At 55.5% G+C, this 57,148-nt stretch carries 52 protein-coding genes and 4 pseudogenes (2 of these 56 running past the window's edge); 34 read left to right on the top strand and 22 right to left on the bottom strand.

Annotated features, from left to right (window positions below; translation table 11 throughout):
- The 3 genes in view from mnmA to rluE are tightly spaced (at most 56 nt apart) and all read right to left on the bottom strand, a layout consistent with a single transcriptional unit that may run on beyond the window.
- Positions 1-1,020, bottom strand: partial view of a tRNA 2-thiouridine(34) synthase MnmA gene (gene mnmA, locus PGR09_RS17390; protein ID WP_430916351.1) — the 5' portion only. 87 nt of this gene lie to the left of the window's left edge; 1,020 of the gene's 1,107 nt are visible here — the first part of the coding sequence; its start codon is at positions 1,018-1,020; the stop codon falls past the left edge of the window.
- A 56-nt stretch (positions 1,021-1,076) separates the two neighbouring features.
- A complete protein-coding gene (locus tag PGR09_RS17385) occupies positions 1,077-1,535 on the bottom strand; it encodes an NUDIX hydrolase (RefSeq protein WP_045393756.1) in 459 nt (152 codons plus the stop codon).
- A gap of 21 nt (positions 1,536-1,556) precedes the next feature.
- Positions 1,557-2,207 (bottom strand): 23S rRNA pseudouridine(2457) synthase RluE, encoded by a 651-nt coding sequence (rluE, locus tag PGR09_RS17380; protein ID WP_045393759.1) that lies wholly within the window; start codon positions 2,205-2,207, stop codon positions 1,557-1,559.
- A 239-nt stretch (positions 2,208-2,446) separates the two neighbouring features.
- Between rluE and icd the strand changes: the two genes are divergently transcribed.
- From icd to PGR09_RS17360, 4 genes and pseudogenes are all read left to right on the top strand, one after another.
- The gene (icd, locus tag PGR09_RS17375; RefSeq protein ID WP_015705065.1) at positions 2,447-3,697 is read left to right on the top strand and encodes an NADP-dependent isocitrate dehydrogenase; all 1,251 of its coding nucleotides are present in this window, start codon (positions 2,447-2,449) and stop codon (positions 3,695-3,697) included.
- A gap of 122 nt (positions 3,698-3,819) precedes the next feature.
- Positions 3,820-4,200, top strand: coding sequence for a hypothetical protein (locus PGR09_RS17370; protein ID WP_430916350.1), 381 nt, complete (start codon positions 3,820-3,822; stop codon positions 4,198-4,200).
- Complete coding sequence (locus tag PGR09_RS17365) at positions 4,178-4,651, top strand: putative phage abortive infection protein (protein WP_430916349.1); 474 nt, start codon at positions 4,178-4,180, stop codon at positions 4,649-4,651. Before PGR09_RS17370 ends, PGR09_RS17365 begins: the two co-directional genes overlap by 23 nt.
- A gap of 147 nt (positions 4,652-4,798) precedes the next feature.
- Positions 4,799-4,918, top strand: a pseudogene (locus PGR09_RS17360) (transposase); the annotation flags it as partial.
- A 2-nt stretch (positions 4,919-4,920) separates the two neighbouring features.
- Here the strand turns inward: PGR09_RS17360 and PGR09_RS17355 are convergent.
- Positions 4,921-5,996 (bottom strand): annotated as a pseudogene (locus PGR09_RS17355) (IS3 family transposase).
- A gap of 204 nt (positions 5,997-6,200) precedes the next feature.
- Here PGR09_RS17355 and PGR09_RS17350 point away from each other — a divergent pair.
- From PGR09_RS17350 to yajD, 4 genes and pseudogenes are all read left to right on the top strand, one after another.
- Positions 6,201-6,413, top strand: coding sequence for a hypothetical protein (locus PGR09_RS17350; protein ID WP_315710045.1), 213 nt, complete (start codon positions 6,201-6,203; stop codon positions 6,411-6,413).
- 129 nt (positions 6,414-6,542) lie between these two features.
- A pseudogene (locus tag PGR09_RS17345) lies at positions 6,543-6,659 on the top strand (hypothetical protein); the annotation flags it as partial.
- Between the two features lie 557 nt (positions 6,660-7,216).
- Complete coding sequence (locus PGR09_RS17340) at positions 7,217-7,516, top strand: hypothetical protein (RefSeq protein ID WP_045393825.1); 300 nt, start codon at positions 7,217-7,219, stop codon at positions 7,514-7,516.
- A 134-nt stretch (positions 7,517-7,650) separates the two neighbouring features.
- Entirely contained in the window at positions 7,651-7,998 is a 348-nt protein-coding gene (gene yajD / locus PGR09_RS17335) for an HNH nuclease YajD (protein ID WP_015367133.1), read from the top strand.
- A gap of 34 nt (positions 7,999-8,032) precedes the next feature.
- On the opposite strand, the gene PGR09_RS17330 is transcribed toward yajD, so the two are convergent.
- The 4 genes and pseudogenes from PGR09_RS17330 to PGR09_RS17315 all read right to left on the bottom strand — a co-directional run bounded on the left by PGR09_RS17330 (position 8,033) and on the right by PGR09_RS17315 (position 10,841).
- On the bottom strand, positions 8,033-8,992 hold the full coding sequence (locus PGR09_RS17330; RefSeq protein WP_063414918.1) for a YbgA family protein: 960 nt from the start codon (positions 8,990-8,992) through the stop codon (positions 8,033-8,035).
- 150 nt (positions 8,993-9,142) lie between these two features.
- A complete protein-coding gene (locus tag PGR09_RS17325; RefSeq protein WP_430916348.1) occupies positions 9,143-9,871 on the bottom strand; it encodes a MerR family transcriptional regulator in 729 nt (242 codons plus the stop codon).
- An 88-nt stretch (positions 9,872-9,959) separates the two neighbouring features.
- Positions 9,960-10,364 carry a cell envelope integrity protein TolA gene (tolA, locus tag PGR09_RS17320; RefSeq protein ID WP_430916347.1) on the bottom strand — a complete coding sequence of 135 codons (405 nt, stop codon included), beginning with the start codon at positions 10,362-10,364 and terminating at the stop codon, positions 9,960-9,962.
- A gap of 117 nt (positions 10,365-10,481) precedes the next feature.
- Positions 10,482-10,841: pseudogene (locus PGR09_RS17315) on the bottom strand (helix-turn-helix domain-containing protein).
- A gap of 332 nt (positions 10,842-11,173) precedes the next feature.
- On the opposite strand from PGR09_RS17315, the gene PGR09_RS17310 reads away from it, so the two are divergent.
- Both PGR09_RS17310 and oqxB read left to right on the top strand, forming a co-directional pair.
- Positions 11,174-12,349 carry an efflux RND transporter periplasmic adaptor subunit gene (locus PGR09_RS17310; RefSeq protein WP_047046812.1) on the top strand — a complete coding sequence of 392 codons (1,176 nt, stop codon included), beginning with the start codon at positions 11,174-11,176 and terminating at the stop codon, positions 12,347-12,349.
- 23 nt (positions 12,350-12,372) lie between these two features.
- On the top strand, positions 12,373-15,525 hold the full coding sequence (gene oqxB, locus PGR09_RS17305) for a multidrug efflux RND transporter permease subunit OqxB (protein ID WP_045393776.1): 3,153 nt from the start codon (positions 12,373-12,375) through the stop codon (positions 15,523-15,525).
- 64 nt (positions 15,526-15,589) lie between these two features.
- Here oqxB and PGR09_RS17300 read toward each other — a convergent pair whose 3' ends face one another.
- Together PGR09_RS17300 and PGR09_RS17295 are read right to left on the bottom strand one after the other, a co-directional pair.
- A complete protein-coding gene (locus tag PGR09_RS17300; RefSeq protein WP_045393779.1) occupies positions 15,590-16,069 on the bottom strand; it encodes an RrF2 family transcriptional regulator in 480 nt (159 codons plus the stop codon).
- Positions 16,070-16,173: 104 nt separating this feature from the next.
- Positions 16,174-17,067, bottom strand: coding sequence for an oxidoreductase (locus tag PGR09_RS17295; protein WP_413540661.1), 894 nt, complete (start codon positions 17,065-17,067; stop codon positions 16,174-16,176).
- Positions 17,068-17,235: 168 nt separating this feature from the next.
- On the opposite strand from PGR09_RS17295, the gene PGR09_RS17290 reads away from it, so the two are divergent.
- The gene (locus PGR09_RS17290) at positions 17,236-17,718 is read left to right on the top strand and encodes a cold-shock protein (RefSeq protein WP_045375123.1); all 483 of its coding nucleotides are present in this window, start codon (positions 17,236-17,238) and stop codon (positions 17,716-17,718) included.
- A gap of 50 nt (positions 17,719-17,768) precedes the next feature.
- Entirely contained in the window at positions 17,769-18,308 is a 540-nt protein-coding gene (locus tag PGR09_RS17285) for a DUF2058 domain-containing protein (protein ID WP_015367123.1), read from the top strand.
- A 106-nt stretch (positions 18,309-18,414) separates the two neighbouring features.
- Here PGR09_RS17285 and PGR09_RS17280 read toward each other — a convergent pair whose 3' ends face one another.
- Positions 18,415-18,573 carry a hypothetical protein gene (locus PGR09_RS17280; protein WP_155960940.1) on the bottom strand — a complete coding sequence of 53 codons (159 nt, stop codon included), beginning with the start codon at positions 18,571-18,573 and terminating at the stop codon, positions 18,415-18,417.
- Between the two features lie 34 nt (positions 18,574-18,607).
- Between PGR09_RS17280 and PGR09_RS17275 the strand changes: the two genes are divergently transcribed.
- The 4 genes from PGR09_RS17275 to PGR09_RS17260 all read left to right on the top strand — a co-directional run bounded on the left by PGR09_RS17275 (position 18,608) and on the right by PGR09_RS17260 (position 21,538).
- Positions 18,608-18,865 carry a YjhX family toxin gene (locus PGR09_RS17275; protein WP_015705074.1) on the top strand — a complete coding sequence of 86 codons (258 nt, stop codon included), beginning with the start codon at positions 18,608-18,610 and terminating at the stop codon, positions 18,863-18,865.
- A gap of 10 nt (positions 18,866-18,875) precedes the next feature.
- On the top strand, positions 18,876-19,634 hold the full coding sequence (locus PGR09_RS17270; RefSeq protein ID WP_315710056.1) for an SAM-dependent methyltransferase: 759 nt from the start codon (positions 18,876-18,878) through the stop codon (positions 19,632-19,634).
- A 154-nt stretch (positions 19,635-19,788) separates the two neighbouring features.
- Positions 19,789-20,814: an LLM class flavin-dependent oxidoreductase gene (locus PGR09_RS17265; RefSeq protein ID WP_045393782.1), complete on the top strand. Its 1,026-nt coding sequence runs from the start codon at positions 19,789-19,791 to the stop codon at positions 20,812-20,814.
- Between the two features lie 160 nt (positions 20,815-20,974).
- Positions 20,975-21,538, top strand: a complete 564-nt coding sequence (locus PGR09_RS17260; RefSeq protein ID WP_045393784.1) for a YagU family protein — start codon at positions 20,975-20,977, stop codon at positions 21,536-21,538.
- An 81-nt stretch (positions 21,539-21,619) separates the two neighbouring features.
- Here the strand turns inward: PGR09_RS17260 and ychF are convergent, their stop codons facing one another.
- Together ychF and pth are read right to left on the bottom strand one after the other, a co-directional pair.
- Positions 21,620-22,711 carry a redox-regulated ATPase YchF gene (gene ychF / locus PGR09_RS17255; protein WP_047066495.1) on the bottom strand — a complete coding sequence of 364 codons (1,092 nt, stop codon included), beginning with the start codon at positions 22,709-22,711 and terminating at the stop codon, positions 21,620-21,622.
- A 117-nt stretch (positions 22,712-22,828) separates the two neighbouring features.
- On the bottom strand, positions 22,829-23,413 hold the full coding sequence (gene pth / locus PGR09_RS17250) for an aminoacyl-tRNA hydrolase (protein ID WP_047046770.1): 585 nt from the start codon (positions 23,411-23,413) through the stop codon (positions 22,829-22,831).
- Between the two features lie 271 nt (positions 23,414-23,684).
- Here pth and ychH point away from each other — a divergent pair, with 271 nt between their 5' ends.
- Positions 23,685-23,960: a stress-induced protein YchH gene (ychH, locus tag PGR09_RS17245; RefSeq protein ID WP_430916345.1), complete on the top strand. Its 276-nt coding sequence runs from the start codon at positions 23,685-23,687 to the stop codon at positions 23,958-23,960.
- Positions 23,961-24,003: 43 nt separating this feature from the next.
- Here the strand turns inward: ychH and dauA are convergent, their stop codons facing one another.
- The 4 genes from dauA to lolB form a co-directional block, all read right to left on the bottom strand.
- Complete coding sequence (dauA, locus tag PGR09_RS17240) at positions 24,004-25,695, bottom strand: C4-dicarboxylic acid transporter DauA (protein WP_072047995.1); 1,692 nt, start codon at positions 25,693-25,695, stop codon at positions 24,004-24,006.
- Positions 25,696-25,819: 124 nt separating this feature from the next.
- The gene (gene prs, locus PGR09_RS17235) at positions 25,820-26,767 is read right to left on the bottom strand and encodes a ribose-phosphate diphosphokinase (protein ID WP_015367113.1); all 948 of its coding nucleotides are present in this window, start codon (positions 26,765-26,767) and stop codon (positions 25,820-25,822) included.
- Between the two features lie 181 nt (positions 26,768-26,948).
- Positions 26,949-27,800 carry a 4-(cytidine 5'-diphospho)-2-C-methyl-D-erythritol kinase gene (gene ispE, locus PGR09_RS17230; RefSeq protein ID WP_165430693.1) on the bottom strand — a complete coding sequence of 284 codons (852 nt, stop codon included), beginning with the start codon at positions 27,798-27,800 and terminating at the stop codon, positions 26,949-26,951.
- A complete protein-coding gene (gene lolB, locus PGR09_RS17225; protein WP_045393797.1) occupies positions 27,800-28,414 on the bottom strand; it encodes a lipoprotein insertase outer membrane protein LolB in 615 nt (204 codons plus the stop codon). The genes ispE and lolB overlap by 1 nt, the downstream gene beginning before the upstream one ends.
- A gap of 271 nt (positions 28,415-28,685) precedes the next feature.
- Between lolB and hemA the strand changes: the two genes are divergently transcribed.
- Genes hemA through kdsA form a run of 6 tightly spaced genes read left to right on the top strand, consistent with a single transcriptional unit; the run spans position 28,686 to position 34,015 of the window.
- A complete protein-coding gene (gene hemA, locus PGR09_RS17220; protein ID WP_015367110.1) occupies positions 28,686-29,942 on the top strand; it encodes a glutamyl-tRNA reductase in 1,257 nt (418 codons plus the stop codon).
- A 40-nt stretch (positions 29,943-29,982) separates the two neighbouring features.
- On the top strand, positions 29,983-31,065 hold the full coding sequence (gene prfA, locus PGR09_RS17215; RefSeq protein ID WP_015367109.1) for a peptide chain release factor 1: 1,083 nt from the start codon (positions 29,983-29,985) through the stop codon (positions 31,063-31,065).
- Complete coding sequence (prmC, locus tag PGR09_RS17210; RefSeq protein ID WP_047046764.1) at positions 31,065-31,916, top strand: peptide chain release factor N(5)-glutamine methyltransferase; 852 nt, start codon at positions 31,065-31,067, stop codon at positions 31,914-31,916. Before prfA ends, prmC begins: the two co-directional genes overlap by 1 nt.
- On the top strand, positions 31,913-32,305 hold the full coding sequence (sirB2, locus tag PGR09_RS17205; RefSeq protein ID WP_063414929.1) for an invasion regulator SirB2: 393 nt from the start codon (positions 31,913-31,915) through the stop codon (positions 32,303-32,305). Before prmC ends, sirB2 begins: the two co-directional genes overlap by 4 nt.
- A 3-nt stretch (positions 32,306-32,308) precedes the next feature.
- Positions 32,309-33,121 (top strand): invasion regulator SirB1, encoded by an 813-nt coding sequence (gene sirB1, locus PGR09_RS17200; RefSeq protein ID WP_045393803.1) that lies wholly within the window; start codon positions 32,309-32,311, stop codon positions 33,119-33,121.
- 39 nt (positions 33,122-33,160) lie between these two features.
- Complete coding sequence (gene kdsA / locus PGR09_RS17195; RefSeq protein ID WP_015367105.1) at positions 33,161-34,015, top strand: 3-deoxy-8-phosphooctulonate synthase; 855 nt, start codon at positions 33,161-33,163, stop codon at positions 34,013-34,015.
- 77 nt (positions 34,016-34,092) lie between these two features.
- Here the strand turns inward: kdsA and chaA are convergent, their stop codons facing one another.
- A complete protein-coding gene (chaA, locus tag PGR09_RS17190; RefSeq protein WP_015367104.1) occupies positions 34,093-35,193 on the bottom strand; it encodes a sodium-potassium/proton antiporter ChaA in 1,101 nt (366 codons plus the stop codon).
- A gap of 265 nt (positions 35,194-35,458) precedes the next feature.
- On the opposite strand from chaA, the gene chaB reads away from it, so the two are divergent.
- Positions 35,459-35,689 (top strand): putative cation transport regulator ChaB, encoded by a 231-nt coding sequence (chaB, locus tag PGR09_RS17185; RefSeq protein ID WP_015367102.1) that lies wholly within the window; start codon positions 35,459-35,461, stop codon positions 35,687-35,689.
- 148 nt (positions 35,690-35,837) lie between these two features.
- A complete protein-coding gene (locus PGR09_RS17180; protein ID WP_015705085.1) occupies positions 35,838-36,518 on the top strand; it encodes a gamma-glutamylcyclotransferase in 681 nt (226 codons plus the stop codon).
- 28 nt (positions 36,519-36,546) lie between these two features.
- On the opposite strand, the gene PGR09_RS17175 is transcribed toward PGR09_RS17180, so the two are convergent.
- Both PGR09_RS17175 and PGR09_RS17170 read right to left on the bottom strand, forming a co-directional pair.
- Positions 36,547-36,789: a DUF1883 domain-containing protein gene (locus PGR09_RS17175; RefSeq protein ID WP_015705086.1), complete on the bottom strand. Its 243-nt coding sequence runs from the start codon at positions 36,787-36,789 to the stop codon at positions 36,547-36,549.
- Between the two features lie 227 nt (positions 36,790-37,016).
- Positions 37,017-37,370, bottom strand: a complete 354-nt coding sequence (locus tag PGR09_RS17170) for a DsrE/DsrF/TusD sulfur relay family protein (protein ID WP_015367099.1) — start codon at positions 37,368-37,370, stop codon at positions 37,017-37,019.
- Between the two features lie 66 nt (positions 37,371-37,436).
- On the opposite strand from PGR09_RS17170, the gene nasR reads away from it, so the two are divergent.
- The 7 genes from nasR to PGR09_RS17135 all read left to right on the top strand — a co-directional run bounded on the left by nasR (position 37,437) and on the right by PGR09_RS17135 (position 49,998).
- Positions 37,437-38,633, top strand: coding sequence for a nitrate regulatory protein NasR (nasR, locus tag PGR09_RS17165; protein ID WP_117025616.1), 1,197 nt, complete (start codon positions 37,437-37,439; stop codon positions 38,631-38,633).
- 236 nt (positions 38,634-38,869) lie between these two features.
- Positions 38,870-40,126, top strand: a complete 1,257-nt coding sequence (locus PGR09_RS17160) for an ABC transporter substrate-binding protein (RefSeq protein WP_430916344.1) — start codon at positions 38,870-38,872, stop codon at positions 40,124-40,126.
- Position 40,127: 1 nt separating this feature from the next.
- On the top strand, positions 40,128-41,012 hold the full coding sequence (gene ntrB / locus PGR09_RS17155; RefSeq protein ID WP_045361320.1) for a nitrate ABC transporter permease: 885 nt from the start codon (positions 40,128-40,130) through the stop codon (positions 41,010-41,012).
- Between the two features lie 9 nt (positions 41,013-41,021).
- Positions 41,022-41,810, top strand: a complete 789-nt coding sequence (locus PGR09_RS17150; protein ID WP_047078765.1) for an ABC transporter ATP-binding protein — start codon at positions 41,022-41,024, stop codon at positions 41,808-41,810.
- Positions 41,811-41,816: 6 nt separating this feature from the next.
- Positions 41,817-45,884, top strand: coding sequence for a nitrite reductase large subunit NirB (gene nirB, locus PGR09_RS17145; RefSeq protein ID WP_196796537.1), 4,068 nt, complete (start codon positions 41,817-41,819; stop codon positions 45,882-45,884).
- A complete protein-coding gene (locus PGR09_RS17140) occupies positions 45,884-48,490 on the top strand; it encodes a nitrate reductase (protein WP_289576668.1) in 2,607 nt (868 codons plus the stop codon). The genes nirB and PGR09_RS17140 overlap by 1 nt, the downstream gene beginning before the upstream one ends.
- A gap of 131 nt (positions 48,491-48,621) precedes the next feature.
- Entirely contained in the window at positions 48,622-49,998 is a 1,377-nt protein-coding gene (locus PGR09_RS17135) for a YchO/YchP family invasin (protein WP_430916343.1), read from the top strand.
- On the opposite strand, the gene narL is transcribed toward PGR09_RS17135, so the two are convergent.
- Together narL and narX are read right to left on the bottom strand one after the other, a co-directional pair.
- Complete coding sequence (gene narL / locus PGR09_RS17130; RefSeq protein ID WP_045375156.1) at positions 49,995-50,645, bottom strand: two-component system response regulator NarL; 651 nt, start codon at positions 50,643-50,645, stop codon at positions 49,995-49,997. The genes PGR09_RS17135 and narL overlap by 4 nt on opposite strands.
- Positions 50,646-50,655: 10 nt before the next feature.
- The gene (gene narX, locus PGR09_RS17125) at positions 50,656-52,434 is read right to left on the bottom strand and encodes a nitrate/nitrite two-component system sensor histidine kinase NarX (protein WP_045393808.1); all 1,779 of its coding nucleotides are present in this window, start codon (positions 52,432-52,434) and stop codon (positions 50,656-50,658) included.
- Positions 52,435-52,745: 311 nt separating this feature from the next.
- On the opposite strand from narX, the gene PGR09_RS17120 reads away from it, so the two are divergent.
- Both PGR09_RS17120 and PGR09_RS17115 read left to right on the top strand, forming a co-directional pair.
- Positions 52,746-54,134 carry a NarK family nitrate/nitrite MFS transporter gene (locus tag PGR09_RS17120; RefSeq protein WP_045393811.1) on the top strand — a complete coding sequence of 463 codons (1,389 nt, stop codon included), beginning with the start codon at positions 52,746-52,748 and terminating at the stop codon, positions 54,132-54,134.
- 386 nt (positions 54,135-54,520) lie between these two features.
- A protein-coding gene (locus tag PGR09_RS17115; protein WP_047078768.1) for a nitrate reductase subunit alpha crosses the window boundary here: on the top strand, positions 54,521-57,148 show its 5' portion. It continues 1,116 nt past the right edge of the window; 2,628 of the gene's 3,744 nt are visible here — the first part of the coding sequence; it begins with the start codon at positions 54,521-54,523; its stop codon lies beyond the right edge, outside the window.

The following is a 57,148-nucleotide window of genomic DNA, read 5'->3' as shown; positions in this document are numbered from 1 at the left end:
CACGGCGGGGACGGGTTCATCAAAGATAACTTCGATGCGGTCGTCATCCAGCGCCTTCACGGTGCAGGGGATGTCGGTCTGGCGGTAGCGGGTTTTTACCGTACAGCGAAGGGTGCCCTGAAGCGGCTGACGATCGACCCAGTGTAACTGCTGGGCAATCAGGCCGACGGACATCAGACGCGGGTGATCGTGACCCTGGGCGACAATCAGCACGTTGTTTTCCACGTCTTTATCGACCACGTACCATGGATCTTCGCTACCTTCTTTGGTGCCGCCGATGCCGAGCCCTTTACGCTGTCCGAGGGTGTGATACATCAGCCCCTGGTGTTCGCCTATCTCATCGCCATCGACGGTGATGATTTTGCCCGGCTGCGCAGGCAGATAGCGGCCCAGGAAGTCGCGGAATTTACGCTCGCCGATAAAGCAGATGCCGGTAGAGTCTTTTTTCTTCGCGGTGATCAGATCCAGCTCTTCGGCGATTTTGCGCACCTGCGGCTTTTCCAGCTCACCGACCGGGAACAAGCTTTGCGCGATTTGTTCGTGGCTGAGAGTGTAGAGGAAATAGCTCTGGTCTTTATTGCCGTCGAGCCCGCGCAGCAGTTGGCTTTTGCCGTTGACATCGGCGCGGCGCACGTAGTGACCGGTGGCGATGTAGTCAGCGCCGAGATCTTCTGCGGCGAACTCAAGGAAGGCTTTGAATTTGATCTCTTTGTTGCACAGGATATCCGGGTTCGGCGTACGGCCGGCTTTATACTCTTCGAGGAACAGCTCAAAGACGTTATCCCAGTATTCTGCGGCAAAGTTGACGGTATGCAGTTCAATACCGAGCTTATCGCAGACGGCTTGCGCGTCGGCGAGGTCGGCAGCGGCGGTGCAGTATTCCTCACCGTCGTCTTCCTCCCAGTTCTTCATGAACAGGCCTTCCACCTTATACCCTTGCTGTTGCAGAAGGTAGGCGGAAACAGAGGAATCGACGCCGCCGGACATGCCGACGATCACTTTTTTTGGACTTTCTGACATTGGAATACTCACCACATTGAACTTCAAGGCGGCGTATTCTAGCACGCGCTAACCGTTCAGGCACCCCCTGTGAACGGCCAGTTAAATTCCGCAATTAGCGACAGCGGATGCCGCGGATCCTGCTGATAGCTGCGAATGCTTTCCGCCACCAGAGGCGAGCGCAGGTTTTTCGCGTTAAGAATTTCCTCAGCACCGAGCCACAGACAGCGATCGATGTCGCTGTCGTGCGGTTCAGTAGCGCACGTATCGTTAAGCTCAATGGCAAACAGGAAGCGCAGGAACGGCGTGTTATCCGGGGCCTGCCACTGGTGCATGCGGATGAAGTGCTGCGGCGCGGCGCGAATACCGGTCTCCTCCCACAGTTCGCGCTCGGCGGCTTGCGCCAGGGTCTCATTGGCTTCGAGATGACCGGCTGGCTGGTTCCATAGCGCTTTGCCGTTAATTGTCTCTTCAACAATCAGGAATTTGCCTTTGGCGTGAACCACGCAGGCGACGGTGACGTGCGGTTTAAACATCGAGCTTCCTTATGAATGCTGTTATTCGGTTTGACGCCACTCGCCGTTGGCTAAACCATCAAGCGTATAGCCGCCCATGGCGTAGCGAATCAGCCTTAGCGTCGGAAAACCGACGTGGGCGGTCATCCGGCGAACCTGACGGTTGCGTCCCTCATAGAGGGTGATTTTTAGCCAGCGAGTGGGAATCGATTTACGCTCGCGAATCGGCGGATTGCGCGGCCAAAGCCAGGCGGGTTCATCCACCAGCTCCACGCCGGCGGGTAGGGTGGGTCCATCGTTTAGCGTCACTCCGTCGCGCAGCGCGCGGATCGCTTCTTCTGTAGGTTCGCCTTCCACCTGAACGTAGTAAATTTTGCCGGTGCGCTTACCGGGCTGGGTCAGTTTTGCCTGTAGCGCGCCGTCGTTGGTCAGCACCAGCAGACCTTCGCTGTCGCGGTCAAGACGACCGGCGGCGTAAACACCGGCGACAGGAATAAAATCCTTCAGCGTGCTGCGCCCGGACTCGTCGGTAAATTGCGGCAACACATCGTAGGGTTTATTGAACAAGATCACAGTTTTAAGCTGGCGTTCTTTACGTTGTCTGGTCACTTGTTGTGTGCTGAATCGCTCAACGCGATGTTTTCTAAATGAAGTTTTCTGCATGGTATTTTCAGGCTCTCTCAATTGCCGCATTATAGCCTAATTACGAATGCCTTTCATGGACGCAAACATTCAGGTAGTATTGACATGCTCATTACAAATTATTAACAAAAAATTGCTCAAACCGATTCGCAATACAGGCAGGAAGGCAACACGGACGCGAATCTCCGGTTAGCGGGGCGACCCGGTACTCAGGAGTAGGCCGACTAAGCCAACACCAGGCTCGCGTGAAGAGGGAAGAGCAGAACCAGAAGCGCTCGAAGGAGAGGTTAATGGAAAGCAAAGTAGTAGTTCCGGCGGAAGGTCAGAAAATCACCCTGCAAAACGGCAAACTGAACGTCCCTCATAACCCGATTATCCCGTTCATTGAAGGCGACGGTATCGGTGTTGACGTTACCCCAGCGATGCTGAAAGTGGTTGATGCCGCCGTTGAGAAAGCCTATAAAGGCGAGCGTAAAATTTCCTGGATGGAAGTTTACACCGGTGAAAAATCTACCCACGTTTACGGCCAGGATGTCTGGCTGCCTGCTGAAACCCTCGATCTGATTCGTGATTACCGCGTTGCTATTAAAGGTCCTCTGACGACGCCAGTTGGCGGCGGCATCCGTTCTCTGAACGTGGCGCTGCGTCAGGAGCTGGACCTCTACGTTTGCCTGCGTCCGGTACGTTACTATCAGGGTACCCCGAGCCCGGTTAAACACCCGGAACTGACCGATATGGTTATCTTCCGCGAAAACTCCGAAGATATTTATGCGGGTATCGAGTGGAAAGCAGATTCTGCCGAAGCTGACAAAGTTATCAAATTCCTGCGCGATGAGATGGGCGTGAAGAAAATTCGCTTCCCGGAACATTGCGGTATCGGCATCAAGCCGTGCTCTGAAGAAGGGACCAAACGCCTGGTACGCGCCGCTATCGAATACGCGATCACCAACGATCGTGATTCCGTGACCCTGGTGCACAAAGGCAACATCATGAAGTTCACCGAAGGCGCGTTCAAAGACTGGGGTTACCAGCTGGCTCGCGAAGAGTTCGGCGGTGAGCTGATCGACGGCGGCCCGTGGGTGAAAATCAAGAACCCGAACACCGGCAAAGAGATCGTGGTTAAAGACGTGATCGCCGATGCGTTCCTGCAGCAAATCCTGCTGCGTCCGGCTGAATACGATGTTATCGCCTGTATGAACCTGAACGGCGACTACATCTCTGACGCCCTGGCGGCACAGGTTGGCGGTATCGGTATCGCGCCGGGCGCCAACATCGGCGATGAGTGCGCGCTGTTCGAAGCCACCCACGGTACTGCGCCGAAGTATGCCGGCCAGGACAAAGTGAACCCAGGTTCCATCATCCTGTCCGCAGAAATGATGCTGCGTCACATGCAGTGGTTCGAAGCCGCAGACCTGATCGTTAAAGGCATGGAAGGCGCCATCGCTGCCAAGACCGTGACCTATGACTTCGAACGTCTGATGGAAGGCGCTAAGCTGCTGAAATGCTCTGAGTTCGGCGACGCGATCATTAAAAACATGTAATATGCATTAATGGATACTTAAAAACGGGAGCCAATTGGTTCCCGTTTTTATTACTGGTTTTCGAATAGTTGTCAAAATTTAATCAAAACAGTCTAATAAAACGAACAAGGAGAGCTTAGGAAATGATTCGTCTTTTAATGCTGATCAGTGCAATTTTTGGAATCGGCTATGGTTATGCTATATCGCATGATGTTTGGCCCTTTGAAGGCATGGATGCGAACCAGAGAGGAGTATTTGGCGATTCTTGGGGGGCTTTTACCTCGATCTTTTCTGCTATGGGTTTTTGTGGAGTTTTATGGACGATAAAACTCCAGATGGATGCTACAAAAATAATAGAAGATGATTCTAGGAAAAGAGAGGAAGCAGAAAAAATTAGGGATTTCGAAAACTCCTTCTTTAATATGCTGAATATCTTGCAAACGTTAATTAAAGATATGAGGGTTGAAAACTCCTCAGGAAAGACTTTGGCAGAAGGTCGTCATGTTTTCCTTTATTTTTTTTAGAAGATTCAAAAAGGAAATTAGACAAAAATATGGAATATTATTAGATTTTGAATTAAGTGATGAAATTGAAGTTAAAAAAGCATCCTTACGGATGTCTAATGAGTATAGGTTTTATTTTAGAAACAGAGCTCAAAATCTTTCTCATTATTATAGGTATATTTATAATATGTTCAAAATAATCCATGAATCTGATTTGACTAGTGTTAATAAGAAAAAATATGCAAATATTTTACGCGCTCAACTTTCTAATTATGAATTACTAATGCTTTTTTATAATGCCAATTTTGTCCATGGTAGGAAATTTGAAACATATATGAACTCATATGCAATTCTAGATAATTTACCAGCAGAGAAACTTATAAATAAAAAACATGTTGCATTCTATGATAAAAAGGCATGGGGTGAAAACTATGATGCATTAAAGTATCACCCCAAATATCATGATTTTTAAAATTAATTATTATTGTTTTTATCAATTCGTTTCCTCTATCATCATGGTATTTAGCTGTGTGTTGGGGATGTAAGTATCCGGGCAAAACGACCCATTCACTTTTAGAGATCTTCCGACATACTGATTATGTCCCCTGAGGAGATCGCTATGCGTAAAGCCCGATACACTGAACACCAGATTATCGCCGTTCTGAAGTCTGTTGAAGCCGGACGTACCGTCAAGGATGTGTGCCGTGAGGCCGCTATTTCGGAAGCCAACTATTACAACTGTCAGTTGGTAATGTCGGTTTGTTTACCTTCACATTTTCCATTTCGCCACCGTGCTGCAAACTCTGATGGCGTCTGATACTTCAGTTCCGAATGTGGCCGACACTCGTTAATGATTTTCCTGACATCAACAATATCGCTGAACTAGTGCTCATTTAGACATTCATCGCGAAATCGTCCGTTAAAGCTCTCAATAAATCTGTTCTGCATTGGTTTACCCGGCTGGATTAACCGTAACTCAGCACTATGCTCAAAGGCCCATTGATCCATTGTGCTGCAAGTGAACTCCGGTCCCAGGACTGTTCTTATCGTCGCCGGAGAGCCTCGAAACTGTGCAATACTGTCCAGAGTACGTGTGACCTTAACGCCTGAAATCCCGAATGCGGTGATAATTGTCAGACACTTCTTCGTGAAGTCGTTCACACAGGTCAGGCACTGGTGGTCAGCGCGTCCATGACGAAATCCATTGACCTAGTCGGGGGGGGACCGCCGGGCGGAGCAGCGGCAGACGCTCCGTTGCCAGGCATTTATGATGCCGTCTACGTTTTTTACGCCCAGCCTACTGGGATGATAAAGGCGCTACACGCGCTTGTGATTAACATGAAGACCTTCACGGCGCGATGCGGCGGTAGCTAAAATGCTTGCGCTCCAGTGGTAGTTTGGTGATGCCCCCTGATAAATGCGCATCAGCCGCAGGACGCTGAGCCTCGTAGCGTCAGGTCGATAGAGGTAAACCTGTAAGCCTGCAGGCACACGTTGTGACAGATCGGTCGCTTCACAACTAAACTTAACGGCTTCCCGCTTGTGGTCTGTCGTCAGTACTTTTCGCCCCAGAGCCACCTGAAGTGACTCCTTATCAAGTATGGCTTCGGCAAGCAGCTTCTTGGGTCTGGCGTTCTCTTCCTCAAACGACTCCAGGCGTTTAACCTCGGGCATCTCCATACCTCCATACTTCTTGCGCCAGGTGTAAAAGTGGCGTCGGAAATGGCGTGCTTATGGCAGAGCTCACGGGCAGAAACTTCGGCTTCATCCCCGCGGAGAATACTGATGAGCTGTTCGTCAGAAAAACACTTATTCATGGGGATGTTCTCATGTGGCTTATGAAGACATTACTAACTTCGGTGTGTATTAATCAAAGGGGAGCAAGTCAACTATCCAATCATGATTGGTGGACTGGCGGGAGTTGAACTCGCAGCTATTCTCATATTATTAAAGCATCTTTTGTGACAATTCGAATAGAACTATCGGCGTATACTTCTGTTTTTATTTATAAAGGTAATGCAATGGCCAGAAATAAACTTGATCGTCAGTTAAAACTCGCGCAGCAGTCTCAAGAGCGAGCTGACAGAAGAAAACTCTATTGTGATTTTCTTTCGGCATATGGTTACGAACGAAATGAAGAGAGTGCTCATTTGTTCGCATTCTCACTGGGATTATTATCGGATGACAGAGCAAAACTTGTTCATGAGTTAATGTCTGGTTTCTGGTTAAAGTAGTGGTGGTTATCAAAACTGAATGCTGCTCTGGCCAATTCTGGGCTATATAACTAAAAGGAAAAGCATATCATATTGTATGAAAATTAAATGTTTTAATATAAATTAAAATCTTAATATTTCCGTAAAGCAATGATGCTACGTCACATGCAGTGGTTCGATGCCGCAGACCTGAACGTTGAAGGTATGGAGGGCGCGAAACTGTTGAAATGCTCTGAACTCGGCGACGCGATCAGCAAGAATATGTAATCCAATTTTCTGGATTAATGCAAAACGGTAATCTAAGGTTCCCGTTTTATTGTCGCCCCTAAACCACCTCCTGGGGAGGTAGTGATTGTCCTGCCCAAAATCTCGATAAAGTCCTTAATGGAGCACCTGAAAGGGCGTAGCGCCATCAGACTCTAGAATCGTTTCCCTCACACATGGAAGAAGCTACGGAGAAATCGTTTTTAGTCAAGTGGCCACTTTGTCGATATGGAAGGGGTAATGAAGAGATCATCAGATGATATGTGCGGTATCAGGAAAAACTGAACAAACGCCCGCACAGCGGATGGAAATGCTAGTGTAATAAGCGGAAGATGACAATAGCCTTCCTTACCAGAGGCATTCTCAAAAGTCACCTGCTCAGAAGGTGATTTTTACTCGTTGCAAGTAGCCGTTAGCTCTGTGTGTACCGGGTTATCCATAATTAAATAACAGTGAGCTATTCATGTTCGCTGCCGCTTGCTACGGTAATTCATCAATTGGCTTTATTGATTGCCATATTTTACCTGGTTATTCAGGTTATTATTATTAGAGGTGATATTATGAAAAAGATTATTTTGACCCTGGTATTAGCATCAGCAAGTATTTCTGCGTTTGCGGGTTATCATCCGGTCGCAAGGACCGCAGCCGTAGCCTCGGCCGATCATCCGGTGGCGGTAGCGGCGGCAACCAGCGATAACGGCAACCATCCGGTGGCGCGCACCGCGGCTGTCGCTTCGGCAGACCATCCGGTGGCGGTGGCGGCGGCAACCAGCGATAACGGTCGCCACCCAGTTGCGCGTACCACGGTTGTCGCTTCAGCGGATCATCCGATAGCGGCGGCGACAGTCACCAGCCATTAATAATCGTCTTCCCGGCGCCACGCCGGGATTTAGCTACCGCTCACGTCTGCGCATCGATTTCCTTTCCTGCTCCGTTTTACGCTATATTGGCGCTATTATCGTAAATTATCTCTTTATCACAGGTAACATCTACCATGGCTTTGATCCCCAAAAACTATGCCCGCCTGGAAAGTGGCTATCGCGAGAAGGCGCTTAAAATTTATCCATGGGTCTGCGGACGCTGCTCGCGCGAGTTTGTCTACTCCAACCTGCGTGAACTGACGGTACATCACATCGATCACGATCATACCAATAACCCGGAAGATGGCAGCAACTGGGAGCTATTGTGCCTCTATTGTCACGATCACGAGCACTCCAAGTATACCGAGGCCGATCAGTACGGCACCAGAGTGGTGGCAGGTGAAGATGCGCAAAAGGATGTCGGTGAAGCCACCTACAATCCTTTTGCCGATTTAAAAGCCATGATGAATAAGAAGAAGTAGTCACGCTTCGTCGTAATAGAGCACAGCCTGGCTGCTAATTGACGCCCAGGCGCAGGGCTAAATCCTGCGGGTAGGGATCAAAATAGTTTTGCGCCTGCAGATAGCGGTCGGGATACTCGGCCAGGTAGTGCTTAAGCAGCGTCAGGGGCGCCAGAATAGGGAGCAGCCCCGCGCGATAATCCAGTATTACGTCACGCAGCTCGCCGCGCTGACGGCTATTCAACCTTTCGCGGAAATAGCCCTGAATGTGCATCAGCACGTTGGTGTGGTTTTTCCTGGAGGCGGTGTTTTTCAGGATCGCCATCAGCTTATCGCGGTAGGCGACGAAAAAGGCATCCAGGTCTTGCCATTGATGCATTGAGGCGACGAAAGGGCCGATTTCGCGATAGCCGGCCTGATGATGCGCCAGCAGCTGCAGTTTATAGCGGCTATGAAAATCCAGTAACCCCCGACGGGTCAGGCCATTGGCCCGCAGCGTATTCAGTTCATGCAGCGCGAAAAGACGCTCGACAAAATTCTCTCTTAGCTGCGGGTCGTGCAGTCGTCCATCCTCTTCTACCGGCAACCACGGATAGGCTTCCATCAACGCGCGGGTAAACAGGCCGGTTCCTTCTTTGCGCCCGCGGTTGCCTTTTTCATCATACAGGCGCACGCGTTCCATGCCGCAGCTCGGTGATTTGGCGCAGACGATAAAGCCAGCTACTTCGCCGAGCCCAGGCAGGTAACCGGCGGTAAAGTCCGCCATTTTGCGCGTGACATCGTCGTGTGGTTCGCTGCTAAAACGCATCTGAATATCACCTGCACCGGTCTGCACCAGGCGCAGGGCCGGACGAGGGGAACTCAGACCGATGGCCATTTCCGGACAAATGGGTTTGAAGGTTACCCACGGCGCCAGTTCATCCATAGCGAATGGCAATCGTTTATGTCCGCCATCAAAGCGCACGGACGAGCCGGTTAAACAGCCGCTGATGCCAATGACAGGTTGCTTATTCATGGCGTACTCCTCGCTTTGTTCTCACTGTTTGGGCCGTCCCGCAAAAACGGTTAGCCCGATATATTAAACTTACACAATCACGAATTTTTGTCCAAGTTTTTGGCGCGATTTTTTAGCGGAGAATATGGCGCAGGGGAGCAAAGCTATTTTTTACAGGGAGATAACGTCCAGAGAAATAACCAACTGACGCCAGAGATCTATCTGTCTCTGGCGGGCGGCGGTGAGCTGGCCCGTGGTCACCAGTAACCAGTGACGCTGAGGAAATATTTCCGGAGCCAGGGCGGCCGGCGGCATCGGCAGCACATCAATGCGATGACCTTGTCCGGTACGCATGAGCGCTTCCAGCCAGATTTCACATGGGTCGCTCAGGTGCCAGCCGGCAATCAGATAGTTATCGCCCGGCGCGCGTTTATCGCCTTCAAGACAAAAAGAGGTGTAGGAGATGATAATGCCGTCGAGGATCTCACGCAGGGTCTGCATCGCCGGCACATTAGCCGATACTTTACTGCGTAACGGGCGCAATACGTTGGTAACCAGCTCAGGGCGGGGATTTTCTCGACCGGCATCGTAGATCAGCTGGCGTAGGGATTCGATTTTTCCCTCTTTCAGCCGCTGCAGCATGTTGTCCTGCAGGACAAGCCAGTTATTGCCTGGGCCGCCGTCAGGGCGGGTCAACAGCGGTTTGACCTGGCTTACGGGAACCCCTTTTTTTACCCAGTCGAGAATTTTCAGCGCCAGCTGGACATCGTTATCGTTATAGAGGCGGTGGCCTCCATCGGTGCGCTCGGGTTTAAGCAGGCCGTACCGGCGTTGCCAGGCCCGCAGCGTGGTTGCGTTAATGCCGCAAAGACGGGAAAATTCGCCGATGGAGTAAGACATTGCAATTACCTGATAACCGAGACTGCTTCTAATATACTACGGATGACGGCCGGTTGAATGCCGTATTGCTGGTAATAAAGCGCTGGTCTTATGCTTTAAAATCAATACTGGTATTTTTAAACGTCTGATAAGCGTCATCATCCGGCGCGGCAGGAATGTCAGCTTGCTTAAATGCTGATATCACCGCATGACACAGTTGTTCATCACCTTTTTCCGCACTGATGGAACTCACGGCGCCATCACGCTGCAGCGACAAACGAACCCGACAGCTTTGCCCGGAATATTCCGCGGAATCAGGCATTTTGGCCTTGACGGCGCTCATTATCTGATACGCGTAGGTAGCCCGACTCGATGGCTTCGCCGAAGGGGAGCTGGCGAACAGATCGTCGACTTCGGTGGCGCTCGCCGCCGCGTGCGACGTGGGCTGAGGATGATGACAGCCTGCCAGCAGTAAAGGGAACAATAACAACACCACCGGTGATTTGTTCAGCATGGTAACGCGTCCTTGTTTGTTTGGTATGGACCAATCATAACGGTAGGTCCAACGCCCTGATAGCTGCTAAACATAGGTGCTTCTACCGTTCGCTCACCGATTTCCTGGGGCCGATTATCACGACGGTAAGCGCAGTGGTGGCGTTTGGGAGCCGGAGACGCTTCGTCGCCAGGCGCCGGGCGCCTGACCATACTGGCGTTTGAAGCTGCGGTTAAAGGATTGCTGGGAGTCGAAACCCAGTGCGATTGCCACGTTTAAAATGGGCTCGTCGCTGTTGGCTAAGCGTTCGACCGACCTTTGCAGCTTATGCATGCGAATATACTCAGCGAGAGGTTAACCGGTGTGCTCCTTGAAGATCCGCTGCAGGTGCCATTTCGAATAGCCCGCTCGCCTGGCAACGGTCTCAATATCCAGACGGCTCTCGAGATTGTTGTCGATCCAATCCAGTAGGTCGTGAATAACCGCAGCAGTGTTCATTTTGTTGCCCCCATGCAGAAAATAAAAGTACCTTTTACAATTGCATTTAAAGGTGGCCCGTTTGGGGATTAATTGCAAGTTTTATTGTTGCATTTAATGCCGTGTCGGGAATAGGCCTTTTTTTCGACCTAAGAATAGCACATAAAGTGCAACAATTATTCTTGCACTTAGTTAAGCGCCTTCCTACAATCGCCGCGATAGTGTATTCGCAACTGTTACAGTTTTGTGGCGATGAACGACACAAATGGCCTCAAGCCTGCCCGGACAAAGGAAGTGGCGCGGCGTCTCCCGCAGCGTCTTGTCCGGCGGCGATAATTACCGGAATAAAAATAATGAGCCTGCAAAAAACCTGGGGAAAACGTCATCTGACAGCAGTAGGTATGGTGCTACTCTCGGCGCTGCTCGTCGGCTGCGATGAAGGCGTCGCGCAAAACGCCGCGCCGCAAGCTCCCGCCGTCAGCGCCGCTGACGTGGTGGTGAAATCTATTAGCCAGTGGGATAGTTTTAATGGTCGGATTGAAGCGGTGGAAAGCGTGCAGCTACGACCACGCGTCTCTGGCTATATTGATAAAGTGAATTACACCGACGGTCAGGAGGTGAAGAAGGGGGAGGTGTTATTCACCATTGACGATCGAACCTATCGTGCCGCGCTGGAACAGGCGCAGGCGAATCTGGCAAGAGCCAAAACACAAGCTAACCTGGCGCGAAGTGAAGCAAACCGCACCGATAAATTAATCAATACCAATCTGGTTTCCCGTGAAGAGTGGGAGCAGCGCCGCTCCGCCGCCGTTCAGGCGCAAGCGGATATTCGCGCCGCCCAGGCGGCGGTTGATGCCGCACAGCTTAATCTGGATTTCACCAAAGTGACCGCGCCCATCGACGGCCGCGCCAGCCGCGCGTTGATCACCAGCGGTAATCTGGTCACCGCTGGCGATACCGCCAGCGTGCTCACCACGCTGGTGTCGCAAAAAACGGTTTATGTCTACTTTGACGTGGATGAGTCGACCTATCTTCACTACCAAAATCTTGCCCGTAGCGGGCAAGGGGCCTCCAGCAGTCACCAGGCATTACCGGTTGAGATCGGCCTTGTGGGCGAAGAGGGCTACCCTCATCAGGGTAAAGTGGATTTTCTGGATAATCAGTTAACGCCGAGCACCGGTACGATCCGCATGCGCGCGCTGCTGGACAACTCGCAGCGTCTGTTCACGCCAGGGCTCTTTGCCCGCGTCCGCTTGCCGGGCAGCGCTGAATTCAAAGCCACGCTTATCGACGACAAAGCGGTACTGACCGATCAGGACCGTAAATATGTCTATATCGTTGATAAAGAAGGAAAAGCTCAGCGTCGTGATATTACGCCAGGGCGGCTGGCTGCCGGTTTACGTATCGTCAAACAGGGGCTGAACCCAGGCGACAAAGTTATCGTCGATGGCTTACAAAAAGTGTTTATGCCGGGAATGCCGGTTAACGCGAAGACCGTCGCCATGACCACCAGCGCCGCACTTAACTGATCCCTTTTCTGAGAATCCGATCTATGGACTTTTCCCGCTTTTTTATCGACAGACCGATTTTTGCCGCCGTGCTGTCGATTTTGATTTTTATTACCGGCTTGATCGCCATTCCGCTATTGCCGGTCAGCGAATATCCTGACGTCGTACCGCCCAGCGTGCAGGTGCGGGCGGAATATCCCGGCGCCAACCCGAAAGTGATTGCGGAGACCGTGGCGACGCCATTGGAAGAAGCCATCAACGGCGTCGAAAATATGATGTACATGAAATCCGTCGCAGGCTCTGACGGCGTACTGGTAACTACCGTCACTTTCCGTCCGGGAACCGACCCCGATCAGGCGCAGGTTCAGGTGCAAAACCGGGTATCACAGGCCGAGGCGCGTCTGCCGGAAGATGTGCGGCGTTTAGGTATCACCACCCAGAAGCAATCGCCAACGCTGACGCTGGTGGTGCATCTGTTTTCGCCCGGCGGTAAGTACGATTCCCTGTATATGCGTAACTACGCCACGTTGAAAGTCAAAGATGAACTCGCGCGTCTGCCCGGCGTCGGCCAGATCCAGATATTTGGCTCGGGCGAATATGCGATGCGCATCTGGCTGGATCCCAATAAGGTTGCGGCGCGCGGGTTAACCGCATCGGATGTGGTGACGGCGATGCAGGAGCAAAACGTGCAGGTTTCCGCCGGTCAGCTGGGCGCCGAGCCGCTGCCGAAAGAGAGCGATTTTTTGATCTCTATTAACGCTCAGGGGCGTCTGCATACGGAAGACGAGTTTGGCAATATTATTCTGAAAACGGCGCAAGACGGTTCGCTGGTGCGCCTGCGCGACGTGGCGCGTATCGAAATGGGCTCGGGTAGTTATGCGTTACGTTCCCAGCTTAACAATAAAGATGCGGTGGGGATTGGTATTTTCCAGTCGCCGGGGGCGAATGCTATCGATTTGTCTAACGCCGTACGCGCGAAAATGAACGAACTCTCCACCCGTTTCCCGGAAGATATGAAATGGGCGGCGCCTTACGATCCGACCGTGTTTGTGCGCGATTCCATTCGCGCCGTGGTGCAAACGCTATTGGAAGCGGTGGTGTTGGTGGTGCTGGTGGTGATTTTGTTCCTGCAGACGTGGCGTGCGTCGATTATTCCGCTGATCGCGGTGCCGGTATCGGTGGTGGGCACCTTCAGCATTCTTTATCTGCTGGGCTTTTCGCTGAATACCCTCAGTCTGTTCGGGCTGGTACTGGCGATCGGTATCGTCGTGGATGATGCCATCGTGGTGGTGGAAAACGTCGAACGAAACATCGAAGAGGGGCTGGCTCCGCTAGCGGCGGCGCACCAGGCGATGCGCGAAGTCTCCGGGCCGATTATCGCTATCGCGCTGGTGTTGTGCGCGGTATTTGTGCCGATGGCATTCCTCTCCGGAGTGACGGGGCAGTTTTACAAGCAGTTTGCGGTGACGATTGCGATATCGACGGTGATCTCCGCCATCAACTCGCTGACGCTCTCGCCGGCGCTGGCGGCGCTGCTGTTAAAACCGCACGGCGCGGCGAAAGACTTCCCGACCCGGCTTATCGATCGCTTGTTCGGCTGGATTTTCCGTCCGTTTAACCGTTTTTTCCATCGTAGCTCAAATGGCTATCAGGGGCTGGTGGGCAAAACGCTCGGCCGACGCGGCGCGGTGTTTGTGGTCTACGTCCTGCTGCTCTGCGCCGCTGGCGTGATGTTTAAAGTCGTACCCGGCGGGTTTATTCCGACGCAGGATAAACTGTATTTAATTGGCGGCGTGAAAATGCCGGAAGGTTCTTCGCTTGCGCGTACCGACGCCGTGATTCGTAAAATGAGCGAAATCGGGATGAATACCGAAGGCGTGGATTATGCGGTCGCTTTTCCCGGTCTTAATGCGCTGCAGTTCACCAATACGCCGAATACCGGTACGGTCTTTTTTGGTCTGAAACCGTTCGACCAGCGTAAACACACCGCTGCGGAAATTAACGCCGAGATTAACGCCAAAATCGCGCAAATTCAGCAGGGCTTTGGTTTCTCGATTCTGCCGCCGCCGATTTTAGGACTGGGTCAGGGTTCCGGCTATTCGTTGTATATTCAGGATCGCGCCGGTCTGGGTTATGGCGCGTTGCAAAACGCGGTGAACGCGATGTCGGGTTCAATTATGCAGACGCCGGGAATGCATTTCCCGATCTCTACCTACCAGGCGAACGTGCCGCAGTTGGATGTGCAGGTCGATCGTGATAAAGCGAAAGCGCAGGGCGTGTCGTTGACCGACCTTTTCGGTACGCTGCAAACCTATCTGGGGTCATCGTATGTGAATGACTTTAACCAGTTTGGGCGTACCTGGCGCGTAATGGCGCAGGCCGATGGGCCGTTCCGCGACAGCGTGGAAGATATTGCTAATTTACGCACCCGCAATAATCAGGGCGAAATGGTGCCGATTGGCAGTATGGTGAATATTAATACCACCTACGGGCCGGATCCGGTGATTCGCTACAATGGCTATCCGGCGGCGGATTTGATTGGCGATGCCGATCCCCGCGTGCTCTCGTCCACGCAGGCGATGACGCAGCTGGCAGACATGTCTAAGCAGATACTGCCGAACGGCATGAATATTGAGTGGACGGATCTCAGCTTCCAGCAGGCTACGCAGGGCAATACGGCGCTGATCGTCTTCCCGGTCGCGGTTCTGCTGGCGTTCCTGGTGCTGGCGGCGCTGTATGAAAGCTGGACGCTACCGCTGGCGGTGATCCTTATCGTCCCGATGACCATGCTCTCCGCGCTGTTTGGCGTCTGGCTGACCGGTGGCGACAATAACGTATTTGTGCAGGTGGGGCTGGTGGTGCTGATGGGGCTGGCGTGTAAAAACGCGATTCTGATTGTCGAGTTTGCCCGCGAACTGGAAATTCAGGGTAAAGGGATCATGGAAGCGGCGCTGGAAGCCTGTCGCCTGCGTTTACGCCCGATTATCATGACCTCGATTGCCTTTATTGCCGGGACGATCCCGCTGATTCTTGGCCACGGCGCGGGGGCGGAAGTGCGCGGCGTCACCGGGATCACGGTATTCTCCGGTATGCTCGGCGTGACGCTGTTTGGTTTGTTCCTGACGCCGGTGTTTTACGTGACGCTGCGAAAACTGGTGACGCGTGGCAAACAGGCAAGGGACGTCTTGCCCGCGTAGGTCGCTGCTAATAACAAAAAACCGCCTTTTCGTTTAAGGCGGTTTTTTTTCGCAACAAGAAAAGTTAATGCGCTTCTTTATAGCGGGCAGTCAGCTCAGGCAACGGATCGCAGCCGCTGGTATCGGCTTTTTTGACCTCTTCCAGGGCGCTTGCCACGGTGTGGCGAGCTAACACCGCGAGCGACGCCTGCTCGGCTTCATCGGCTACGGACTTAAAGTACCAGCAGGCGTTGGCGCTGACCACGCAGCGAGCCGGGACCTCAGGGCGGGACGCCCACAGTTTTTTATCTTCAATAACGGAAAGATAGATATCACGCAGCGTGATTTGGTCGGCAGGGCGGCCAAGATGAATAGAGCCGTTGCGGCCAAGCGTGGAGACGATGATGCCGTCGCGGGTGAGCGGAACCATGAGTTTACGGATAAAGCTCGGGTTGGCTTCCAGGCCGTAGGCCAGAATCGCACTCGTCGAACGTTCACCCAATTGCTCCGCCATCGCTACGCTGAGAACCATCTGCAAAGCTGTCGGGAAGCGGTAATCTAACATTTTCTTATCCTGGGTTGCGGTGAATCTTGTTCTTTTTGGCACCGCAGAGGTAAATAATCAGTGAGTAACACTATAACAAATACGGTAATTTTTTTGAAGCAATCTTAGCCAGGTCCCTCGCTTGCGGCCGCCAGCAGCGGCACGACGACATCGCTGATGGGGGTGGCAACGCCTTGCGTTCGGCCATAGCGCTGGATGACGCCGTTGCGGATGTCCCATTCCAGCGGACGATTAGCCTGACGGTCGGCAAGTATCGAGGTGCTTAAATCCGCCGGCGCCTGATGAAACCCATCAACAATTTCCTGCGGCACGCTATCGGCGAGTTTCGCCCCTGCGGCGCGCGCCACCGCCAGACATTCGTGCAAATAGGCCAGCGCCAGCCCGGTGATGTCCTGGCGCGAAAACATCCCGGCGCGGCGATTCGCCAGCACCATCAGGCCAGCGACGGCATTTTGCAATAGTTTCCGCCACGCGACCGATGTGAAATCTGCCGTCAACTCAACCGCGCAACGGGTTCCGTCGAGAACCTCGACTATTTTCTTCGCTTGCGGCGTATCGGGTAGCGTCAGGCGCGGTTTGGCGCGTAACCATACCGACGCATCCGCCTCTCGTTGTGCCGGAAACCAGACGACCGAGGGCAACACCTTTGCGCCGTTAACATAGGGGTCAAGCAGGCTTTCCTGTTCAACGCCGTTCTGTAGCGCGCAGACCACCGTGTTTTCATCGCACAGCGCGTTAAGCCAGCCCGCGCAATCCGCTACCTGGGTGGTTTTCACCGCCACAAATAGCAGTTCAACAGGGCGTTCCAGCGCATGCGGATCGGTCAATACCGGCCCAGGAATGATCGTTTCGCCGTCATCCCGGCGTAAGATCAACCGCTGATGCGCGGTGCGCCCGCAGAGCACCGGTTTGCGGCCCGCTTCATGCAGTACGGCGGCAATGGTCGTGCCGATAGCGCCAGGACCTAGCAACGCGACTGAGGCAAGATTAGACATCATGCATTCTCCTGATTGAACCGTACTCATTAATGAATCAAATTTTCGGCAAAAGCCAGGATCAATTGTCGATATCGGGCAACACTTAGAGCAAAGGCATGGTCTACGCTGGCATTGTGCTTTAAACTGCGCGCAGCAAAATTGAGTAGATAAACGATTAATCAGGCGGTAATGGCGATGAACGGTACGATCACAACGTGGTTTAAAGATAAAGGTTTCGGATTTATCAAAGATGAAAATGGCGATAACCGCTATTTTCACGTGATTAAGGTCGCCAATCCGGATCTGATTAAGAAAGACGCGGCGGTCACGTTTGAACCCACGACCAATAATAAAGGTTTATCGGCTTACGCGGTGAAAGTCATCCCGGAAAGCAAACATCTGTATATTGCCGGTGAGCGCCTGAAGCTGACCTCAATTAAGTCTTACCTGGTCTACAGTGAGGAAGTGCCGGCCGATACGCGTATCGACAAGGAAAATGCGGTGCTCTCCGTGGGACTGCTGATGAACAGCATCAAGCCGAAAGCGAGCGTGAAGCCGGGCGAAATGCGCACGCTGAAAAAGCTGGCGATCACTACCTTTCAGGGCACGACGCTCATCTTCTCTGAAGATGAAATCGACATCGACGCCACGGTGAAGCTCCTTAAAGTCTGACCCTGATTTACCGTATCCGAAGCAGAATTCCAACGATTGTAGAAACGACGATGACAAAACTTACCTTACAAGAACAGATGCTGAAAGCGGGTCTGGTCACCAGTAAAAAGATGGCTAAAGTTCAGAGAACGGCGAAAAAGTCACGTGTTCAGGCGCGTGAAGCCCGCGAGGCCGTAGAAGAAAACAAAAAAGCCCAGCTTGAGCGCGATAAGCAGCTCAGCGAACAGCAAAAGCAAGCGGCTTTAGCAAAAGAGTATAAAGCGCAGGTTAAGCAGCTGATTGAAATGAACCGAATCACGATTGCGAAAGGCCATATCGCTTTTAACTTTACGGATAATAATCTCATCAAAAACATTGATGTGGATAAAACCACCCAGGCGCAGCTCATTAGCGGCCGTCTGGCGATTGCCCGCCTTGCTGTTGATAATAACGGTAAATATGAATACGCGATTATTCCCGCCAGCGTGGCGGATAAAATCGCCCAGCGCGACGCCGAAAGTATTGTGTTGAACAGCGCCCTGAGCCAGGAAGCCGAGGACGAAGACGATCCGTATGCTGACTTTAAAGTACCTGATGATTTGATGTGGTAATCAGGGCCAGTAGGCTGATGCTATTTATTGTGCGCCTATCGTCATGGGGCGGGGGCGCAATTTCAGATATCGATCACAATTTTCCCGTTTATAAATATCCTTTCTGTCACTGGATGTTATCATCCGGCTGGTAAATACCTTTCAACTCTACCGAGGCTTTGATGCTGGAGAATGTAATCATCTGATAATCAGTTTGCCGACCTTTCAGGCCGGGCTGGTTATCAATGCGCTGAAATCGAATGCGGGCACCGCTGCGTGTTTGCACGTTTTGCACATGATGATTAAACAGGTTTTCCAGTATGAATTTATCCCGTCAGGAACAGCGTACCTTACACGTTCTCGCGAAAGGCGGACGTATTGCGCACATTCGCGACACCTCAGGCCGCGTCATCGCCGTAGAGTGCTATAGCCGCGAAGGCCTACTGCTCAGCGACTGTACGCTCGCCGTCTTCAAAAAACTCCGCACTAAAAAACTGATTAAATCCGTTAACGGCCAGCCGTACCGCATCAACACCAGCGGGCTGAATAACGTTCGCGCCCAGCCGGATAACCGCTAAGGAGAGTGATATGACCACAACTATCGATATCCCACGTATCTTTACCATCAGCGAAAGTGAACATCGTATCCATAACCCCTTCACGGCGGAAAAATATGCCACGCTTGGCCGCGTACTTCGCCTGCAGGCGGGGGCGCAAATCCTCGACCTTGGCAGCGGTTCTGGTGAAATGCTCTGCACCTGGGCGCGGGATCATGCTATCGGTGGTCTGGGCATTGATATGAGCCCATTGTTTACCGCACAGGCTAAACAACGCGCCGCAGCGCTTGGCGTCAGCGATCGCGTCACTTTTATCCATAGCGATGCGGCAGGTTACGTCGCCGAACGGCAATACGATGTGGCGGCCTGTATTGGCGCGACGTGGATCGCCGGCGGCGTCGCCGGAACCGTGGCGCAGTTAGCCCGCAGCCTTAAGCCTGGCGGTATGCTACTTATCGGGGAGCCCTGGTGGCGTAAGGTCCCCGCGACAGAAGAAGAAGCGCGTGCCTGCGGTGTTTCTGCGGTGGCTGATTTGTTGCCGCTTCCGGCGCTGGTCGCCTCTTTTGGCGAACTGGGCTATGACATCGTTGAAATGGTGCTGGCTGACCGCGAGGGGTGGGACCGTTATGAAGCCGCTAAATGGCTGACCATGCGCCGTTGGCTGCAGGCCCACTCCGAGGATGAATTTGCGCTTGAGGTCCGTGCGCAGCTCAATGCCGCGCCGCTTCGCCATGTCACCTATACCCGGGAATATTTTGGCTGGGGCGTATTTGCGCTAATGCAGAAATAGCGATCGTTATATTTGGTCAATTTATTTGAACTATTCTGTTAAATAAACGCCATTTATACATTTTGGCTAAGGGGTAGAGTAGGGGAACCACAAGCAGACGCGGAATAGTATCTCCGCGTCTGCTGAATGTTTTGCCAAATCAGGGGCTATCCTCATGAAAAAGATCGGATTTTTGTCATTTGGCCACTGGACGCCATCGCCGCAGTCGGCGACCCGTTCTGCTGCCGACACGCTCTTACAATCCATCGATCTGGCCGTTGCCGCCGAAGAGTTAGGTGCGGATGGCGCCTATTTTCGGGTTCACCATTTTGCCCGTCAGCTCAGTTCACCGTTCCCGCTGCTGGCCGCTATCGGCGCGAAAACTAAAAAGATTGAGATTGGCACCGGCGTTATCGATATGCGCTATGAAAACCCGCTATATATGGCGGAGGATGCTGGCGCTGCGGATTTGATCTCGGGAGGGCGTTTGCAGCTTGGCATCAGCCGCGGTTCACCGGAACAGGTGATTGATGGCTGGCGTCATTTTGGTTTTCAACCACAGGATGGCGAGTCCGACGCTGACATGGCGCGGCGCCATACTGAGGTGCTGTTGGACGTGCTGCGCGGCGAAGGTTTCGCGAAACCCAATCCGCAACCCATGTTTCCCAACCCGCCGGGATTGCTACGTCTTGAGCCGTACTCCGCAGGATTACGCGAACGTATCTGGTGGGGCGCGGGCTCTAATGCTACGGCGATGTGGGCGGCGAAGCTCGGCATGAACTTGCAAAGCTCGACGCTGAAAGATGATGAGACGGGCGAACCATTCCATATCCAACAGGCGAAACAGATCCGCGCCTATCGTCAGGCCTGGACGGAAGCGGGGCACACGCGTACGCCGCGGGTATCGGTCAGTCGAAGTATCTTTGCCCTGATGGACGATCGCGACCGGATGTATTTCGGCTCCAGCCGGGATAATAGCGACAGTATTGGTTTTCTTGATGAGAAAACCCGCGCCATTTTCGGCCGCAGCTATGCCGCTGAACCCGATAAGCTCGTCGAGCAACTGAAACAGGATGAAGCGATCGCGGAAGCCGATACCCTATTGCTGACCGTACCGAATCAGCTGGGCGTGGATTATAACGTTCATGTGATTGAGTCTATTCTGAAGCACGTTGCGCCAGCAATGGGATGGCGTGATTAAAAGAATGCCTCGCGGGGCATTAATTGATGCTCCGCGATGATATAAAAGTATTAGCTTTGTTTATCTTTTGAACAAAAAGTGTGATCTTGATCAAGCCATACCCGCGCAGACTTAAAGAATATTGCAATGCTGTAACAATATTATTCATGGCGAGGGATTTATGGCAATTAAGGATTTTTTTGTACAGACTGCACCTGGTCGGCGTCGTTATGGCGTCGCCTTATTGGTTGGGGTTATTGCCGGAATTATGTCGGCATTCGTTAAGTGGGGGGCGGAAGTGCCTCTGCCGCCGCGAACATTTTCCGGCGGGCGTGATGAATTCAACCCTCCTTATCTCTTTCTACGCGACTATCTTGGTATTGACCCAACGCATACCGTTTACACCTTTTCTGAGCATATCATCAACCCGGTGATGGTCACGCATATCATCTTCTCGTTGGTGTTTGCGATTGGCTATTGCGTGGTGGCGGAGATATTCCCAAAAGTTAAATTATGGCAGGGCGTGTGGGCCGGCATTGTCGCCACCATTGCGGTTCACTGGATATCTTTCCCGCTATTAGGACTTACGCCGTCGTTATTCAATATTCCGGCTGATGAATATATTTCCGAACTGCTTGGCCATATTTTTTGGTTCTGGGCAATTGAGATGATTCGTCGCGATCTGCGTAACCGAATTACCCATGAGCCTGACGCAGAAATTCCTTTAGATGCGCCGTTCAGATAATTTAAAGCCTCGCGAGTGATAAAACTCGCGAGGCTTTAAAATGAAAAATCCGCGCCGGGGCGCGGATTTTATCGGCAGGGATTAGACGTTGAACAAGAAGTTCATCACGTCGCCATCTTTAACGATGTAGTCTTTGCCTTCCGCACGCATTTTACCGGCTTCTTTCGCGCCTTGTTCACCTTTGTAAGCAATGAAGTCTTCATAGGCGATGGTCTGGGCGCGGATAAAGCCTTTTTCGAAGTCGGTGTGGATTTTACCGGCAGCCTGCGGCGCGGTCGCGCCAACCGGAATGGTCCATGCGCGAACTTCTTTCACGCCGGCGGTGAAGTAGGTCTGCAGGTTCAGCAGAGCGTAGCCTGCGCGGATCACGCGGTTCAGGCCCGGCTCTTCCAGGCCCAGCTCGGCCATAAACTCGTCGCGCTCTTCGTCGTCCAGTTCGGCAATGTCGGATTCAACGGCAGCGCAAACCGGAACTACTACGGAACCTTCTTGCTCAGCGATAGCGCGAACCTGGTCGAGATACGGGTTATTTTCAAAACCGTCTTCGTTAACGTTAGCGATATACATGGTTGGCTTCAGGGTCAGGAAGCTCAGATAGCGGATGGCGTCTTTCTCTTCTTTGCTCAGATCCAGCGCGCGCAGCATGCCCGCTTTTTCCAGCTGCGGCAGGCATTTTTCCAGCGCGGCCAGCTCAACCTTAGCGTCTTTATCGCCGCCTTTGGCTTTCTTGGACACGCGGTGGATAGCGCGTTCGCAGGTATCGAGGTCAGACAGCGCCAGCTCGGTGTTGATAACGTCAATATCTTCCGCCGGATCGACTTTACCCGCGACGTGGATAATGTTGTCGTTTTCAAAGCAACGCACTACGTGGCCGATGGCTTCGGTTTCACGGATATTGGTCAGGAACTGGTTGCCCAGACCTTCGCCTTTGGACGCGCCTTTAACCAGACCGGCGATATCTACGAATTCCATGGTCGTCGGCAGGATACGCTGCGGCTTGACGATCTCAGCCAGTTTGTCCAGACGCGGATCGGGCATCGGTACGACACCGGTGTTCGGCTCAATGGTACAGAACGGGAAGTTGGCCGCTTCAATACCTGCTTTGGTGAGCGCATTGAACAGGGTGGATTTGCCGACGTTGGGCAAACCGACGATACCGCATTTGAATCCCATGATTTAAATCACCTTAATCTTTGGATAATCAGTCAGTTATGAATAACAGACTGTAGAAAAGTAAATAGCTTTGCCTATTATACACGGTGTGCGGCAAAAATTCCGCACGTCGACCGTTTATTGCGCTTTAAAGGCGTGTAAACGGTTAGTCGCTTTGGTTAAACCGTCTTTCAGCCACACCTCGGTACAGCGCGCCGCTTCATCAACCGCTTCGTCAATTAGCTTCTGTTCGCTGACCGGCGGTTTACCCAGCACAAAACCGACAACTTTGTTTTTGTCGCCCGGATGACCGATTCCGACGCGTAAGCGGTGAAAGTTCGGGTTATTGCCCAGCTTACTGATAATGTCCTTCAGGCCATTATGGCCGCCGTGTCCGCCGCCGAGTTTAAATTTAGCGACGCCGGGTGGTAAATCGAGCTCGTCGTGAGCGACCAGAATTTCATCCGGATTAATACGGTAAAAGGTAGCCATCGCGGCCACCGCTTTACCGCTAAGATTCATAAAGGTGGTCGGCACCAGCAGGCGCACGTCTTCCCCCGCCAGGTTGAGGCGCGAGGTATAGCCGAAGAATTTGCTCTCTTCGCGCAGCGGCGCGCGGTGGCGCTCCGCCAGTAAATCTACGTACCAGGCGCCAGCGTTATGGCGCGTTGCCGCGTATTCCGCGCCGGGGTTAGCCAGGCCGACAATCAGTTTTATCGTCACTTTTTATTCCTGCATGGGTCGTTCTTTGCCGCGTAGTGTACTGCCTGCGTCGGCGCTTGACAAAATTCTGCCGACGAAACGGTATCATTGTTGATAATTTCTTCTTTGAACCATTAGAATTTGATGTTGTTCAGTGGCTTATTTGTAAACTTTTGTTGATCAGATGTTCCCGAATGTGATCACTCACGCAATCAGGCTTATCCCCATTGTCTATACTTAACCTATAAATTTTGGGGATATTCCCATGCAGCCCAAGGTCCGGAGGTGACATATGAAACGCAGAAACGCTTCGTTACTCGGTAACATACTGATGGGTTTAGGGTTGGTTGTGATGGTGGTCGGCGTTGGTTACTCTATTTTAAACCAGCTTCCACAGCTTAACCTGCCGCAATTTTTTGCTCATGGCGCGGTGTTGAGTATCTTCGTCGGCGCCGTTTTGTGGCTGGCGGGCGCTCGCGCAGGCGGTCATGAAAGAGTCACCGACCGCTATTGGTGGGTTCGCCATTACGATAAACGCTGCCGTCGCGATCCGCACCGTCACAGCTAACGGAATTCAGCTCGCCGGATAGCCCTTCCGGCGAGCCTCTCATTTATTGCCCTAATTCTATATCCGCCAGCGCCGCATTGCGGTCCGGATAGAAGCTTAGTCGACCTGGAATCGGCTGGACACCTGCGCGCGCCAGGGTACGCAGCGGCTGGAATTCGAGATTCGATACCCGCAGCTCGCAGCCTTCCGGCAGGCGTTTCACGAAGCGCAGGAACGCGTCAAGACCACCGGCATCCAGCACCGGTACCGCATCCCACTTCAGCACCACTACGCGTTTGCCTTCAATCCGGCTTTCCAAATCGGTAAATAGTCCTTCCGCCGCGGCGAAAAACAGCGGGCCGATAACTCGCAGCACCAGAACATCATCCGGTACTTCAACGTTCACCGGCGCAAGGCGCGTCATGCGCGCGATGCGGCGCATAAACAGCAGCGAAGCCAGCACGATGCCGACGCTAATGGCGATGACCATATCGAACAGTACGGTCAACGACATGCACATTAACAGCACGACGATGTCGTCTTTGGGCCCGTGGCGTAGCAGGTTAATCACCTTATGCGCTTCGCTCATGTTCCACGCTACCATCAGCAGCAGGGCGGCCATCGCCGACAGCGGCAGCCATGAGAGCAGCGGGGCGAGGATTAACAGCGCAAGGATCACCAGCAGGGCATGGATCACCGCGGAAATTGGCGAGGTCGCGCCGGCGCGCACGTTAGCCGCGGAGCGGGCAATCGCCGCGGTGGCGGTTATCCCGCCAAAGAATGGCGCGACGATATTGCCAAGGCCCTGGCCTACCAGCTCGCTGTTAGCTTTGTGTTTGGTGCCGGTCATACCGTCGAGCACCACTGCGCAGAGCAGTGATTCAATGGCGCCAAGCATCGCCATAGAGAAGGCGGCAGGCAGCAGCGCGCGCAGCGACGACCAGCTCAGGGTAAACTCCGAGCCCGGCATATCCCACGGCAGCACCAGTTGCGGCAGCAGCTGCGGGATACCGTTGCCCTGGCTGCCGTCGGCGAGTACATAGTGGAACTGCGAGCCGATGGTCGCTACATGCCCGCCGAGTAAATTAACGATGCCCATCACCGCACAGCCGGCCAGCAGCGCCGGCAGATGCCCCGGCAGGCGGATCCCCAGGCGCGGCCAGAAAATCAGGATACCCAGCGTTACGATACCGATGGCGGCATCGCCAACGTTAATTGTCGGCAGCGCCATCACCAGCGCGCCGACTTTCTGCAGATAGTGCTCCGGGACGTGCGCCATCTGCAGACCAAGGAAATCTTTAATTTGCATGGTACCGATAGTGATGCCGATACCGGAGGTAAAGCCAAGGGTGACTGAAAGCGGGATATATTCTATCAGGCGGCCAAAGCGGGCGAGGCCGAAAAGGATTAAGAAGATACCCGACATTAGCGTCGCCACCAGCAGGCCGGCCAGGCCAAACTGCTGTGACACTGGATATAGGATCACCACGAAGGCCGCGGTTGGGCCGGAAACGCTAAAGCGTGAACCGCCGGTCAGGGCAATGACTATTCCCGCCACCGCCGAGGTGTATAGCCCATATTGCGGCGCGACGCCGCTGCCAATTGCTAACGCCATCGCCAGTGGGATTGCGATAATCCCGACGGTTATCCCGGCAATCAGATCGCGGGTAAAGCGCGATGCGGTATATTTTTCTTTCCAGCAAGCGTCGATGAGGGCGCGGAAAGGCATCACATGTGAGGAAAATAATCTATTCACAATAATGTTTCATCCATGAGCGCATCATCTGTCAACTGAATGGCAGGTGAAGGAGGCATTAGTCATACAAATATGAACCAGAGACAAAAAAACCCGCCGCAGCGGGTTTTTCGGCTGGGCTCGATTAGTGCTCGAACATAGCAGAAATGGATTCTTCGTTGCTGATACGACGAATCGCTTCGGCCAGCATACCAGACAGGGTCAGGGTACGGACTTTGTCCAGCGCTTTGATTTCCGGCGTCAGCGGAATGGTATCGCAGACGACGAATTCATCAATCACAGAGTTTTTAATGTTCTGGATAGCATTGCCGGAGAAGATCGGGTGAGTCGCGTAGGCGAAGACACGTTTCGCACCGCGCTCTTTCAGCGCTTCCGCTGCTTTACACAGGGTGCCGCCGGTATCGATCATGTCATCAACCATCACGCAGTCACGGCCAGCGACGTCGCCAATGATATGCATCACCTGAGAGACGTTAGCGCGCGGGCGGCGTTTATCGATGATCGCCATGTCGGTATCGTTCAGCAGCTTCGCGATAGCGCGAGCGCGAACCACGCCGCCGATGTCCGGAGAAACCACGATCGGGTTGTCCAGATTCAGCTGCAGCATATCTTCGAGCAGAATTGGGCTACCGAATACGTTATCAACAGGAACATCAAAGAAGCCCTGAATCTGTTCAGCGTGCAGGTCAACGGTCAGTACGCGGTCAACGCCGACACTGGACAGGAAGTCAGCGACGACTTTAGCGGTGATTGGCACACGAGCGGAACGTACGCGACGGTCCTGGCGGGCATAGCCGAAGTAAGGGATAACAGCGGTGATACGGCCTGCAGAAGCGCGACGCAGGGCATCAACCATAACAACCAATTCCATCAGGTTGTCATTGGTGGGAGCACAAGTGGACTGGATGATGAAAATATCACCACCGCGTACGTTTTCGTTGATTTGTACGCTGACTTCGCCGTCGCTAAAACGACCTACAGCGGCGTCGCCAAGAGAAGTGTACAGGCGGTTGGCAATACGTTGTGCTAGTTCCGGGGTGGCGTTACCAGCAAAAAGCTTCATATCAGGCACGAGAAGAACCTCAGGCATGCGTCCAGTGGTGGATGAAACGGGCCATTAAACTGTGCGGGCCGGCACCATCTCATCCAGGCGGTGTATTAAAGAGCACGATGCAACGTCTGGAACAGGGTGACGTTGTCACCGATACTCTGTTTGCCCGGCAAACTTGCCGTTATTCATGCAAAATGCAGAATTACTTCAGTAGGGCTTGCTTCAGCGGCGAGACATTAATTCCTCGCGCAACAAAGCCTTGCAGCCATTCCGGGGCTTTTTCCAGCACCTGACGAGCGGCGGATTCGGTGTCAAATTCAGCAAAGACACAGGCTCCTGTGCCAGTCAGGCGCGACGGCGCGTATTCTAACAGCCAGGAAAGCGTTGCATCAACCTCACGAAAACGTTTTCTTGCGATAACCTCGCAATCGTTGCCGAATTCACAGTTTAGTAAGGTATTAATTGACCTGCTCGGGGTATTTCGTGGTAACTCCGGATCGCGAAAAATGATCGGCGTCGGGATACTCACGCCCGGGTGGGCGACCAGATACCATTTTTCCGGCGGATTCACCGGGGTGAGGATTTCGCCAACCCCTTCGGCAAACGCCGCGTGACCGCGAACGAAAACCGGGACATCGGCGCCGAGCTGTAGCCCAAGCGTCGCCAGTTGGTCTTCGCTAAGCCCGCAGCCCCACAGATGATTGAGGGCTACCAGCACCGTCGCGGCGTTAGAAGAGCCGCCGCCTAAGCCGCCGCCCATCGGCAGGCGTTTGTCGATGCTGATATCCGCGCCGCTGCCAGCGGGAAGTTGACCGTGAGACTCCGCAGCTGCCATCAGCAGCCTGGCGGCGCGAATAATCAGGTTTTCTTCATCCGGCACGCCGGCGACCGGCGTTAACAACCGCAGTTTCCCGTCGCGGCGCGGTTCAATGGTCAGCGTGTCGCCATAGTCGAGAAACTGAAACAACGTCTGCAGCGTGTGATAACCATCGGCGCGCTGGCCGGTGATATACAAAAACAGATTCAATTTTGCGGGGGCGGGCCAGCGACTCATCATTTCACAATCCAGTTATCCATTTTCAGCTTGATGCGCTGGCTGCCGTTGTTGAGTTCCATATTAGACGGCAGGGTGGGTTTGGTGTCGCTGGTGTAGCCGCTGTAGGTCACGTGCCAGGTTTTGCCGTTCTGCGTGTAGTTGAGTTCGCGCAGGCGGTACTGGTCATCCAGCGCATAGTCGGTGGCGTCGCCCGGCAGGCCGATAATCCACTGGCGCAGGCTGTTAAGCGGGATCGGCATGCCGGTCAGGCGGCCAATCATCTCTTCGGCATCGGTAGCGTTATAGGTCTGGCCTTTGTTGTCAATCAACTGGACGCCGCCCGGCTGCGCGGTTAATGACAGTTCGGTGCTGCCAAGCGGGTTGGTCAGCAGCAGGCGGTAGCGGTCCTGGCCGGTTTGTTGCCAGAAGAAACGGGCATACACTTTCTGCTCATCGGACAGATAGGCGAACGCCCCGCGGGTCTGGAACTGGTTAAGGTTGCGGACATCCTGCTGGTGCTGGCGCCACTGCGGGGAGTCCGGGCTTTTACCTGGCCCTTGCGGCGGAGTATTGATTGCACAGGCGGTCAGAACGAGGCTTGCCAACGGCAGCAGGCGGAACAGTCGATTCATAATGATGACAAATCCTTGATGTCTACAGTGAAATGCGGCGACTGATAGTTCGCACACCGATTTGTGTAGCGGGTTGCAATAATAACCCTTAATGCTAGCGTCGCTGGCCGATAGCGTCTACGTTCAAGTTGTCTGAAATCAAAAAATTACCGTTAGTGGCTTTTAAGCCCTGACTATTACTCCAAAAGGGGGGCGTCTCTTTTATTGAGTACGCGCATCCTGTATGATGCGCTCAGACTAACCTTAGCAACGCTGGTACTATTCCCTCACCATGACCCTTTTAGCTCTTGGCATCAACCACAAAACAGCTCCGGTAGCGCTGCGAGAACGCGTAACGTTTTCGCCGGATACGCTCGACAAGGCGCTGGAGAGCTTGCTGGCTCAGCCGATGGTGCAGGGCGGGGTGGTGCTATCAACCTGTAATCGCACGGAGCTGTATCTCAGCGTTGAAGAGCAGGACAACCTGCAGGAAGCGCTGATTCGCTGGCTATGCGACTTCCACGGCCTGAATGAAGAAGACCTACGTAAAAGTCTTTATTGGCATCAGGATAACGACGCCGTCAGCCATCTGATGCGCGTCGCCAGTGGCCTGGATTCACTGGTGCTTGGCGAGCCGCAAATCCTCGGACAGGTGAAAAAAGCATTTGCTGATTCCAGCCGCGGTCATCTGAACGTCAGCGAACTGGAGCGCATGTTCCAGAAATCGTTCTCGGTGGCTAAGCGCGTGCGTACCGAAACCGATATCGGCGCCAGCGCCGTTTCCGTTGCCTTCGCCGCCTGTACGCTGGCGCGACAAATTTTTGAATCGCTCTCCAGCGTCACGGTGTTACTGGTTGGCGCGGGGGAAACTATCGAACTGGTCGCCCGCCATCTTCGCGAACATAACGTTCGCAAAATGGTGATTGCCAACCGCACCCGTGAACGCGCCCAGGCGCTGGCGGATGAAGTCGGCGCGGAAGTTATCGCCCTCAGCGATATCGACGAGCGCTTAAAAGACGCCGATATTATTATCAGTTCTACCGCCAGCCCGCTGCCGATTATCGGCAAAGGGATGGTCGAGCGCGCGCTGAAGGCGCGCCGCAATCAGCCGATGCTGCTGGTGGATATCGCGGTGCCCCGCGACGTCGAGCCGGAAGTCGGCAAGCTGGCCAACGCCTATCTGTACAGCGTTGATGACCTGCAAAATATCATTCAGCACAATCTGGCGCAGCGTAAGGCCGCGGCGGTGCAGGCGGAATCGATCGTCGAGCAGGAAACCAGCGAATTTATGGCCTGGCTGCGCGCCCAAAGCGCCAGCGAGACTATCCGCGAATATCGTTCCCAATCCGAGCAGGTTCGCGAGGAGCTGACGGCGAAAGCGCTTGCCGCGCTGGAGCAGGGCGGCGATGCGCAGGAAATCATGCAAGATCTGGCCCGTAAGCTGACCAATCGCCTGATCCACGCTCCAACCAAATCTCTTCAGCAGGCTGCCCGTGACGGGGATGATGAACGCCTGCATATTCTGCGCAACAGCCTCGGGCTGGAATAGCGCACATTTCTCTATTTAAAGACAGGGTGAATTCACGCCTATGAAGCCTTCTATTGTTGCTAAACTGGAAGCTCTGTACGAACGCCATGAAGAAGTTCAGGCGCTGCTTGGCGACGCCGCCACCATTGCCGACCAGGACCGTTTCCGCGCGCTGTCGCGCGAATATGCGCAGCTTGGCGATGTCGCCCGCTGCTATACCGACTGGCGCCAGGTGCAGGACGATATCGAAACCGCGCAGATGATGCTCGACGATCCGGAAATGCGCGAAATGGCGCAGGAAGAGCTGCGCGATGCCAAAGAAAAAAGCGAAGCGCTGGAGCAGCAGCTGCAAGTTCTGCTATTGCCGAAAGATCCTGACGATGAACGTAACGCTTTTGTCGAAGTTCGCGCCGGTACCGGCGGCGATGAAGCGGCGCTGTTCGCCGGCGATTTGTTCCGCATGTATACCCGCTACGCTGAAGCCCGCCGCTGGCGGGTAGAAATCATGAGCGCCAACGAAGGCGAGCATGGCGGATTTAAAGAGGTGATTGCCAAAATCAGCGGCGATGGCGTCTATGGGCGGCTGAAATTTGAATCCGGCGGCCATCGCGTTCAGCGCGTTCCGGCGACCGAATCCCAGGGGCGTATCCACACCTCCGCCTGTACCGTGGCGGTGATGCCGGAGCTGCCGGAAGCCGAAATGCCGGATATCAACCCGGCTGACCTGCGCATCGATACCTTCCGCTCCTCAGGCGCGGGCGGCCAGCACGTCAACACCACCGACTCCGCTATCCGTATTACCCACTTGCCGACCGGTATTGTCGTGGAGTGTCAGGACGAGCGTTCACAGCATAAAAACAAAGCCAAGGCGCTGTCGGTGCTGGGCGCGCGTATTCGCGCCGCCGAAGTCGCCAAGCGTCAGCAGGCGGAAGCGTCTACCCGCCGTAACCTGCTGGGCAGCGGCGATCGCAGCGATCGCAACCGGACCTACAACTTCCCGCAGGGGCGTGTGACCGACCACCGTATCAACCTGACCCTTTACCGTCTGGATGAAACCATGGAAGGCAAACTGGATATGCTGATCGAACCGATTGTGCAGGAATTCCAGGCTGACCAGCTGGCGGCACTTTCCGAGCAGGAATGATGACCTTTCGACAGTGGCTCACTCAGGCGATAGCCCGGCTCGGCGCGAGCGACAGCCCGCGTCGCGACGCCGAGATCTTACTGGGGCACGTCACCGGCAAAGCGCGAACCTGGATCCTCGCTTTTGACGAAACCCTATTGACGGCGGAACAGTTGGCGGAACTGGAAGCATTGCTGGCGCGCCGTGCCAACGGCGAGCCGGTGGCTCATCTGGTGGGGCAGCGTGAGTTCTGGTCGCTGCCGCTGTTTGTCTCGCCGGCGACGTTGATCCCGCGCCCCGACACCGAATGCCTGGTCGAGCAGGCGCTGGTACGCCTGCCGCAGACGGCCTGCCGCATCCTGGATCTTGGCACCGGCACCGGCGCTATCGCTCTGGCGCTGGCCAGCGAGCGGGCGGACTGTCAGGTCACTGCCGTTGATTTTATGCCTGACGCCGCGGCGCTCGCCGCGCGCAATGCCGCCCATCTCGCTCTCAACAACGTGACCATCCTGCAGAGCGACTGGTTTAGCGCGCTCAAAGGGCAGCGGTTCGCGATGATTGTCAGTAACCCCCCTTATATCGATGAAACCGATCCGCATCTTGCTGAGGGCGATGTTCGCTTTGAACCGAGAACGGCATTGGTCGCCGCCGATCAGGGGCTGGCCGATTTGGCGCATATTATCCGTGAGGGACGACAGTATTTGTTGCCTGGAGGTTTTATGCTACTGGAACATGGCTGGAAGCAGGGTGAGGCGGTACGCGCATTATTTATTGAAGCAGGATACAGCGATGTCGAGACCTGCCGCGATTATGGCGATAACGAACGTCTGACACTCGGGCGTTGGCCGCACAAGGAGCAAACCGGCGAATGAATTTATTTACTGCAGTACTCTATTTACATATTGCCTGCGTGGTGACATCCGTCGGGCTTTTCGTGCTGCGTTACTGGTGGATCTACAGCGGCAGCGCGATGCTGAATCAGCGCTGGGTGCGTATTGCGCCGCATTGTAGCGATACGCTGCTGTTCCTCAGCGGCGCGGGATTAATGGCGATAACGCACTATCTGCCGTTTACCGAAGATGGCGCATGGCTGACTGAAAAGCTGTTTGGCGTTATCATTTACATCGCATTAGGATTTATCGCGCTGGGCCGACGTCGCCCGCGCCGCCAGCAGACCCGGTTCATCGCCTTTCTGCTGGCGCTGGTGGTGTTGTTCTTTATCGTTCAACTCGCCATCACAAGAATACCGTTACTGGGGTAAGGCATGAGGTCATTAGCTGATTTCGAATTTAACAAAGCGCCATTATGCGAAGGCATGGTCCTCATTTCTGAATTGATCCGCGACGACTTTCCGACGCACTTTGTGCAGGATGAGCTGCAGCGGTTGTTAACACTGGCGCAGGAAGAGATTGCCACCTCCTGGGATCAGGAGCGTCAGCTCGACCGGCTGCTGGAATTGTTCTATCACGAGTGGGGCTTCGGCGCATCGCAGGGCATCTACCGCCTGTCCGATGCGCTATGGCTGGATAAAGTGCTGGTGAATCGCCAGGGGAGCGCCGTGTCGCTGGGAGCGATTCTGTTGTGGATTGCTCAGCGTCTGGATCTGCCGGTGGTGCCGGTTATCTTCCCGACGCAGATGCTGCTGCGCGCTGACCCGGACACCAGCGAAGAGATGTGGCTAATTAACCCATTCAACGGCGAGACGCTCGATGAACACACCCTGGAAGTGTGGCTGAAGGGGAATATTAGCCCGGTGGCTGAGCTGTTTAATGAAGATCTCGATGAGGCCGACAACGCCGAAGTGATCCGCAAACTGCTCGATACGCTGAAATCGGCGCTGATGGAAGAGCGGCAGATGGAGCTGGCCCTACGCGCCAGCGAAGCGCTGCTGCAGTTTAATCCAGAAGACCCGTATGAAATTCGCGACCGCGGGCTCATCTACGCCCAACTGGAGTGCGATCACGTAGCGCTGCTGGATCTCAATTATTTCGTTGAGCAGTGTCCGGAGGATCCGATTAGCGAGATGATCCGCGCGCAGATCAACACGATTTCACATAAACAAATTACATTGCATTAGTCTGGAACCATTCCGGTTACACCCTGATAAGGCGATCTTATGAAACAAAAAGTGGTTAGCATTGGTGATATCAACGTAGCAAACGACCTGCCGTTCGTGCTGTTTGGCGGAATGAACGTGCTGGAGTCCCGCGATCTTGCGATGCGTATCTGCGAACATTATGTGACCGTCACGCAAAAGCTGGGCATTCCGTATGTGTTCAAAGCCTCTTTTGATAAAGCCAACCGTTCTTCCATCCACTCCTATCGTGGGCCGGGTCTGGAAGAAGGGATGAAGATTTTCCAGGAGCTGAAGCAGACTTTCGGCGTGAAAATCATCACTGACGTCCACGAAGCCAGCCAGGCGCAGCCGGTGGCCGACGTGGTTGATGTGATCCAGCTGCCGGCGTTCCTCGCGCGTCAGACTGATCTGGTGGAAGCGATGGCCAAAACCGGCGCTGTTATCAACGTCAAGAAACCGCAATTCGTCAGCCCGGGCCAGATGGGCAACATCGTCGATAAGTTCATTGAAGGCGGTAACGACAAAGTGATCCTCTGCGATCGCGGCGCCAACTTCGGCTACGACAACCTGGTCGTAGATATGCTCGGCTTCGGCGTAATGAAGAAAGCGTCCAACAACTCGCCGGTTATCTTTGACGTAACCCACGCCCTGCAGTGCCGCGACCCGTTTGGCGCTGCCTCAGGCGGCCGCCGCGCTCAGGTGACGGAACTGGCCCGCGCCGGGATGGCGGTGGGTATCGCCGGTCTGTTCATTGAAGCGCACCCGGATCCGGACCACGCGAAATGTGACGGCCCGTCCGCGCTGCCGCTGGCTAAACTGGAACCGTTCCTGAAGCAAATGAAAGCAATCGACGATCTGGTGAAAAGCTTCGACGAGCTGGATACCAGCAACTAAGTTTCGTTGAGCAGTAAAAAAGCCTGCCGGTTTCGTCACCGACAGGCTTTTTTTTGGCATTATTGCTGATTACCCGGTCAGGCAAATATCGTCATCAGGTAGGCGGCGAACAGCGCCAGATGCGCCGCGCCGTTAAGGACATTGGTGCGCCCGGTTGAGAACGAAATATGGCACAGCACCAGCGACGCTACCATCACCACCATTTCCGGCGCGCCAAGGCCGAAGCGGAGTTCATTGCCGGTAAGGAAGGCGATAAGTGTAACGACAGGCACCGTCAGGGAAATCGTCGCCAGTACCGAACCAAAGAAGAGGTTCATCGCGCGCTGCACCTGGTTATTCAGTACCGCTTTCAAGGCGCCGAGTCCTTCCGGTGAGAGGATCAGCAGCGCCACCAGGAAGCCGGTAAAGGCGACAGGCGCGTTCATACTGGTCAACAGCGTTTCCAGCGGATTTGCGTTCATTTTGGTAACGGCGATAACCGCAACCAGGTGTACCAGTAACCAGGCCGTGTGCCAGCCGCTGCTGTGCGCCGATGGCTTACCGTGATGCGGGTCGTCATCGTCGCTGTCATCTTCATGCTCGTAGACAAACAGGCTCTGGTGTGTTTTGGTCTGAATGAGCAGAAATACGCCGTACATGGCGGCGGAAATCAGCGCCACCAGCAGCGCCTGGCCGGTGCTGAAGTTGGCGCCCGGCAACGCCATCGGGAATACCAGCACGATAATCGCCAGCGGGAAGAGGGCGATCAGGTACTGCTTGATACCAAACAAATTCATATACTGCGTGGCGAATTTACGCCCGCCCAGCAGTAATGAGAAACCGACCAGACCGCCGGTGACGATCATAATGATTGAATATAACGTATCGCGCATTAGCGTTGGCGCGGCGTCGCCGGTCGCCATTAATGCGGAAATCAGGCTCACTTCAAGAATGACCACTGACAGGCTCAAAATTAATGAACCATAGGGCTCGCCGAGGCGGTGAGCAAGGACGTCGGCGTGGCGAACCACGCTAAATGCGCTACTCAGAATCCCGACCAGCGCCAGAATATTAATCGCAACGACCACTGGTAGTGATTGACTGCTTCCCCAGAGAAACAGCACCACCAGTGCTAAAACCGGAAAAACGAGGGAGGTCTCCTTGTGGCGGGTCTTAACCGCCTCATGTGCATGTGTCATGAACCATCTCCATTTATGCAGGTGTTATAATTATAGATAACGTAAGTTAATAAAATAACAGACATTGATAGGTTTAATTTGTATTTTTACTTAAATTTACCACTCTTGCATAAGAAATGCGTTGGTCTGTCAAAAAGGGCTGTTACGTATGTTTTGTACATATTTTTCAGATAATTACTAAAATTCATTTCTCAATATTCCTGTGATTTGCCAACCCGGGAATTGTGTTCCAGACTTAGTTTTTATCCTGATTCTGGAGGTCATTATGCCTTACCGCAGTAAACAAGAGCTTCCCGATAGCGTTCAGCACGTCCTGCCGGAACACGCGCAGGAAATTTATAAAGAAGCTTTCAATAGCGCCTGGGATCAATATAAAGACAAAGCCGACCGTCGCGATGATGCCAGCCGTGAGGAGACGGCGCATAAAGTCGCCTGGGCGGCGGTTAAAAATGATTATCAAAAGGGCGATGACGACAAATGGCATAAGAAAAAGTAATCACTTTTGCGATCTAATTTTTTTTCAGACCCCTTGTCAACGCTCCGTTAATTGCTTATTGAGTAATAAAGCTGGATAATAATTCAGCAATATTCACGGATGGCACAGATTATCGCCGGGAAGCAGGCAGTGGCGGAGGTAGTAGAAAGTGTTAACTCGTGATTTCTTAATGAATGCGGATTGTAAGACGGCGTTTGGCGCGATTGAGGAATCGCTGCTGTGGTCGGCAGAGCAACGGGCAGCCTCGCTGGCGGCGACCCTGGCCTGTCGTCCGGACAACGGTTCGGTGTGGATTTTCGGCTATGGTTCGCTGATGTGGAACCCGGCGCTGGAATACAGCGAATCCTGCACCGGTACGCTGCCAGGTTGGCATCGCGCGTTTTGTCTGCGCCTGACCGCCGGTCGCGGTAGCGCACATCAGCCGGGCAGGATGCTGGCGCTGAAGGAAGGCGGGCGCACCACCGGAGTAGCCTATCGTCTGCCGGATGAGACGCTGGAGCAAGAGCTGACGCTATTGTGGAAGCGAGAAATGATCACCGGCTGCTATTTGCCCACCTGGTGCCGTCTTGAGCTTGATGACGGGCGTACGGTGAATGCGCTGGTGTTTATCATGGATCCGCGCCATCCGCTGTATGAATCCGATACCAGCGCGCAAACCATCGCGCCGCTAATTGCCCGCGCCAGCGGGCCGCTCGGCACCAATGCCCAGTATCTCTTTTCGTTAGATCAGGAATTACGCAAGCTCGGCATGCGTGACGCCAGTCTTGACGATCTGATTATCCAGGTGCGGCATCTGGTCGGCGAGGCGAGCCAACCCGGGCTTGCATAAAAACGCCCGGTCAGCCGGGCGTTGAGGTTCAGGCGGGAACGTAGCTAATGGAGTGCTCCAGCGACTGGCTATGGCTGTCGATCAGCACGTTCCAGGTACCGCTGTAGGGCACGGTGAGATAAGCGCTGTCCCTGTCCTGCACGCTAAAAATATCGGCGTGGCTGTCGCCGGCGGCCTTGGCGCTCATTAAGTGAATATGACAGCGCTCTGAACAGCGCACCACCAGCGTATCACCGCCGAATAACGTTAAACTTGCTTTTACCATTGCCATTTTCATACCCCGTTTCTGTCTCTGAATTCATCAACCCGCGCGTGATATCGTTCACACTTTGCTCGTTGCATAACACCAAAGGGGGAGCGTGTGGATGATGATTTCGATCAACAAAATGGATAACGATTAAACAAAAATGACAATCTTCCTGAAAGCGTTCAGCTGGCGTACTTTTGCATCAGCAATGCCCACCAGCCTGACATTTAATCCTGTTAATGGCGGTTAATTCAGAAGGTCAGCACTTTATCCGCCGCCAGCGTCCACTGCGCCAGCTCGACCAGCGTTCCCACTTCCACGCCATCTACTAATGGCAAATGGGTGATCCCGCGTCCGTCCGTACAGGTCTTGCAGAGTTTTACCGGCACATTCTGCGCGGTGAGGATCTCCAGCATCTGCTGGATGTTATAGCCTTCCGCCGGTTTCTGCCCGCGTAGCCCGGCGGTCACCGCATCGGACATTAAAAACAGCTTCAGATCGAGGTCTGACTCCTGCTCACGCAGGGCGATAGCCAGGCGCAGGCTATTAAACAAGGATTCACTGCCGTAAGCGGCTCCGTTGGCGACAATCACAATACGTTGCATAAAGACTCCTTTTATCAGGCATGGTTATTGCTTAGCTTTATCTAAAGACGTAATTCGGGAGGGGGTATGAATAATACGACCGGCATGACGCCTGAAGCAATCTGCTGGTTTCATTATGCGCGCCAGCTACAAAAACAGCAGCTCCGCCAGCTAACGCAGCAAGGGACGCTGGCGAGTGAAATAAGTGGGTTGGTCCATATGCTGCAGTGCGAGCGCGGCGCCTCCAATATGTGGCTCTCTTCCGAGGGCCGCTTGTATGACGCCGAGCGTCGGGCTGGCGGGGCGCTGGTGGACGCGCGCTTAAGCGCTTTTTATGCCGCGCTGCAACCGGCGCGGGAATCCGCCAGCAGCGCGCTGTGTTGGCGTATAGCCAGCGCGGTATGGTATCTGGCGCAGCTTCCGGCGCTGCGAGCGGCGGTGCAAGGCCGCGCGGTGGACGCTCAGGAGGCCACTCAGCGCTTTAGCCGTATTATTCGCCATTTATTGAATATTGTGCCGCAGTTGAATGACACCATAGACGATCCGCAGATCGCCGGGCGCATGGTCGCCCTGTACAGCTTTATGCAGGGTAAAGAGCTGGCGGGCCAGGAGCGCGCGCTGGGAGCGTTGGGCTTCGCGCGCGGCCAATTTAACGGCGAGCTCCGTCAGCAGTTGGTTGACCGCATTGACGGTCAGCAGCCCTGTTTTGACAGCTTTCAGGCGCTCTCCGGTCTGCCGCGGGCGCTTGAGCTGCTGCAGGGTTGCGAAGCCGGGCGCGAGATTGAGCAACTGCGGCGCATCGCCTGTACCCGCCAGCCCTCGGCGGACGAAGGGGCCGCGGCGCAGCGCTGGTTTAGCCTGCAAACTGAACGGCTTGAGCAGATGCGCAGTCTGGAGGAGGCGTTGATTGCCGACCTGCTCAGCGCGACCCGGCAACTGCTCGAACGTGGAGAAGACGATATGCCGCCGCTGCAATGGCCTGAAGAAGAGTGCGGCGATAGCCTGACTTTGCGCCTGGATAAGCAGCTGCTGCCGCTGGTCCGCCAGCAGGCGTGGGAACTTGAGCAACTCTCCGGACAACTGGCCTCGCTGCAAGCCGCGTTTGAGGAGCGCAAGATTATAGATAAAGCGAAAGCGCTGCTGATGAGCCATCAGGGAATGCAGGAAGAACAGGCCTGGCAGGCGTTGCGTAAAATGGCGATGGATAAGAACCAGCGGATGGTCGAAATCGCCCGCGCGCTGCTGACGGTGAAAGCTCTGCTGCCGGACTCATCGTCAAATTGAATGCACAATCAGCGGGCAGGCATTGCCTGACGATGGTGCAATAGTTGACGCGGAGAGCGGTAAAACAACGTCTGGCGGGCAATAACACAAATTGGCATCCGCTTTGCATTACTGAACTTGAGTGAATCAACAATTTGAGACAACGGACCAACGGCGGTCTGAAGGTCTCTGGATAAAGGCGTCCTGCGGTGCGAAAGCACTGCCGGGCGCTTTTTTTTGCGCGTTCTGGAGCGGCTATGGGCGATAAAGTTTTCATTTCACGACGGCGCTTTTTGCAGGCCGGGGCGGCGCTGGGCGGCGCTATGCTGCTGCCCGGCGTGATGCAGGCGGCGTGGGCGGCGGGTTCCGATAAGCCGGAGTTGGCCACCGTGCGGGTCGGATTCATCCCGCTAACCGACTGCGCGCCGCTGGCGATTGCGGCATTGAAAGGATTCGATAAAAAGTATGGCATTAGCCTGCAGCCAAGTAAGGAGGCCAGCTGGGCGGCGGTGCGCGATAAGCTGGTCGCCGGCGAACTCGATGCGGCGCATATCCTCTACGGCATGCTGTATGGCCTTGAGCTTGGTATTGCCGGCAAACCGCAGCAGATGGCCAACCTGATGACCCTGAACCGCAACGGTCAGGCAATCACCCTTTCAAGTGACCTGCAGGCGCAAGGCGTGAGCGATGGTCATGGGCTCAAGCGGCTGATCGACCAAAAAGCGCCGGGCAGCTACACCTTCGCCCACACCTTTCCTACCGGCACCCATGCGATGTGGCTCTATTACTGGCTGGCGAACGCCGGTATCGACCCCTTCGCCGATGTGCGCATGGTGGTCGTGCCGCCGCCGCAAATGGTGATGAACATGCGCATCGGCAATATGGTTGGCTTCTGCGTTGGCGAACCGTGGAACGCGCGTGCGATCAACGATCGCATTGGTTTTACGGCGGCAACCAGCCAGCAAATCTGGCCAGATCATCCAGAAAAAATTCTCGGCGCGCGCAGCGATTGGGTGGCGCGCTACCCAAATACCGCAAGGGCGCTGGTGGCGGCGCTGCTGGAGGCACAGCGCTGGATTGAAGCGTCTGCCGACAACACCCGCGAAACCGCGCGGATCCTCGCCAGACGCGCGTGGCTCAACACGAAAGAACAGTACCTTAGCGGTCGAATGCTTGGCGAATACGACAACGGCATCGGCAAACGCTGGCGCGACGATCACCCCATGCGCTTCTTCCAGCAGGGCGAAGCCAGTTATCCGTGGCTTTCAGACGGCATGTGGTTCTTAACCCAATTCCGCCGCTGGGGCCTGCTGAAAAGCGCGCCTGATTATCAGGCGGTAGCGCAGCGTATCAACCGCATCGACCTGTGGAAAGAGGCGGCGCAGGCCGTGGGCGGTATCACTGCGCCAACGCAAACGCTACGCAGCAGCACGCTGCTGGACGGCAAAGTGTGGAACGGCATCGACCCGGAAGGGTACGCCACCAGTTTCGCCATTCAACATAAGGGGACATGAGATGAAACCAGCCATTAACACGCAGCCGCGCGCGCAGACGTCAACCGCGCCGGGCGAAATCATTGTCCTGCCGCCGCTGCAGGTGCGCAAAGCTACACCCTTCGCCAGGCGCTGGCTTAATGCCGCGCTGCAGCGTCTGCTGCCACCGCTGCTGGGCCTGGGTCTGCTGCTGCTCGGCTGGCAGCTGGCGGCGATTGGTACGAAAGGCTTCCCGACGCCGCTGAGCACCCTGGATTCGGCGCTGACGCTGTTTTCCGACCCGTTCTACCGCGACGGACCGAACGATATGGGCATCGGCTGGAACGTGCTGGCTTCGCTGCAACGGGTTGCGGTGGGCTTTGGTTTGGCGGCGCTGGCCGGTATTCCGCTGGGCTTTCTTATCGGCCGCTCGCTGTTCTTTGCGCGAATGTTTAATCCGCTCATCGCGCTGCTGCGCCCGGTGAGTCCGCTGGCGTGGTTACCGATTGGCCTGCTGCTGTTCCAGAAGGCGGAACCGGCTTCCAGCTGGACCATTTTTATCTGCTCTATCTGGCCGATGGTCATTAACACCGCGGAAGGCGTCAGGCGTATCCCGCAGGACTATCTCAATGTGGCTCGCGTGCTGCAGCTGTCGGAATGGACGGTGATGCGCAAAATCCTCTTTCCGGCAGTGCTGCCTGCGGTATTAACCGGCGTGCGGCTATCGATAGGCATTGCCTGGCTGGTGATCGTCGCCGCCGAGATGCTGACCGGCGGGTTGGGTATCGGGTTTTGGATCTGGAATGAATGGAACAACCTCAATGTGGAAAACATCATCATCGCCATCGTCATTATCGGCGTTGTCGGCCTGCTGCTAGAACAGGGGCTCATATTGCTCGCCCGCCGCTTCAGCTGGCAGGAAAAATAAGGAGTCGCTATGAAACCATTAATTCAGGTACAGGCCGTCAGTCAACGCTTTAACACCGCCAGCGGCGAGTTCCTGGCGCTGCAAAACGTCTCTTTTGATATTCACGAAGGGGAAACCATTAGCCTGATTGGCCACTCCGGATGCGGAAAATCCACGCTATTGAACCTGATCGCCGGGATTACCCAGCCTACTGAGGGCGGACTGTTATGCGATAACCGTGAAATTTCCGGGCCGGGGCCTGAACGGGCTGTGGTGTTTCAGAACCATTCGCTGCTGCCATGGCTGAGCTGTTTTGACAACGTGGCGCTGGCGGTGGATCAGGTGTTTCGCCGCACCATGAGCAAGGCAGAGCGCCGGGAGTGGATCGAACACAATTTACAGCGAGTACAGATGGGGCACGCGCTGCACAAACGGCCGGGAGAGATCTCCGGCGGTATGAAGCAACGCGTTGGCATCGCGCGCGCGCTGGCGATGAAGCCAAAAGTGTTACTGCTTGATGAGCCTTTTGGCGCGCTGGACGCGCTCACCCGAGCCCATCTGCAGGACGCGGTAATGCACATCCAGCAGGAACTGAACACCACCATTGTCGTGATCACCCACGACGTCGATGAAGCGGTGCTGCTTTCCGACAGGGTGTTAATGATGACCAATGGCCCGGCCGCGACGATCGGCGAGATCCTTGACGTTAATCTGCCGCGTCCGCGTAGCCGGGTCCAACTGGCGGAAGATAACCGCTACCACCACCTGCGTCAGCAGATCCTCCATTTCCTCTACGAAAAGCAGCCGAAAGCGGCGTAAGGCGGAATGATGCGGCGACTGGTGATTATCGGCAACGGTATGGCGGCAACCCGGCTGGCTGAGAAGCTGGCGGCGCGCGCGCAGGGGCGTTTCATCATCACGCTAATCGGCGATGAACCACAGCCGGCCTACAACCGCATTCAGCTCTCGCCGGTACTCGGCGGGGAAAAAAAGGCGGCGCAAATCCAACTGCTGCCGACGGAGTGGTACGCACAGCATGGTGTCCGCGTGCGGCTTGGCGAAGCGGTCAGCGAAGTGGATGTCGCGGGGCGGAGGCTGCGCGTCGGCGGCGACTGGCTGGGATGGGATGAACTGGTGTTCGCCACCGGATCGCAGCCATTTATCCCGTCGCTGCCGGGCATTGAGCGCCCGCAGGTATTCGCCTTTCGCACCCAGGCGGATGTCGAAGGCATCCTGGCAATCCCCGGCCCGGCGGTGGTAATCGGCGGTGGCGTACTGGGCGTGGAGGTCGCGGCGGCGCTGCGCCGTCACGGTGGGGAAGTGACGCTACTCCATCGCGGTAGCGGTTTGATGGAGCCGCTTACCGATGCTTTTGCCGCGGAACAGTTAAAACAACAGCTTGAGGCACGCGGCATCCACTGCGAGCTGGAGAGCCGAATTGCCGCTATTGACGAGCAGCATGTGCGGCTGGAGGACGGGCGCGCTTTTGCCGCCAGCCGGGTGGTGTTAGCCACCGGTGTACGGCCGGATATCCGTCTGGCGGCGCGCAGCGGCGTAGCCTGCCAGCGGGGGATTATCGTCGACCGCCGGATGGCGACCTCGCTGCCGGGGATCAGCGCTATCGGCGAGTGTTGTGAGATTGACGGCCAAACCTGGGGGCTGGTGGCTCCCTGCTTGCGCCAGGCCGATGTGTTAGTTGAACGCCTGTGCGGGGCTCCCGGCGAAGAATTCAGCTGGCAGGACGGCGGCACCCGGCTGAAGGTCTCCGGTATCGAGTTTTTTAGCGCCGGCGAACAGCGGGCCGGCGAGCAGGACCAGATCTACAGCAGTTGGGACCCCATCGATCGCCACTACCGTCGCCTGTTGGTCCGCGATGGCCGGCTGCACGGCGTGCTGCTGCTGGGCGACTGTCAGCATGCGGCGCCGCTTACCGCGCTGCTCGGCAGCGATAAGTCTCCTTCGGCGGAGTGGCTTTTTGACCCTTCTATAACGCAGCCGCGAGCTGCAGGAAAAATGACGATGACTAAACCTGTATTAGTGCTGGTCGGACACGGCATGGTCGGCCACCATTTTCTTGAGCAATGCGTGAGCCGGAACCTGCACCAGCAGTACCGTATCGTGGTTTTTGGCGAAGAGCGCTATGCCGCCTATGACCGGGTTCATCTCTCGGAATATTTCGCCGGGCGCAGCGCAGAGTCGCTATCGCTGGTAGAGGGAGACTTTTTTAGCCAGTACGGGATTGAGCTGCGGCTAGGAGAGACGATCGCGGAAATCGATCGTCCGGCGCGAATCGTGCGCGATGCCCACGGCCATGAAACCCATTGGGATAAGCTGGTGCTGGCGACCGGCTCCTATCCCTTTGTGCCGCCAATCCCCGGTAACGATGAAGAAGGCTGCTTCGTCTATCGTACGCTTGACGATCTTGACCGCATTGCCGACCGCGCCGCCACTGCGCAGAGCGGGGTGGTCATCGGAGGCGGGCTGTTGGGGCTGGAAGCCGCCAACGCGTTAAAACAGTTGGGGCTTAAGACCCATGTGGTGGAGTTCGCCGCCAACCTGATGGCGGTGCAGTTGGATAACGGCGGCGCGGCGATGCTGCGGGAGAAAATTCTCGATCTGGAGGTTGGCGTGCATACCAGCAAAGCGACGACCTCGATAGTGCGCACCGCCGACGGGCTGCAGCTTAACTTTGCCGATGGCGGCACGCTGCAGACCGATATGGTGGTCTTTTCCGCCGGGATCCGCCCGCAGGATGCGCTGGCGCGCGGCGCAGGCCTGGCAATCGGCGAACGCGGCGGTATCGGTATCGATGACCACTGCCGGACCTCGGACGCAGATATATTGGCGATTGGCGAATGCGCGCTGTGGAACAACAAAATTTATGGCCTGGTGGCGCCGGGCTACCACATGGCGCGCACCGCAGCGGCGCAGTTGACTGGCGAAGCGGCCCGTTTTAGCGGCGCCGATATGAGCACCAAACTCAAACTGCTCGGCGTGGATGTGGCGTCGTTTGGCGATGCTCACGGACGTACAGCTGGTTGCCAGAGCTATCAATGGACCGATGGTCCGCGGCAGATCTACAAAAAGATCGTTGTCAGCGCTGATGGCAAAATGCTGCTGGGCGGCGTATTGGTGGGCGATGCCGGTGACTACGCGACGCTGTTGCAGATGATGCTGAACGGCATGGCGCTACCGTCTCGTCCGGAAAGTCTGATCCTCCCGGCCATGGATGGGGCCACGACGAAAGCGCTGGGGGTGTCGGCGCTGCCGGATAGCGCGCAGATTTGCTCTTGCCATAACGTCAGTAAGGGAGACATTTGCCAGGCGGTCAGCGCCGGAGCGGGCGATATGGCGGCAATCAAAAGCTGTACTAAAGCAGCGACCGGCTGCGGCGGCTGTAGCGCGCTGGTCAAACAGGTGATGGAACACCAGCTTGCCGGGCAGGGCGTCGAGGTTAAAAAAGATATCTGCGAGCATTTTCCGTGGTCGCGGCAGGAGATCTATCATCTGGTACGAGTTAACCACATCCATACCTTCGATCAGCTCATTAGCCGTTACGGGCAGGGCCACGGCTGTGAAGTGTGTAAACCGTTGGTGGCGTCGGTACTGGCCTCCTGCTGGAATGAGTATCTGCTGAAACCGGCGCATCTGCCGCTGCAGGACACCAACGATCGCTACTTCGCCAATATTCAGAAAGACGGCACTTACTCGGTGGTGCCGCGGATGGCCGCAGGCGAAGTGACACCGGATGGGCTTATCGCTATCGGCCATATCGCCAAACGTTACCAACTGTACAGTAAAGTGACAGGAGGGCAGCGTATCGACCTGTTTGGCGCGCGGTTGGAGCAACTGCCGGACATCTGGCGTGAACTGGCGGCGGCGGGATTTGAAACCGGACACGCCTACGGCAAATCATTACGCACGGTAAAATCCTGCGTCGGCTCGACCTGGTGCCGCTATGGGGTTCAGGATTCAACGGGGCTGGCGGTAAGGCTTGAACATCGTTACAAGGGGCTGCGCGCGCCGCACAAAATCAAAATGGCGGTCTCGGGCTGTACCCGCGAATGTGCCGAAGCGCAAGGTAAAGACATCGGGGTTATTGCGACTGAAAAGGGCTGGAATCTTTACGTCTGCGGCAACGGCGGGATGAAACCGCGCCATGCGGACCTCTTTGCGAGTGACCTTGATGACGCCACCCTAATTCGTACTGTCGATCGGTTGTTGATGTTTTATATTCGCACCGCCGACCGCCTGCAGCGCACCAGTAGCTGGATGGATAACCTTGAAGGCGGCGTGGCGTATCTACGCGAGGTGATCTTGCACGATAGTCTCGGTATCGGCGATGAGCTGGAGCAGGAGATGGCGCGGGTGGTGGATAGCTACCAGTGTGAATGGCAGACCACCCTGAACGACCCACAGAGGCTGGCGCTATTCCGTTCCTACGTTAACAGCGATGAGGCCGATGAGGCGGTGCAGCGGCAAATCCTGCGCGGTCAGCCGCAGCTGGTGGCGCCTCAAGGGCTTGGGCAACCGGCCCTGCCGTCGCGGCCGTGGCAGGCGATCTGCGACCTGGACGCGATTCCGCCGCAGGCGGGGATCGGCGCGCGCCTCGGCGAACGGCAGATTGCGCTGTTCCGCTTCGGCGAGCAAGTTTATGCGCTGGATAACCAGGAACCCGGCAGCGAGGCCAACGTGTTATCGCGCGGCATTTTAGGCGACGCGGGCGGCGAGCCGATCGTCATTTCGCCACTCTATAAACAGCGGATTCGCTTGCGAGACGGTCGCTTGTACGACAGCGGCGAGCCGTCGGTGCGCGCGTGGCCGGTGAAGATCGAACAGGGCAAAGTGTGGGTCGGCAACCAGGTATTACTGCTGCGCGCGGAGGCTAGCTGATGAGCGAAACCCGAACCACCTGTCCATACTGCGGCGTCGGTTGCGGAGTTATCGCCCGCGTTGAACCAGGCGGAACCGTCACGGTTCGCGGCGATGAAAACCACCCCGCTAACTTTGGTCGCTTGTGCGTAAAAGGGGCTGCGCTTGGGGAAACGACCTCGCTTACCGGGCGGTTATTACACCCTGAAGTCGATGGCCGGGCGGTCGGCTGGCCGCAGGCGCTGGCGGAGGCGGGTTCACGTCTGCGCGACATTATTGAGCGCTACGGCCCGCAGGCGGTCGCGTTTTACGCTTCCGGTCAGCTGTTAACTGAGGATTATTACGCCGCCAACAAGTTGATGAAGGGCTTTATCGGCGCCGCCAATATTGATACGAATTCGCGGTTATGTATGTCATCGGCGGTCACCGGCTATAAACGGGCGCTCGGCGCGGACGTCGTGCCGTGCAGCTATGAAGATGTCGAGCAAAGCGATCTGGTGGTGCTGGTGGGCTCCAACGCCGCCTGGGCGCATCCGGTTCTCTATCAGCGGTTGGCGCAGGCGAAACGCGATAATCCGCGGTTGCGGATCGTGGTGGTGGATCCGCGACGCACCGCGACCTGCGATATTGCCGACGATCATCTGGCCTTGGCGCCCGGTAGCGATGGCGGGCTATTTGTCGGCCTGCTTAATGCCATTGCCGCCAGCGGTGAAATGGCGGCGGGTTTTCGCGACCAGCGGCAGGCGCTGACTATCGCCGCGGAATGGAGCGTGGAAAAAGCGGCCGCATTCTGCGGCCTGGCGCCGGAGCAGGTGGCCCGCTTTTATCGTGATTTTATCGCTGCACCGCGCGCCATCACGCTGTACACCATGGGAATTAATCAGTCCGCCAGCGGCAGCGATAAGTGCAACGCGATTATCAATGTCCATCTTGCCAGCGGGAAATTTGCCCGCCGCGGCTGCGGGCCGTTTTCGCTGACCGGTCAACCAAACGCCATGGGCGGGCGTGAAGTGGGGGGACTGGCGACGATGCTGGCGGCGCATATGAATTTTGAGCCGCAGGACCTGCAGCGATTAGCGCGTTTTTGGGGCAGCGAGCGACTGGCGCAGACGCCGGGACTAACCGCCGTCGAACTATTCGCCGCGATTGGACGCGGTGAGGTCAAAGCGGTGTGGATTATGGGGACCAATCCGGTGGTCTCACTGCCCGATAGCCACGCGGTGAGTCAGGCGCTGTCCAGGTGTCCGCTGGTGATGGTCTCCGATGTCGCCGCCAATACTGATACGGGTCGCTTTGCCCATATCCGCTTTCCGGCGCTGGCATGGGGCGAAAAAAACGGTACCGTGACCAACTCGGAACGACGAATTTCGCGTCAACGGGCTTTTTTGCCGCCGCCGGGGGAGGCGAAAGCCGACTGGTGGATTATTTCCCGTCTCGCCGCCGAATTAGGTTATGCCCGGGCTTTTTCATGGCAACATCCGCATGAGGTGTTTTGTGAACACGCGGCGCTCTCAGGATTTGAAAATGACGGTCAGCGGGCGTTTGATATCGGGGGGCTGGCGGACCTCAGCCGGGAGTCGTGGGATGCCCTGGCGCCGGTGCGCTGGCCGGTGAGCCGCAGCGCCGCGCCCTGGCGGTTAACGGAGGGCTGGCACGTCGACGGCAGGTTGCGGATGGTGCCGGTGTCGCCGCAGCCGACCCGGGCGCAGACCGAGGCATTTTATCCATTGATCCTCAATAGCGGACGTATTCGCGATCAGTGGCATACCATGACCCGCACCGGCGACATACCGCGGTTGATGCAGCATATTGCCGAACCGGTCGTCGAGGTGGCACCTGCCGACGCTCGTCGTTTTGAATTACGAGAGGGAGAACTGGCTCGCGTCTGGTCGCGCCACGGCGTGATGATTGCGAAGGTGATAGTCAGCGAAGGGCAGCGCGGCGGTTCACTCTTTGTGCCGATGCACTGGAATAATCAGTTTGCCCGCCAGGGGCGGGTCAATAACTTACTGGCGGCGGTCACCGATCCGCATTCGGGGCAGCCGGAGAGCAAGCAGTCGGCGGTAGCGATAGCGCCGTGGCGGCCGGCGTGGCAAGGGGAGCTATTATCTCGCGAGCCCTTGCCGTTGCCTTCCTCGCTGCACTGGCGGCGGCGGGCGGCGGTAGAGCTCAGCCATTTGTCGCTAGCCGCGGACACCGGCCCGCAAAGCTGGCTGACCGAGTGGTGTCGCAAGCAGGGATGGCAGTTGCAAATTGCCGAGGGCGGTGGGCTGTGGAACCTACTGGCCTGGCACGACGGACAATTGATGCTCGGCTGCTGGAGCGATATTAAGCCGCCGCAAATCGATGCTGAATGGCTGTATACGGCGTTCCGGACGCCGCCGCAGACCGCCGGGCTACGCCATGCGCTGCTCAGCGGCCGTAAGGGCGGCGACAGCATGCCGCGTGGGCAGACTATTTGCAGTTGCTTTAGTATCGGTGAGCGGCAGATCGGCGAGGCTATTGCCGGCGGTTGCGTCAGCGTAGAGGCGCTTGGCGCGAAGCTCAAGTGCGGCACCAACTGTGGTTCCTGTATTCCGGAACTCAAAGCGCTGCTGGCGGCAAATCAAACCCGAACGCTGGTTTGATGATAGGGGAAAACAAACGCCAACCGGTTTCAGTTTATTCCTGGAATGGCCCACAGGGCTGCGGGGAAGGGCAAAAAACGATAAACTAACGTGATGTTGTTATTCCCCGTGAGCTTACGTTAATCCGTTTGATGCCTTTGCCGTACCGCTTAGCCCCATCACTGACGCTTCTCCTGCTGCTGACAGGCACTCCCGCTTGGGCGCTGATTGCCAACGATAACAGTATGCCGCCGCAAACTACGCTGCCCGATTTAGGAATAGCGCCGCAGGTTGACGACGATGCCAAACATTTCGCCGAGATGGCAAAAAAATTCGGCGAAGCCAGCATGAGCGATAACGGACTGACCACCGGCGAGCAGGCGCGGATGTTCGCCATCAGCAAAATCGGCAATGAGTTCAGCCATCAGCTGGAAAACTGGCTGTCGCCGTGGGGTAATGCCAATATCGACCTGTTGGTGGATAAAGAGGGTAACTTCACCGGCAGCAAGGGTAGCTGGTTTGTGCCGCTGCAGGACAATGAGCGTTACCTCACCTGGAATCAATATTCGGTTACCCGGCGCGAGAACGATCTGGTGGGCAATATTGGGCTCGGTCAGCGCTGGCGTGTCGGTAGCTGGCTGTTGGGTTATAACTCGTTTTACGACAAAGTGCTCAGCGAGAGCCTGGCGCGCGGCAGCATCGGCGCGGAAGCCTGGGGCGAGTACTTGCGCTTATCGGCCAACTATTACCACCCACTCGGCGATTGGCAGTTGCGGGAAAATCAGACCCAGGAGCAGCGGATGGCCGTTGGCTATGACGTGACTGCCCAGGCGCGATTGCCGTTTTATCAGCACATTAATACCAGCGTCAGCGTTGAACAGTACTTCGGCGATAGCGTCGATCTGTTTCATTCCGGTACCGGATACCACAATCCGGTAGCGGTTTCGGTGGGACTGAATTACACCCCGGTACCGTTGGTGACGGTCACCGCAAAACACAAACAGGGTGAAAATGGCGTCAGCCAGAATAATGTCGGCCTGAAGCTGAATTATCGTTTTGGGGTACCGCTGAAACAGCAACTGGCGGCGGATGAAGTGGCTATCAGCAACTCGCTACGCGGCAGCCGATACGATAGCCCGGAACGCGATAATCTGCCGGTAGTGGAGTATCGCCAGCGTAAGAATCTGACGGTCTATCTGGCGACGCCGCCGTGGGATCTGCACTCCGGCGAAACGGTACAGCTGAAGCTGCAAATTAATAGCCTGCACGGTATTAAATCGCTGCACTGGCAGGGGGATACTCAGGCGCTAAGCCTGACGCCGCCGGTTAATGCCAACAGTGCGGATGGCTGGAGCATCATTATGCCGGTATGGAACAGCGAGCCGGGCGCGGTGAATCGCTGGCGTCTGTCGGTGGTGGTTGAAGACAAATCGGGTCAGCGCGTCTCGTCCAATGAGATCGCACTGGCGCTGACCGAGCCGCTGGTGACGTTTACGGCTCCCGACGTTTCCTGGACGGAATCGCCTTAGAAGATCCGTTCCTGGTGAACCCAGACGGCGGCTTCAACGCGTGATTTCAGCTTCATTTTCTTCAGCATATGCTTCACATGCACTTTAACCGTGCTTTCGGTGATATCCAGGCGGCGGGCGATCATTTTGTTCGGCAGGCCCTGGGCAATCAGCTTCAGGATATCGCGCTCGCGCGGGGTCAGCTGGCTGATGTCGCGGTCGGACGTGGCGCGATTAGCGCGCAGGCTGGCGGCCAGTACCGGGGTTAACGCTTCGCTTAATACCATTTCGCCCGCCGCGGCCTGCTGCAGCGCTTTCAGCAAATCTTCCGGTTCCATATCTTTCAGCAGGTAGCCGTCGGCGCCGCGTTTCAGGGCGGTCACCACGTCCTCTTCATGATTGGAGACGCTGAATACGACCACGCGGCCGGAGAGCGATTTTTCCCGCAGCTTGTCAAGGGTTTCGAGGCCGTTCATCCCCGGCATATTAAGGTCCAGCAGAATAAGATCCGGATCCAGCGATTCCGCCAGTTCAATACCTTGTTCGCCATTGCTGGCTTCGCCGATAACCTGAATGTCCGGCGCCATGCTAATCAGTTGCTTGACGCCAGTGCGCAGCATGGGATGATCATCAATGAGAAGGATGGTTGCCCGTTCCTGTTGACTCATAGGGGTCTCCTTATTGGATTGAGAACGCTTTTTCCGGGATAAATGTCACCACGACTTCGGTACCGCCGGTCTCCCGGCGGCGGACCTGACAGTCGCCGCGCAAGCTTTGCGCGCGATCCCGCATAATAATTAAACCGTAATGGTTACTTCGCTCCGCGTTTTCCGGTACGCCGCGGCCGTTATCGGCAACGACTAAACGTACCTGATTATCGCGTTGTGACACGGTCACGGTGACTTCCGTCGCGTTGGCGTGCTTCAACGCATTGCTTAACGCCTCGCGGGCGATCTGCAACAGGTGAATCGCCTGATGCGACGGGACAAATCGCGGCGGCAACTGGTAATCGAGTTGCACCGTGAAACCAAAATGGGCGCTGTACTCCTGACAGCTGGCCTCCAGCGCCGGACGCAGTCCTGCTTCGGTAAGCTGCAGACGGAAGGTGGTTAATAACTCCCTCAACTGCGCCCACGAAGTATTCAGTTCGTTGCGTATTTGCCCCAGCAGCAGGCGGCTTTCATCCGGCAGGCTGTCGCCCTGCATCTGCAGACAGCTGACCTGCATCTTCATGCACGAAAGCGACTGGGCGATTGAGTCATGCAGCTCGCGGGCAATGGTGGCGCGCTCTTCCATCACAATAAGCTGCTGCTGCTTCTCCTGATGGCGGTCCAGCGCGAGCGTGCTGGTCAGCTGTTCCACCAGCGTATCCACCAGTTGCTGTTGATCGTGGCTCAGATGGCGGCCAACCGGCAGCGTGGCCAGCAGGATGCCATACTGGTTATGCGCGTCCGATAGCCGCCATTTCAGCGTCGTACCGCCATCCGGCAGCGGGGGAAGATCGCGCGGACACAGATAACAGCCTTTATCATCGCATTCGATATCGGAGTGGCAGGCAAATTCCTGATGATTGTCTTCATCCTCGAGATCATATACCCGCACTTCAATATCACGCAGCAGCGTCAGCCCCTGCAGGCCATTCAACACCGGTGAAATGCGCTCGCACAGCGGGGCGCTGGAGTGTAGCCGACGGTTGGCCTGCCATAAAAAGGCCAGAATCTCGTTTTTCTGCTCGAGGCCGGCGGTCTTTTCCTGTACTCGCCGTTCAAGCACGGCGTAGCTTTCCGCCAGCTCTTCCGACATATTATTCAACGCCATACCGAGCGTCGCCATTTCGTTACGCCCGCTAATGTGCGCGCGCTGGGTAAAATCGCGCTGGCTGACCGCCCGCGCCATACCCAGTAACTGTTTCCATGGCCGTAGCAGACGCGCACGCAGCCAGATGATGGTAAAGATCAGCAGCACCGCCATGCCGATGGCGAGAATGCGATGGATCCAGACCACGCGCTCGATACGCTGTTCTGTCGTGTGGTCGAAAGCGGTAACCAACCGGTCAATACGGTCGACAAAATCGGCGACATCTTGCGCCACGTCGCTTTGCCTGACCGCCTGTTTCATGCCCGGTCCCAGCGACAACTGCCAATATTGCTGCAGCGCTTTCAGCTGTACTTCCTGGCCGTCACGACGCGCGGAGTATTGCAACTCCGGGCTAAATACGGTTGCAGTCATATCGTTAAACAACTTTTGATCGTTGTCCGTCAGCGGAATAGCCGCCAGCAGGCGATAGCTCTGCATACGCAGCGAGCCGGCCTTGTTAATGGCGTGGGCGCTGCCCTGCACCCCATGCACCAGGCGGGCGGATATCGCCATGCCGGCCACGCCGATGATGGTGGCGAGCAGTACGATTAACGCAAGCTGATTAACCAACGTCAGCGGCGTAAAAAGACGTTTTAACATGGAATGGGTGGCTCCTGATGGGTCATCTCTCCGGGAGTGGCGCTTATTCTCGGCTATCCCCTGGAGTATACCCATACCCCTAAGGTATTACTCCTTAATTGTCGGTGGTAGGCGCCGTGGTGGGAGGGATAACCAGAAACCCGGCAGTCGCGTGAAAAACCACACTTTTTCTCTCACAATTATCTACTCACTTCGGAGCATGATTTATTTTTGTACAAAATGGCCCGCGCTTTTCCTTTGATTTATATCAACTTACAGCCTTGAGCAACCCCTAAGGTAGCATCAGGAAATATGAATAATCAGAGGTATCTATGAGTCACTCTTCAATCCCGGAGAAGGCTAACAGCTCAGTCATCACCGACTGGCGTCCTGAAGATCCTGAGTTTTGGCAACAGCGCGGCCATCGTGTGGCGAGCCGTAATTTGTGGATCTCCGTTCCCTGCCTTTTACTGGCGTTCTGCGTCTGGATGTTGTTCAGCGCCGTCGCCGTGAACCTTAATAAAGTTGGCTTTCAGTTTACTACCGATCAGCTGTTTATGCTGACCGCCCTCCCGGCGCTTTCCGGCGCATTATTACGCGTACCTTATGCCTTTATGGTTCCGCTGTTCGGCGGCCGCCGCTGGACGGCGTTCAGTACCGGTATCATGATTATTCCGTGCGTATGGCTGGGCTTCGCGGTACAGGATACCTCCACGCCGTTTAGCGTGTTCGTGATTATCTCTCTGCTGTGCGGCTTTGCCGGCGCTAACTTTGCATCCAGCATGGCGAACATCAGCTTCTTCTTCCCGAAAGAGAAACAGGGCGGGGCGCTAGGGGTTAACGGCGGTCTGGGTAACATGGGCGTTAGCGTAATGCAGCTGGTTGCGCCGCTGGTGGTCTCGCTCTCTATCTTTGCCGTGTTCGGCGGTAGCGGTAGCGAGCAGCCGGATGGCTCGATGCTGTATCTGGAAAACGCCGCGTGGATCTGGGTGCCTTTCCTGATTATCTTTACCCTGGCCGCGTGGTTCTTTATGAACGACCTGTCGGCCTCAAAAGCGTCGCTGAGCGAACAGTTACCGGTACTTAAACGCCTGCATCTGTGGATCATGGCGCTGCTGTATCTCGCGACCTTCGGCTCTTTCATCGGTTTCTCCGCCGGGTTTGCGATGCTGTCAAAAACCCAGTTCCCGGACGTGCAGATCCTGCACTATGCCTTCTTCGGTCCGTTTATTGGCGCGCTGGCGCGCTCAATGGGCGGCGCGATTTCCGACCGACTCGGCGGGACCCGCGTGACGCTGGTCAACTTCGTGGTGATGGCTATTTTCTGCGCGTTACTGTTCCTGACTCTGCCGACCAATGGTCAGGGCGGCAACTTCATTGCCTTCTTCGCGGTATTTATGGTGCTGTTCCTGACCGCGGGATTGGGCAGCGCCTCCACCTTCCAGATGATTTCCGTTATCTTCCGTAAGCTTACGATGGATCGCGTCAAAGCGCAGGGCGGCAGTGAAGCGCAGGCGATGCGTGAAGCGGCGACGGATACCGCCGCGGCGCTGGGCTTTATTTCAGCGATTGGCGCGATCGGTGGTTTCTTTATTCCGAAAGCGTTCGGTATTTCGCTGGATCTGACCGGATCGCCGGCCGGGGCAATGAAAGTCTTCCTCGTGTTCTATATTGCCTGCGTGGTGATCACCTGGGCGGTATACGGCCGTAAACAGAAATAAGTCTTTTCTTAACGGTAAGTGACAGGGCGCGCCACAGGGTGCGCCTTTTTTATGAGTGGCTATTAGTTACAGCATACTTTTGATCTGCGCAAGGTGGTTAAATTCAGGGAGATAACGCTGGTAAGCCATCTACCACTTAATACCTAAGCGTGGCATAAATCCCGGTTAACATTCTGTCATATTTAAAATAATCCTTATAAAACAAAGTGATAATCAATGAATATTGTTACTACTTTGGTGGTAATTGTGGTTTGAGGGCGGATTTATAAGGTATTTCGCATTGATCGTCATCAATTCTCCTCCTTCGGCATGGCGCTATTTTCGCTGCAAATCCAGCAATGTCGATTTATCAGAGAGCCGTCAGGCTCCATATCAGGAGAAACCCGATGAGTAAATTTCTGGACCGGTTTCGCTACTTCAAACAGAAGGGTGAAACCTTTGCCGATGGGCACGGCCAGCTTCTTAAAACCAACCGGGATTGGGAGGATGGATACCGCCAGCGTTGGCAGCATGACAAAATCGTGCGTTCCACTCACGGTGTGAACTGCACCGGCTCATGCAGCTGGAAAATTTATGTCAAAAATGGTCTGGTCACCTGGGAAACCCAGCAGACCGATTACCCGCGCACCCGCCCCGATCTGCCGAACCATGAGCCACGCGGCTGTCCGCGCGGCGCCAGCTACTCCTGGTATCTGTACAGCGCTAACCGCCTGAAATATCCGCTGATGCGTAAACGTCTGATGAAAATGTGGCGTGAAGCGAAAGTTCAGCATAGCGATCCGGTTGAGGCATGGGCTTCAATTATTGAAGATGCCGATAAAGCGAAAAGCTTTAAACAGGCCCGCGGCCGCGGCGGTTTTGTTCGTTCTTCATGGAAAGAAGTGAACGAACTGATTGCCGCCTCAAACGTTTACACCGTCAAAACTTATGGTCCAGACCGCGTGGCAGGCTTCTCGCCAATCCCGGCGATGTCGATGGTTTCCTACGCGTCCGGCGCCCGTTACCTGTCGCTGATTGGCGGTACCTGCCTGAGCTTCTACGACTGGTACTGTGACCTGCCGCCGGCCTCGCCGATGACCTGGGGCGAACAGACCGACGTGCCGGAATCTGCCGACTGGTATAACTCCAGCTATATCATCGCCTGGGGCTCCAACGTCCCGCAGACCCGTACCCCGGACGCGCACTTCTTTACCGAAGTTCGCTATAAAGGGACCAAAACCGTGGCAATTACTCCGGACTATGCCGAAATCGCCAAGCTCTGCGATCTGTGGCTGGCGCCGAAGCAGGGTACCGATGCCGCGATGGCGCTGGCGATGGGCCACGTCATGCTGCGTGAGTTCCACCTCGATAAACCGAGCCAGTACTTCACCGATTACGTACGTCGCTACACCGACATGCCGATGCTGGTTATGCTCGAAGAGCGCGATGGCTACTATGCCGCTGGCCGTATGTTGCGCGCTGCCGACCTGGTTGACTCCCTGGGCCAGGAGCAGAATCCGGAATGGAAAACCGTCGCCTTTGACGAGAAGGGCGAAATGACCGTACCTAACGGTTCTCTGGGCTTCCGCTGGGGCGACAAAGGCAAGTGGAACCTCGAGCAGCGCGATGGTAAAACCGGCGAAGAGATTGAACTGCGTCTGAGCCTGCTTGGCAGCCACGACGATATCGCCAACGTCGGCTTCCCATACTTTGGCGGTGAAGGTTCCGAGCATTTCAACAAAGTCGACCTCGAAAACATTCTGTTGCACAAACTGCCGGTGAAACGCCTGCAGATGGCCGACGGCTCCACCGCGCTGGTGACCACCGTTTATGACCTGACCATGGCTAACTATGGCCTGGAACGTGGGCTGAACGATGAAAACTGCGCGACCAGCTACGATAACGTCAAAGCGTACACTCCGGCCTGGGCTGAAAAAATTACCGGCGTATCCCGCGCGCACATCATCCGTACCGCCCGCGAATTTGCCGATAACGCCGATAAGACCCACGGCCGTTCGATGATTATCGTCGGCGCGGGCCTGAACCACTGGTTCCATCTGGACATGAACTACCGCGGACTGATCAACATGCTGATCTTCTGCGGCTGCGTTGGCCAGAGCGGCGGCGGTTGGGCGCACTACGTTGGTCAGGAAAAACTGCGTCCGCAGACTGGCTGGCAGCCGCTGGCGTTCGCCCTTGACTGGCAGCGTCCGGCACGCCACATGAACAGTACATCGTACTTCTATAACCACTCCAGCCAGTGGCGCTATGAAACGGTCACCGCGCAGGAACTGCTGTCGCCGATGGCGGATAAATCCCGCTACAGCGGACATCTGATCGACTTCAACGTGCGCGCTGAGCGTATGGGCTGGCTGCCGTCGGCGCCACAGCTGGGCGTGAACCCGCTGCGTATTGCTGACGAAGCGAAGAAAGCCGGCATGACGCCGGTCGATTACACCGTGAAATCGCTGAAAGAGGGGGCTATTCGCTTTGCGGCCGAACAGCCGGAGAACGGTAAAAACCATCCGCGTAACCTGTTTATCTGGCGTTCCAACCTGCTGGGTTCCTCCGGTAAAGGTCATGAATACATGCTCAAGTACCTGCTGGGTACCGAGAATGGCATTCAGGGCAAAGACCTTGGCAAGCAGGGCGGCGTGAAGCCGGAAGAAGTCGAGTGGCGGGATAACGGCCTCGACGGCAAACTGGATCTGGTCGTCACGCTCGACTTCCGTCTGTCGAGCACCTGTCTCTATTCCGACATCGTACTGCCGACCGCAACCTGGTACGAAAAAGACGACATGAATACTTCGGATATGCATCCGTTTATTCACCCGCTGTCGGCCGCCGTTGACCCGGCCTGGGAATCGAAGAGCGACTGGGATATCTATAAAGGTATCGCTAAGAAATTCTCTGAAGTGTGCGTGGGTCACCTCGGAAAAGAAACTGACGTAGTGACGCTGCCGATTCAGCACGATTCCGCCGCGGAAATGGCGCAGCCGTTTGACGTTAAAGACTGGAAAAAAGGCGAATGTGAC

The sequence above is a fragment of the Klebsiella sp. 141251 genome (genome assembly GCF_050600725.1).
In the GTDB taxonomy this organism is placed as follows: Bacteria; Pseudomonadota; Gammaproteobacteria; order Enterobacterales; family Enterobacteriaceae; genus Klebsiella; species Klebsiella aerogenes.
Note: the sequence above shows the minus strand (reverse complement) of the source record. Positions and strands in the feature narration are given on the sequence as shown.

Excerpts from the sequence above, each read along its gene's own strand:
- PGR09_RS17385 (WP_045393756.1), bottom strand. The coding sequence starts at position 1,535 with ATGTTTAAACCGCACGTCACCGTCGCCTGCGTGGTTCACGCCAAAGGC.
- rluE (WP_045393759.1), bottom strand. The coding sequence starts at position 2,207 with ATGCGGCAATTGAGAGAGCCTGAAAATACCATGCAGAAAACTTCATTT.
- icd (WP_015705065.1), top strand. The coding sequence starts at position 2,447 with ATGGAAAGCAAAGTAGTAGTTCCGGCGGAAGGTCAGAAAATCACCCTG.
- PGR09_RS17370 (WP_430916350.1), top strand. The coding sequence starts at position 3,820 with ATGATTCGTCTTTTAATGCTGATCAGTGCAATTTTTGGAATCGGCTAT.
- PGR09_RS17365 (WP_430916349.1), top strand. The coding sequence starts at position 4,178 with ATGTTTTCCTTTATTTTTTTTAGAAGATTCAAAAAGGAAATTAGACAA.
- PGR09_RS17350 (WP_315710045.1), top strand. The coding sequence starts at position 6,201 with ATGGCCAGAAATAAACTTGATCGTCAGTTAAAACTCGCGCAGCAGTCT.
- PGR09_RS17340 (WP_045393825.1), top strand. The coding sequence starts at position 7,217 with ATGAAAAAGATTATTTTGACCCTGGTATTAGCATCAGCAAGTATTTCT.
- yajD (WP_015367133.1), top strand. The coding sequence starts at position 7,651 with ATGGCTTTGATCCCCAAAAACTATGCCCGCCTGGAAAGTGGCTATCGC.
- PGR09_RS17330 (WP_063414918.1), bottom strand. The coding sequence starts at position 8,992 with ATGAATAAGCAACCTGTCATTGGCATCAGCGGCTGTTTAACCGGCTCG.
- PGR09_RS17325 (WP_430916348.1), bottom strand. The coding sequence starts at position 9,871 with ATGTCTTACTCCATCGGCGAATTTTCCCGTCTTTGCGGCATTAACGCA.
- tolA (WP_430916347.1), bottom strand. The coding sequence starts at position 10,364 with ATGCTGAACAAATCACCGGTGGTGTTGTTATTGTTCCCTTTACTGCTG.
- PGR09_RS17310 (WP_047046812.1), top strand. The coding sequence starts at position 11,174 with ATGAGCCTGCAAAAAACCTGGGGAAAACGTCATCTGACAGCAGTAGGT.
- oqxB (WP_045393776.1), top strand. The coding sequence starts at position 12,373 with ATGGACTTTTCCCGCTTTTTTATCGACAGACCGATTTTTGCCGCCGTG.
- PGR09_RS17300 (WP_045393779.1), bottom strand. The coding sequence starts at position 16,069 with ATGTTAGATTACCGCTTCCCGACAGCTTTGCAGATGGTTCTCAGCGTA.
- PGR09_RS17295 (WP_413540661.1), bottom strand. The coding sequence starts at position 17,067 with ATGATGTCTAATCTTGCCTCAGTCGCGTTGCTAGGTCCTGGCGCTATC.
- PGR09_RS17290 (WP_045375123.1), top strand. The coding sequence starts at position 17,236 with ATGGCGATGAACGGTACGATCACAACGTGGTTTAAAGATAAAGGTTTC.
- PGR09_RS17285 (WP_015367123.1), top strand. The coding sequence starts at position 17,769 with ATGACAAAACTTACCTTACAAGAACAGATGCTGAAAGCGGGTCTGGTC.
- PGR09_RS17275 (WP_015705074.1), top strand. The coding sequence starts at position 18,608 with ATGAATTTATCCCGTCAGGAACAGCGTACCTTACACGTTCTCGCGAAA.
- PGR09_RS17270 (WP_315710056.1), top strand. The coding sequence starts at position 18,876 with ATGACCACAACTATCGATATCCCACGTATCTTTACCATCAGCGAAAGT.
- PGR09_RS17265 (WP_045393782.1), top strand. The coding sequence starts at position 19,789 with ATGAAAAAGATCGGATTTTTGTCATTTGGCCACTGGACGCCATCGCCG.
- PGR09_RS17260 (WP_045393784.1), top strand. The coding sequence starts at position 20,975 with ATGGCAATTAAGGATTTTTTTGTACAGACTGCACCTGGTCGGCGTCGT.
- ychF (WP_047066495.1), bottom strand. The coding sequence starts at position 22,711 with ATGGGATTCAAATGCGGTATCGTCGGTTTGCCCAACGTCGGCAAATCC.
- ychH (WP_430916345.1), top strand. The coding sequence starts at position 23,685 with ATGAAACGCAGAAACGCTTCGTTACTCGGTAACATACTGATGGGTTTA.
- ispE (WP_165430693.1), bottom strand. The coding sequence starts at position 27,800 with ATGAGTCGCTGGCCCGCCCCCGCAAAATTGAATCTGTTTTTGTATATC.
- lolB (WP_045393797.1), bottom strand. The coding sequence starts at position 28,414 with ATGAATCGACTGTTCCGCCTGCTGCCGTTGGCAAGCCTCGTTCTGACC.
- hemA (WP_015367110.1), top strand. The coding sequence starts at position 28,686 with ATGACCCTTTTAGCTCTTGGCATCAACCACAAAACAGCTCCGGTAGCG.
- prfA (WP_015367109.1), top strand. The coding sequence starts at position 29,983 with ATGAAGCCTTCTATTGTTGCTAAACTGGAAGCTCTGTACGAACGCCAT.
- prmC (WP_047046764.1), top strand. The coding sequence starts at position 31,065 with ATGACCTTTCGACAGTGGCTCACTCAGGCGATAGCCCGGCTCGGCGCG.
- sirB2 (WP_063414929.1), top strand. The coding sequence starts at position 31,913 with ATGAATTTATTTACTGCAGTACTCTATTTACATATTGCCTGCGTGGTG.
- sirB1 (WP_045393803.1), top strand. The coding sequence starts at position 32,309 with ATGAGGTCATTAGCTGATTTCGAATTTAACAAAGCGCCATTATGCGAA.
- kdsA (WP_015367105.1), top strand. The coding sequence starts at position 33,161 with ATGAAACAAAAAGTGGTTAGCATTGGTGATATCAACGTAGCAAACGAC.
- chaA (WP_015367104.1), bottom strand. The coding sequence starts at position 35,193 with ATGACACATGCACATGAGGCGGTTAAGACCCGCCACAAGGAGACCTCC.
- chaB (WP_015367102.1), top strand. The coding sequence starts at position 35,459 with ATGCCTTACCGCAGTAAACAAGAGCTTCCCGATAGCGTTCAGCACGTC.
- PGR09_RS17175 (WP_015705086.1), bottom strand. The coding sequence starts at position 36,789 with ATGGCAATGGTAAAAGCAAGTTTAACGTTATTCGGCGGTGATACGCTG.
- PGR09_RS17170 (WP_015367099.1), bottom strand. The coding sequence starts at position 37,370 with ATGCAACGTATTGTGATTGTCGCCAACGGAGCCGCTTACGGCAGTGAA.
- nasR (WP_117025616.1), top strand. The coding sequence starts at position 37,437 with ATGAATAATACGACCGGCATGACGCCTGAAGCAATCTGCTGGTTTCAT.
- PGR09_RS17160 (WP_430916344.1), top strand. The coding sequence starts at position 38,870 with ATGGGCGATAAAGTTTTCATTTCACGACGGCGCTTTTTGCAGGCCGGG.
- ntrB (WP_045361320.1), top strand. The coding sequence starts at position 40,128 with ATGAAACCAGCCATTAACACGCAGCCGCGCGCGCAGACGTCAACCGCG.
- PGR09_RS17150 (WP_047078765.1), top strand. The coding sequence starts at position 41,022 with ATGAAACCATTAATTCAGGTACAGGCCGTCAGTCAACGCTTTAACACC.
- nirB (WP_196796537.1), top strand. The coding sequence starts at position 41,817 with ATGATGCGGCGACTGGTGATTATCGGCAACGGTATGGCGGCAACCCGG.
- PGR09_RS17140 (WP_289576668.1), top strand. The coding sequence starts at position 45,884 with ATGAGCGAAACCCGAACCACCTGTCCATACTGCGGCGTCGGTTGCGGA.
- PGR09_RS17135 (WP_430916343.1), top strand. The coding sequence starts at position 48,622 with ATGCCTTTGCCGTACCGCTTAGCCCCATCACTGACGCTTCTCCTGCTG.
- narL (WP_045375156.1), bottom strand. The coding sequence starts at position 50,645 with ATGAGTCAACAGGAACGGGCAACCATCCTTCTCATTGATGATCATCCC.
- narX (WP_045393808.1), bottom strand. The coding sequence starts at position 52,434 with ATGTTAAAACGTCTTTTTACGCCGCTGACGTTGGTTAATCAGCTTGCG.
- PGR09_RS17120 (WP_045393811.1), top strand. The coding sequence starts at position 52,746 with ATGAGTCACTCTTCAATCCCGGAGAAGGCTAACAGCTCAGTCATCACC.